The sequence below is a fragment of the Calothrix sp. CCY 0018 genome, from assembly GCF_963920925.1.
Taxonomy (GTDB): domain Bacteria; phylum Cyanobacteriota; class Cyanobacteriia; order Cyanobacteriales; family Nostocaceae; genus Rivularia.
On sequence record NZ_CAWUDI010000054.1, the window covers coordinates 1 to 52275 of the forward strand.

The 52275-nt window shown below is 39.3% G+C and carries 36 protein-coding genes and 1 pseudogene; 27 read left to right on the forward strand and 10 right to left on the reverse strand.

Annotation, left to right across the window (positions count from 1 at the left end):
- On the forward strand, nt 1-2014 hold a 2014-nt coding region (locus ACM03V_RS28950), incomplete at its 5' end, for a COR domain-containing protein (RefSeq protein WP_414624264.1).
- Nucleotides 2015-2164: 150 nt separating this feature from the next.
- Here the strand turns inward: ACM03V_RS28950 and pth are convergent.
- The 3 genes from pth to psbH form a co-directional block, all read right to left on the reverse strand.
- A complete protein-coding gene (pth, locus tag ACM03V_RS28955) occupies nt 2165-2821 on the reverse strand; it encodes an aminoacyl-tRNA hydrolase (protein ID WP_414624265.1) in 657 nt (218 codons plus the stop codon).
- A 248-nt stretch (nt 2822-3069) separates the two neighbouring features.
- Complete coding sequence (locus tag ACM03V_RS28960; protein ID WP_414624266.1) at nt 3070-3321, reverse strand: TatA/E family twin arginine-targeting protein translocase; 252 nt, start codon at nt 3319-3321, stop codon at nt 3070-3072.
- Nucleotides 3322-3637: 316 nt separating this feature from the next.
- Complete coding sequence (gene psbH / locus ACM03V_RS28965) at nt 3638-3841, reverse strand: photosystem II reaction center phosphoprotein PsbH (RefSeq protein WP_414624267.1); 204 nt, start codon at nt 3839-3841, stop codon at nt 3638-3640.
- Between the two features lie 619 nt (nt 3842-4460).
- Here psbH and psbN point away from each other — a divergent pair.
- On the forward strand, nt 4461-4592 hold the full coding sequence (gene psbN / locus ACM03V_RS28970) for a photosystem II reaction center protein PsbN (RefSeq protein WP_015118026.1): 132 nt from the start codon (nt 4461-4463) through the stop codon (nt 4590-4592).
- 378 nt (nt 4593-4970) lie between these two features.
- On the opposite strand, the gene ACM03V_RS28975 is transcribed toward psbN, so the two are convergent.
- Nucleotides 4971-8252: an alpha-mannosidase gene (locus ACM03V_RS28975; RefSeq protein WP_414624268.1), complete on the reverse strand. Its 3282-nt coding sequence runs from the start codon at nt 8250-8252 to the stop codon at nt 4971-4973.
- A 278-nt stretch (nt 8253-8530) separates the two neighbouring features.
- On the opposite strand from ACM03V_RS28975, the gene ACM03V_RS28980 reads away from it, so the two are divergent.
- Nucleotides 8531-10054, forward strand: a complete 1524-nt coding sequence (locus tag ACM03V_RS28980) for a hypothetical protein (RefSeq protein ID WP_414624269.1) — start codon at nt 8531-8533, stop codon at nt 10052-10054.
- Nucleotides 10055-10107: 53 nt separating this feature from the next.
- Nucleotides 10108-11004, forward strand: coding sequence for an MBL fold metallo-hydrolase (locus tag ACM03V_RS28985; RefSeq protein WP_414624270.1), 897 nt, complete (start codon nt 10108-10110; stop codon nt 11002-11004).
- Between the two features lie 59 nt (nt 11005-11063).
- Here ACM03V_RS28985 and ACM03V_RS28990 read toward each other — a convergent pair whose 3' ends face one another.
- The 6 genes from ACM03V_RS28990 to ACM03V_RS29015 all read right to left on the reverse strand — a co-directional run bounded on the left by ACM03V_RS28990 (nt 11064) and on the right by ACM03V_RS29015 (nt 20087).
- Nucleotides 11064-13604, reverse strand: coding sequence for a DUF3769 domain-containing protein (locus tag ACM03V_RS28990; protein ID WP_414624271.1), 2541 nt, complete (start codon nt 13602-13604; stop codon nt 11064-11066).
- A 254-nt stretch (nt 13605-13858) separates the two neighbouring features.
- Nucleotides 13859-13975: a photosystem II reaction center protein I gene (locus tag ACM03V_RS28995; RefSeq protein WP_414624272.1), complete on the reverse strand. Its 117-nt coding sequence runs from the start codon at nt 13973-13975 to the stop codon at nt 13859-13861.
- Between the two features lie 294 nt (nt 13976-14269).
- Nucleotides 14270-14980: an acyltransferase gene (locus ACM03V_RS29000; RefSeq protein WP_414624273.1), complete on the reverse strand. Its 711-nt coding sequence runs from the start codon at nt 14978-14980 to the stop codon at nt 14270-14272.
- Between the two features lie 296 nt (nt 14981-15276).
- Nucleotides 15277-15993: an acyltransferase gene (locus tag ACM03V_RS29005; RefSeq protein WP_414624274.1), complete on the reverse strand. Its 717-nt coding sequence runs from the start codon at nt 15991-15993 to the stop codon at nt 15277-15279.
- 1175 nt (nt 15994-17168) lie between these two features.
- Nucleotides 17169-17996 (reverse strand): response regulator, encoded by an 828-nt coding sequence (locus tag ACM03V_RS29010; protein WP_414624275.1) that lies wholly within the window; start codon nt 17994-17996, stop codon nt 17169-17171.
- Nucleotides 17997-18128: 132 nt separating this feature from the next.
- A complete protein-coding gene (locus ACM03V_RS29015) occupies nt 18129-20087 on the reverse strand; it encodes a scytonemin biosynthesis sensor histidine kinase (protein WP_414624276.1) in 1959 nt (652 codons plus the stop codon).
- Between the two features lie 1406 nt (nt 20088-21493).
- Between ACM03V_RS29015 and scyA the strand changes: the two genes are divergently transcribed.
- The 23 genes and pseudogenes from scyA to ACM03V_RS29130 form a co-directional block, all read left to right on the forward strand.
- A complete protein-coding gene (gene scyA / locus ACM03V_RS29020; RefSeq protein WP_414624277.1) occupies nt 21494-23338 on the forward strand; it encodes a scytonemin biosynthesis protein ScyA in 1845 nt (614 codons plus the stop codon).
- 129 nt (nt 23339-23467) lie between these two features.
- Nucleotides 23468-24550: a tryptophan dehydrogenase ScyB gene (gene scyB / locus ACM03V_RS29025; protein ID WP_414624278.1), complete on the forward strand. Its 1083-nt coding sequence runs from the start codon at nt 23468-23470 to the stop codon at nt 24548-24550.
- A 41-nt stretch (nt 24551-24591) separates the two neighbouring features.
- A complete protein-coding gene (gene scyC / locus ACM03V_RS29030) occupies nt 24592-25536 on the forward strand; it encodes a scytonemin biosynthesis cyclase/decarboxylase ScyC (protein WP_414624279.1) in 945 nt (314 codons plus the stop codon).
- A gap of 343 nt (nt 25537-25879) precedes the next feature.
- Nucleotides 25880-27019: a ScyD/ScyE family protein gene (locus ACM03V_RS29035; RefSeq protein WP_414624280.1), complete on the forward strand. Its 1140-nt coding sequence runs from the start codon at nt 25880-25882 to the stop codon at nt 27017-27019.
- Between the two features lie 151 nt (nt 27020-27170).
- Entirely contained in the window at nt 27171-28616 is a 1446-nt protein-coding gene (locus tag ACM03V_RS29040; protein WP_414624281.1) for a ScyD/ScyE family protein, read from the forward strand.
- Between the two features lie 181 nt (nt 28617-28797).
- Nucleotides 28798-29961 (forward strand): scytonemin biosynthesis PEP-CTERM protein ScyF, encoded by a 1164-nt coding sequence (gene scyF, locus ACM03V_RS29045; protein WP_414624282.1) that lies wholly within the window; start codon nt 28798-28800, stop codon nt 29959-29961.
- Nucleotides 29962-30028: 67 nt separating this feature from the next.
- A complete protein-coding gene (gene scyF, locus ACM03V_RS29050) occupies nt 30029-31198 on the forward strand; it encodes a scytonemin biosynthesis PEP-CTERM protein ScyF (protein ID WP_414624283.1) in 1170 nt (389 codons plus the stop codon).
- A gap of 324 nt (nt 31199-31522) precedes the next feature.
- Nucleotides 31523-32521, forward strand: coding sequence for an EboA family metabolite traffic protein (locus ACM03V_RS29055; RefSeq protein WP_414624284.1), 999 nt, complete (start codon nt 31523-31525; stop codon nt 32519-32521).
- Between the two features lie 269 nt (nt 32522-32790).
- On the forward strand, nt 32791-33699 hold the full coding sequence (locus ACM03V_RS29060) for a TatD family hydrolase (RefSeq protein ID WP_414624285.1): 909 nt from the start codon (nt 32791-32793) through the stop codon (nt 33697-33699).
- A 79-nt stretch (nt 33700-33778) separates the two neighbouring features.
- Nucleotides 33779-34678, forward strand: a complete 900-nt coding sequence (eboC, locus tag ACM03V_RS29065; RefSeq protein WP_414624286.1) for a UbiA-like protein EboC — start codon at nt 33779-33781, stop codon at nt 34676-34678.
- A gap of 131 nt (nt 34679-34809) precedes the next feature.
- On the forward strand, nt 34810-36090 hold the full coding sequence (locus tag ACM03V_RS29070) for a glycosyltransferase family 4 protein (RefSeq protein WP_414624287.1): 1281 nt from the start codon (nt 34810-34812) through the stop codon (nt 36088-36090).
- Between the two features lie 381 nt (nt 36091-36471).
- The gene (gene tyrA / locus ACM03V_RS29075; protein ID WP_414624288.1) at nt 36472-37395 is read left to right on the forward strand and encodes a bifunctional chorismate mutase/prephenate dehydrogenase; all 924 of its coding nucleotides are present in this window, start codon (nt 36472-36474) and stop codon (nt 37393-37395) included.
- Between the two features lie 324 nt (nt 37396-37719).
- A complete protein-coding gene (locus ACM03V_RS29080; RefSeq protein ID WP_414624289.1) occupies nt 37720-38346 on the forward strand; it encodes a DsbA family oxidoreductase in 627 nt (208 codons plus the stop codon).
- Between the two features lie 89 nt (nt 38347-38435).
- A complete protein-coding gene (locus ACM03V_RS29085) occupies nt 38436-39635 on the forward strand; it encodes a 3-dehydroquinate synthase (protein ID WP_414624290.1) in 1200 nt (399 codons plus the stop codon).
- 43 nt (nt 39636-39678) lie between these two features.
- Nucleotides 39679-40929 carry a metabolite traffic protein EboE gene (gene eboE / locus ACM03V_RS29090; RefSeq protein WP_414624291.1) on the forward strand — a complete coding sequence of 417 codons (1251 nt, stop codon included), beginning with the start codon at nt 39679-39681 and terminating at the stop codon, nt 40927-40929.
- Nucleotides 40930-41144: 215 nt separating this feature from the next.
- The gene (locus ACM03V_RS29095) at nt 41145-42545 is read left to right on the forward strand and encodes an alkaline phosphatase family protein (RefSeq protein ID WP_414624292.1); all 1401 of its coding nucleotides are present in this window, start codon (nt 41145-41147) and stop codon (nt 42543-42545) included.
- Nucleotides 42546-43227: 682 nt separating this feature from the next.
- Nucleotides 43228-45435 carry an anthranilate synthase gene (locus ACM03V_RS29100; protein WP_414624293.1) on the forward strand — a complete coding sequence of 736 codons (2208 nt, stop codon included), beginning with the start codon at nt 43228-43230 and terminating at the stop codon, nt 45433-45435.
- Between the two features lie 139 nt (nt 45436-45574).
- Nucleotides 45575-46210 carry a hypothetical protein gene (locus ACM03V_RS29105; RefSeq protein ID WP_414624294.1) on the forward strand — a complete coding sequence of 212 codons (636 nt, stop codon included), beginning with the start codon at nt 45575-45577 and terminating at the stop codon, nt 46208-46210.
- Nucleotides 46211-46319: 109 nt separating this feature from the next.
- Nucleotides 46320-47132 carry an indole-3-glycerol phosphate synthase TrpC gene (gene trpC / locus ACM03V_RS29110; protein ID WP_414624295.1) on the forward strand — a complete coding sequence of 271 codons (813 nt, stop codon included), beginning with the start codon at nt 46320-46322 and terminating at the stop codon, nt 47130-47132.
- A gap of 112 nt (nt 47133-47244) precedes the next feature.
- Entirely contained in the window at nt 47245-48063 is an 819-nt protein-coding gene (gene trpA / locus ACM03V_RS29115; RefSeq protein WP_414624296.1) for a tryptophan synthase subunit alpha, read from the forward strand.
- A gap of 117 nt (nt 48064-48180) precedes the next feature.
- Entirely contained in the window at nt 48181-49419 is a 1239-nt protein-coding gene (gene trpB, locus ACM03V_RS29120; protein ID WP_414624297.1) for a tryptophan synthase subunit beta, read from the forward strand.
- A gap of 334 nt (nt 49420-49753) precedes the next feature.
- The gene (gene trpD / locus ACM03V_RS29125) at nt 49754-50836 is read left to right on the forward strand and encodes an anthranilate phosphoribosyltransferase (protein WP_414624298.1); all 1083 of its coding nucleotides are present in this window, start codon (nt 49754-49756) and stop codon (nt 50834-50836) included.
- Between the two features lie 684 nt (nt 50837-51520).
- A pseudogene (locus ACM03V_RS29130) lies at nt 51521-52275 on the forward strand (hypothetical protein); the annotation flags it as partial.

Here is a 52275-nt window from a genome sequence, read left to right on the forward strand (position 1 = left end):
TCAACTGAGTAGTTTACCAGCAGAATTTGGACAACTCACCAATTTACAATCCCTCAACCTCTACAGAAATCAACTGAGCAGTTTACCCGAAACAATTAAAAAACTCACCAAACTTGAAAAACTGGATTTACGCAGGAACCCACTCCCCATTCCACCGGAAATTTTGGGTTCAAAAAATAGAAACCAAGATCCAGGAGATGTCTCGGAAATCCTTGATTTTTACTTCCGAGTACAAGATCCATCAGAAACAGAACCTCTTTACGAAGCAAAATTATTGATTATTGGTGAAGGAGGAGCGGGTAAAACTTCTTTAGCGAAGAAAATTGTAGATGAAAACTACAAACTCAAATCTAAAGAGAAATCAACCGAAGGCATTGATGTAATTCAATGGAAATTCCCATTACCAAATGGTAAAGAATTTCGCGTTAATATCTGGGATTTTGGAGGACAAGAAATATACCATCAAACCCACCAGTTTTTCCTCTCTAAACGTTCTCTTTATGCTTTAGTAGCTGATACTCGCAGAGAAAATACTAACTTTTACTGGTGGATGAAGGTTGCGGAACTTTTGAGTGATAATAGCCCAATTTTGATTATCAAAAACGAAAAACAAGACCGTCAGTGTCAAGTCAACGAACGACAGTTACGGGGAGAGTTTACAAATTTCAAAGAAGTTTTAGCAACGAATCTAGATACAAATCGCGGTTTAGAAGAAATAAAACAAGAGATTCAAAAGCAAATCACCACACTTTCCCACATTGGAGATAAATCACCTTTACCAAAAATCTGGGTGAGAGTTCGAGCAGCTTTAGATAACGATTCTCGCAATTACATTAGTCGAGAACAGTATTATCAACTTTGTGAAAATAATAATCTAACTGACCGTGAAGATATGTTACGGTTGAGTCGCTTTTTACACGACCTCGGTGTTTGTCTGCATTTCCAAGATGATTCTACACTCAAACATTATGTAATTCTCAAACCCGAATGGGGTACAACTGCGGTTTACAAAGTATTAGATAATAAAGCTGTCATTAAAAATCTGGGACGTTTTAGCCAAGAAGAACTCGCTGATATTTGGAACGATCGCAAATACAGCAATATGCAAGATGAACTGCTGCAATTAATGATGCGGTTTAAACTCTGCTATGAAATCCCCAATAGTGCGGGTAATTATATTGCACCACAATTACTTGATATCGAACAACCCAATTACGAATGTAATAATTCAACTAATCTCGTCTTGCGCTACAAATATGAATTCATGCCTAAAGGTATTATTACCCGCTTTATTGTAGAAACACACGATTTAATTGAACAACAACAACTTGTTTGGAGAAACGGTGTTGTTCTCAACGAAAATGAAACTCGGGCTGAAGTCATTGAATATTATAATCAAAAGGAAATTAAAGTTAGGGTATCAGGAAACCATAAAAAAGGATTACTCGCAGTCGTCAATCGTGAATTAGAAAAAATTCATCAGTCTTTTGAGCGATTGCAATATCAAACCTTGGTTCCTTGTAACTGTGAAGAATGTGCAGGAAGTGAAAATCCTTATACTTATCCTTTAGAAGAATTACGTAAACGTTTAAACAAGGGTAAATTTGAGATTGAGTGTAGGGTAAGCTATGACATGGTAGATGTCCGCAGATTGATTGAAGATGTCAACTTATTTTCTCAGCAGGAAGATAGGGAATCTAATATTCAAGACACACCACCAAAACCGCCAGATACTAAGAAACCTGGTCAAATACTAAAAGAATTCAGAAATGCCATTATCAGTGCTTATCCAAAAAAAATTAAGTTAAAGATGATGCTTAGTGATGAATTAGACGAAAATCTAGATTCAATATCTACGGGAGAAAATATAGAGGAAGTTGTTTATGAATTAATTGAATGGGCTAAAGCACAAAATAAGTTAGAGCAATTAGTAAAAGCTGCGTGTAAATCTAATCCTGGTAATCAAGAATTACAAAGAATAAGCGAAGAATTATTCCCTAATCTACGAGAATGAAAATTTGACTTTTAATACGATTTTTATCCTACTTGCTAAATAGTCAGGCGTAATTAAATATAAGATAGAGAACCTCACCCTGCCTCCGGCTTCCCTCTCCTTACTAAGGAGAGGGATTGAGGGTGAGGTTTTATATTTAATTTGAACCACTTACTTACTCCCTTCCTCCGAAACATTCAAATTCTTACGATTACAATCATTCATCGCCTTTTCTACACCTTTTTTCAGGCATAATTCTACACATTCAACAACATAACTAAGAACTGAAGACATCACCTCATTTTCTTCAGGAGCAAACTTTCCTAAAACATGAGAAACAGTACCATTTTCGCTGGTTGCAGGATTTTTTGGTCTGCCAATGCCAATACGCAAGCGGGGGAAATTTTTGGAACCCAGATGAGAAATAGTGCTTTTCATGCCATTATGTCCGCCAGCAGCACCGGATAAACGCAAGCGAACTCTTCCCACAGGTAAATCCATATCGTCATAAATAACTAATACAGATTCCGGCTTCAATTTGTACCAAGAAAGTACCGCACCTATTGATTGTCCCGAAAGATTCATGTAGGTTAAAGGTTTGAGTAAATGAACTTTTTTTCCACCTGGTGCAGTGGTTTCAGCGTACTCACCTTTAAACTTCCGATTTTCACTTAGAGATGCTTGCCAAGAACGGGATAAAGCATCAATTGCAGCAAAACCGATATTATGGCGCGTTTGATCGTATTTAGGTTCTGGATTTCCCAAACCAACAATTAGCTGGGGAATTATTATAGTTTTTCCTGGAGAATTTTTTTTAGCAGCTTGCATGAGAAGAATAAATAATAAGCTATCGATTATAAACTAGTAGTACGTTTTATTACTTTGAGACTTACGTAATAATAACGTAACTGTGTCATTACGAGCGACAGCGACGTAATCCCAGAAATGCTGGAATTGCTTCCCTGCACTTCGTTCCAGTCGCAATGACATTTTGCTTTGCGTAACTGTAATTAAGAGAAAGTTCGTAGTAGGGGATTTGAGGACTACAATCCTTACTACGAACTACGATTGATTCATTAAACTTTCTCTGTTTTTTCTACTCCACTACCAAGCTTGGGTTCAAGTTCGGCAGTAGTTTTAACAGCTTCCTCTAATTGTGAAGCTTCTTTTTTGAACTCCTCTTGAAAGTCTTGAGAAGCATCTTGAAAGCCGCGAATAGCTTTTCCCATACTACGACCAATTTCCGGCAGCTTTTTCGGGCCAAAAACCAACAGCGCAACAGCCATAATTACAGCCATTTCTGGTAAACCGATACCAAATATATTCATCTAAATTTCTCCTGAGAATTCAAAAATTCTTAACCCACATCTGTAGTTTAGCGACTTGAGGGAGCAGTTAACAGTGAGCAGTTAAAAGTTATGAGTTAAGAGTTAGGAATTAGGAATTAGGAATTAGGAATGATGATGAAATAATGGGGTAATGAAGTAATGGGGAGAAAATATTCCCTTACCCTCTTGTCCCCTTCCTTGTCCCCTTGTCACCCCATCCCCCCATCTCCCCCTCTCCCCATTCCTAAAAAATCCCAAAAAAAACCCAGGAATTACCCTGGATTCAAATTTATCCTTATATGTGAAAGTATCTCGCTTACATACCTAAGCTTCTCCAATCCACATTAATACCCTGAATAATGATTGATTTGTTATAAAGTTGCAGAATAATCAACAGAAAAACAAAAAATAACAGCATGAAGACAGCCATTAATGGGGTAGTACCCCAACCGGGAGCCACTTTACCATACTCAGCATTCAAGGGTCTGAGAACATCTCCCAAACGTGTTCTTTGTGCCATAATCTAATTCCAGGTTAATTACCAAAAAATTTTTTAATCATCTCTAATGTTGATAAGTATATCATTTGAAAGCACTTGAAACTGCCACCTCATTTTATATACCGACATAAAATAAGTCGGTCTTACGGAAATCAAGAAGTATTAACTTTTATAAAAATATTATAAGGAAGATGCTGTTCACGAAGTGAGTCGTCAGACTAAAACCCCGTGTCTTTAGACCGGGGATGAAAGCGGCTGCACAGGATTTATCCTGCTTTGATGGTAAAATGGTAATTAACAGGAACGGTAATCAACCTGTATAAAAACCCAACTGCTTAAGGGCAATCTGTACCTTGACAATTGAAGATATAGAGTTCTATTCCATAGTTCTAGTTCCTTGCCAGGAATAGGTAAAATCTTCATGGGTGCTAGGCAATACAGAATTTAAGTAAAGCAAAATTTGGAGTAATCCAACTACCGAGGGGCACTCGGAAAGATAACGCTTGAGGAGAGAACCACCTCTGGGTTAGATACCGCAAGGGGTCTAATGTAAGTGGACTCGTTGAACCAAGAATCTCCTGACTAAAGTCGAGGAGAGTGTCAAAAAATGTAAAAATAATACTCATAATATACACCCAATATGGAACCCGCAATAGTCCTCAGTATTTCCGTAGCTGCTGTCTTAGTTACAGTTACAGTAATGTCCGTTTATACCTCCTTTGGCCCACCCAGCAAGGAACTTGGCGACCCCTTTGAAGACCATGAAGATTAATTGAGAGTTAGGAGTTAGGAGTTATGAATTAAATATTGATAACTTGTTACTAATTAACAATTCCCCATGCCCTATGCCCCATGCCTAGGGTGTTGACTTTGATAGAATTTCTACGCTTAAAGTTCATACAACTTTTATATCGGTCAAAATCGCAACATACTTCCCTCACCCCGCCCTGGCGGGCACCCCTCTCCCAAATTTTGGGAGCCACTACGTTGCGGAGGCTCCCTCCGTTGTAGTAAGTGGCGTAGAGGGGAAGGGGGAGAGGGCATTATCTTAAACACCAACACGTTTTTTGCATGAATTTTTAACCTCTAAAAAGGTACAGAGTCAACAGCCTACCCCATGCCCTATTCCCAACTCCTGACTGTTCACTGCTCACTGCTCACTGCTCACTGTAAAGCTTGCGATTTTCCACGGTTTGATTGTAAATGAAGTTGGTAGAGGACGTTCTAATAAATCTACAGATTCCTTAACATTTAAGCCGATATCGCTGGTGAGTTGAAATTCTGCTGTTTCCCCTTCACATTCATAACAGCGCAGAATCCATTGTTGGGGGTTGTCTTCGGCTTGTTTAAATGCCATTAATATTAAATTTTGACCGGAATTTTGACCGGAATTTTGACCTGATATATCGATAAAACTGGCTTTGTCTTTCAATGTTGTAGTTTGCGGTTTATTTTCACAAAGCACTACTTTTAAAGGGTGATTGAATTCATATCCACGCTTCACCGTCTGTGCTTTTTCCCAACTTCCCGCATGGGGATACAAGCCATAGCTAAATTCATGAAAACCTTTATCAGCTTCCGGATTCGGCCATTCCGGACTTCTTAATAAACTCAATCGTAATTCCCAAGGTTGAGCATCATAACCATATTTGCAATTATTTAATAAACTTACACCATAGTCTTCTTTTTCCGTCAAATCAGCCCAACGCAACGCGGGAACTTCCCATTTAGCTTTTTCTGCTGCTGTAGTCGGTTTGGTTGTGCGTTGAATTGCACCGCAGGGTATTTCATAGGTTGCAAAATCCGCTTCTAAGTTCAAGGGAAAGGCTGCTTTTACTAAAACGTGACGCTCTAACCAGTTAACTTTGGTATGAATTTTCAAGACTTGTGAATTAACTTGCAAAATATAGTCTTGAATAAATTCCGATTCTCCTAACTGACGCACTACCCGTAATCGCTGTTGTAATATTCCTTGTTCAATCCATTCGATAGATTTGAGTTTAAATGGTGGTAAAATATTATCGGCATAATTGGGGTCGATGTTCCATGCATCCCAATATTGACCTTCATCTCTAAAAGCTTGCAGTTGATTACCGCTACCTGAAAGTACTTCGCGGTTGTTTATTTTATCAAATACGCTGGTTAAGTCCCCAGTTTCTTGATCTACAACTACCCGCAAAAATTCATTATCCAAAATAAACTGTAGCGCTATAGTTTTTGATGGATTCTGTACTGTTTGTTCAGTGGTAGAAAGCCAGTATGAGCAATAGCCGATCGCAGGAATATCCTCTGCTAAGAATAATAAATTTGCATCGGCATCGATTTGAGAAGTAATTTGATTGCCCGAACTATCGTAAACTTGCCATTGTTGGTTATTAGTTTGCACAGGTAAACAAACAGAAACAACTTCCGATCGCTGCCAATTAAGAGAATTGAAAACAACAACAGGTAAACTATCGGGTTTACGTGGCTGTGGTAAATTGATTTGGCTGCTTAAAGTTGCTAAAGACTGCTGTAATATTTGGGTTGCAGTAGTTTGCATTTGCTGCCATTCTGGTTCTGCATCTTCGTAAACTTCCGCAATTGAGGAACCAGGTAAAATATCGTGAAACTGATTAAATAAAAGCTTTTTCCAAGCAGCTTCGATTTCAACTTTGGGATAATCCACACTACAGCATATAGTAGCCAAACTTGCAAATAATTCAGCTTCATATAGAAGATTTTCACCGCGACGATTGTAAAGCTTTTGGTCGCCGTGAGTAGTATAACAACCGCGATGAAATTCTAGATATAGTTCATCGTTCCAATTTTGGATTTTGGATTTTAACAACGGATGCGTTTGTTTTGGATTTTGGATTGTCTCCCCATCTCCTTGTCCCCTTGTCCCCTTGTCTCCTTGTCCCTTAATTTCCTGCAAATACTTCTCAACGGTGGTGAATTCAAAATCGGGACACAAAGGTGAACTTTGCCAGCGTCGGGCTATTTCGAGCATATCGCGAGTGGGGCCGCCGCCGTGATCTCCGACTCCAGGAAGCCAGAGATAATTTTGTAAACCCGTTTGTTTTTCCCAGGCGATCGCGTATTCTACCATTTTTACCGGGTCGATACCTTCACCAATCGGCGCTGACATTAAACTAAATATTTCGCTACCGTCGGGCGATCGCCACCAAAAAGCACCGTGAGGAAATTTAGTTGTATCATTCCAAATCAGCTTTTGAGTCACAAAATATTCCACACCTGCGGAAACCATAAACTGAGGTAAAGTCCAGCAAAAACCAAAGCTGTCTGGAAGCCATGCCACTGTAGAGAATTCGCCAAATTTTTCTTTTACGTAGCGCTGCCCGTATAATAATTGACGAACAATCGACTCACCAGAAATTATATTTAATTCCGGCTCCACCCAAAAAGCACCGATAACTTCCCAAAGGTTATTTTTAACAGCTTTTTTTATTTGTGCGAATAAATCAGGACAATTTTCTTCCACCCAAGCATAAAGCGCCGGAGTCGAATGACAAAAAATCAATTCGGGAAAATCCTCTTGCAGTTTCAAAACTGATGCAAAAGTATTCTTAGCAGCCTCCCAAGTTTCGCTCACCCGCCACAACCAAGCCATATCTAAATGTGCATGGGCGACAAGGGAGATTTTAGCAACGGATGTTTTTAACAACGGATGCGTTTGGTTTGTTTTGGATTGATTAAGTTGATGTGTAAGGGAAATTAGTGATTTATTAATAAACTCTCTCTTCCCTTCTTCCTCAGCGCCCTCTGCGGCTCTGCGGTTTATTACCTCAGCAACTTCCTTTACCAACCCAGCAACTATATCCAACTCATCCGGAGCAAAAGCTTCGCAATAACGCTGTGCGATCGCCAACTCCGAAGCCACAAAACCGGGATAAATATTATTCCCAACAGCTTCATAAACGCACTTTGAGCTTACTAAAGCACCATTATCGTGTCCAGGGCTTACCAAACGCAAAGCAACAGTAAACTCAACTCCGGGAATCACCGACTCAGTTAATAAGACTCGTTGCGAAAAATCAAATAAATCACCTTCACCAATCAAAGAACCATTAATATAGATTTGAGCGGAATCCGCCCACCAAACCAAAGCCAATCGCAAACACAAACCTTCGACTGGATAACCCTGCAAATAAGCGGGGACAATTAATTTTTGTGCCAACCAAAGCACTTTTTTACCCTTCTCCCAAGCAATATGTCCTTTCGCGTTTAACTCCTTAGTTTCCCAACCAGAATCCGACGCGAAAACCTTACTTACATCCATATCACCCGAAAAACAGCGCCAACCTTCGCGAACATCCATCTCAGAAAAAGCACGTAGCTTTTCTATAGTTTGCGAAATAGTTTGTGAATTACTTTGTGAATTACTTTGTGAATTAAAATTTGTATTAGATTCAGATATAGATTGGGTCATCTTTCAGCTAAAATCAGGTGAAAAGTTCTATACGCTCAATAGTAAAAGAACCTGAAAAAAAATATACTTATAAATTATTTATGATTGTTCTCATGTATTTTTGATTATCCTCTTATATATATAGGACTTACGCAGCAATAACGGAAAGTATAATAGTGTTCCAGACATTTTAGATCCCCCCAACCGCCCTTTTTAAGGCAGGCTTGCGTAAGTCCTAACCTAGATCGAATAAAATTCCTAACTCCTAACTCCTAACTCCTAACTCCTAACTTTTTACCATGTCTTCTGCTTCCAAAGGCCGTTATCAAAGCAGGTTATTTAACTTCTTTCACAAACAATCCCGGCGCTTCGGTGAAAGATTCGGACATTCGTTACGAAAATTGCAGGTTGCGACAAGTTGGTATGCTGAAGCACTTTCTAAAACCGTATATTTACTATTACAAAAAGCTGCCAACTCTGCTGGAATACAACTTCCTGGAACAGTAGGAGAACCCAAGTTATATTTGCAACCATCAGAAGAACCTTCCTCGGATGCTGCGACTATTCGGGTACTTGAAAATGTAGAAACGCGATATATTCCGTCTTCTACAAATCAAAGCACAACAGCTAATTATAAAATTACCGCTTCAGGATCTTCTTCTCAACAAATTCAAGGAGTTGCTTCACAGCTTTCCAGCCAAAATTTAGTTCTCGTAACTAGCGAAAACGAAATTCTAGATATTTTAACTCCATCGCAACAGCAAGCTTTAGAAAACCAGATAATTTCTGAAATTGCTCATTATTGGCGTTTGTGGCGATTATCTCAAGAAAACCAGGAAACAAAATTACCATCTACAACAAATAATTTCTTAAAAAGATTTACGAATAGTAATGCTAATCCGAACAAGGCATTACCTACAGTAGATGCTTCATGCGATCGCAAATACTTACAAATCAATCCGGCTACTGTAGCATCTTTAGATACAGTAATTGCGAATTTAGAAACAACTGCTAATCGTTCCCTATCTCGCGCTCAAATTATAGTACGGCAGCGCGGTGGTGAATTAATAAAAGTAGTAAAAACTAGATTAGATATTTTCTTATATGGCAATAAACAAGTAACCATCAGCAAACAAGATATAGTAGCCGATGAGAATTTAGAAACGCATCCCTCAAAAATTCAAGCTTTGATTTGGGCAGCTTTTAATTACTTTTACAGCAAACCCGAAGACAAAAAGATCGATCAGGCTCCACCAACACGCTATATTTCTTCAACTAAACCATTACCTCAACTGCAAAGCGAAAAATCGCAAGATAATTGGTTAAGTAATGCCGATTTATTTGGTAACGGATTTCCACAATTAAATCCAAGAAATCGAACATCAAATAAATTAGAAGCCAGTAAACAGCAATTAAATCCTTCCACAAACATAAAAAATTCGTCCGAAAAACTATTTGGACGTTTTCAAATGCCCAACTGGCGAACTTTACGACTCAAAGAAAAAGCCGGTTTAGTGCAGCCACAGAAAGGTATTTTAAACGAGCAAGATGCTTCTATTACTTCCCAAAACGCGCAAAAAATAGCAATTAACTCCACTTCAGAATTACAAAGTAGAAGCAAACGAGAAATCGCTGCAAATCAAACCAACGAATCAACAGAAATTGAAGCCAAACCAGAATGGATCGAAACCAAAGCCGAAATAGTTGGTTATCAAAAGCATCCATTAGAGCAGGTTTTAACATGGATTGACAACACAATGTTGAAAATCGAAGAAGCAATTGCCAAATTTGCCAAGGCTTTACAGCAGTTGTGGCGTAAATAAACGGATAATATTGTCTTGTTCGGCAGTTTTATATAATTCTAAATACTTATGTTATGATTAATCGCTACATAGCAAAAAGTAGTATTTTGCTAATAATTTTTTTGTTGGTGCTTTTTAACATATCCACACCCGTCCAAGCCCAGAATTATCAAATTGATTCTATTCGTAGTAATGTTTACCGCTTTACAGCGGGAAATTATCGCTCTGTCTTCATGGTTACTGATGCGGGTATTTTAGTAACAGATCCAATTAGCAAAGAAGCGTCTAGATGGCTGAAGCAGGAATTAGCGCGACGATTCGATAAACCCATTCGCTTTGTCGTTTATAGTCACAATCATCCCGATCACGTTTACGGTGGTGAAGTTTTTGAGCAAGAAGGTGTCCAATTCGTTTCTCATCAACTCGCTCGTGAGGATCTAGTACACACCAAAGCGCAGACTCGGATTCCCAACCTTGTTTTTAAGGATGAGATGGTGCTTTATCTCGATGATAGTCAAGTGCGTCTGCGCTATCACGGTAGGAATAACGGACGTGGCTCTATTTCCATGCTATTTGAACCTGCTGGTGTTTTGCATATAGTAGATTGGATCGTTCTGGGGCGAATGCCGTATAAGGATCTTCAAGGTTACGATATCCAAGGGATGATTGATTCTACGCGAGAAGTTTTAAATATGGATTTCGATGTGTTCGTAGGAGGACACGCTCAAACAGGTAAGAAAGAAGACGTGGAGAAGTATCTTGGGTATCTTGAAGCACTGTATAATTCTGTCCGCGACGGTATCCGTGCTGGCAAAGACCTCCCCACGCTCCAAAAAGAAATTCGGCTCGATGCCTACCGCAATCTTTCAATGTATGAGGAATGGCTTCCTCTTAATATTAAAGGAGTCTACCAGACTTTAGTAGACGAATCTTATCTGCTCATGCGTCCCGACGTACCCAAACCGCGTTAACCAAACATGAGCAAAACAAGACGATGTAGAATTTTCACCTTTGAATTTAGTAAATTAACTTACTGCTGCTCCACCCCACCAACAACTGGCTTAACCCCTCCGGCATCGCTGCCGGAAAATGGATCGGTTCCTCCACTCCAGTTAAAGTCGCTGATGCGGAAACTAATACCACCTAGTTCTAATACGGGGTTGTAACGCAAGCTGATGCCGTAAGTACGACGGCTGTATTCTAAGATATAGTCAGTACTGGTACGTTCGCTGGTATCTAAGTTGATGGTTGTTTGGAATCCTAAACGAAATGGCCCGTACAATTGTTGGGTAAAACCGGCGCTTAACACTTGTCTATCGGCGTAGCGATCGAATAAAAAGGGCGATAATCCATCATTTGTACCTTGCGAATAAGTGACGTTGAAGCCGGTATAGTCTAAAAACTTTTTGGAAAAGTTACCAAATTGCCCTTGCAATCCAACTGAACCTATCAAGGTATTTTGCTCGTCGCCGTTGCTGTAAAAACTGCCAGTTCCAGTTACATTACCAAATACCTGTACGTAAGGCACTACTGGATTAGCAGTATACTTTAAACCTCCTTCCTTGGTTGGGGGTAAAGGTTTACCCTGCCAAAGGTTGATAGCTCCGCCAATGGTAGCGCTGGCTTGAAGGCGACCTAAAGAAGCCCGATCGTTGCTTCTACCTACATCTAATAACTCTGCGCGATCGGTTCTAGCGCTGATTTGTTGAGCGCCTGCTTGATATCTTAGATTTAAGCCGGTTTTACCTAAAGGGATATTTGGAGAGATTATTACTCCACCTAAACTGCTTTGTACGGTTTGGAAACCAAGGCTACCGTTGTAAAGGCGATCGCGATAGCTGTATTCAAATGCGGCTTGATATGGGTTTAAAGGGTTGCCAAGTAAATAATTGTATCGCACGCTCGCACGCAAGTTGTCTTCTAAGTCGGTTAAGTCGAGACTTGTTAAAGTTGTTTTTGCTTGTACTTGAGAACGGGGATTTAAGGTTGCATTAAAACTTGACTTTAAACCAAACAGCGCTGGGATACCTTCGTTATTATTTTGTACGGCTTGTTGAGCAAAAAATTGCGGGGTAACTTTCCAGCTTGCCTGTGGTGTATTTAATACATTAAATGAGCGCTCTAAGTATAAACCACCGCGTTCGTCACCATCAAAACCGATAGAAACTGGAGCGGGAGTAGCATCGCTTTCGCTGCGATCGATTGTCCTTGTATAGCTTCCTATACCTAAAGTTAAGCCTTGGTCAAATACTAAACGCGGTTTTCTTAATCTAAGTTTATCTCTTAAAGGAGAAATTCGTTCTAAAGTAACTGAGTTTGCACGTATTTCTAATTCTGGAGGAGAAAAGGGGTCATTTGTAATGCGGACATCTTTTGCTTCCCATCCCTGCGGATAAAAATCTACTCGTGCTGCTTCAAAACGTAAACGATTAACTACACCACCTTGTTCTCCTCCTGGTAAGTTGCTAGCGCCCCTACTACCTACACCAACGCCGACTCCTCCAGGGCTACCAACACCAGTTAAAGGTTGATTTTGTCTTATTCTATCGCTGAGAGGACGACGGGGAACTCCACCTGCGGCTACGCCTGGAGAGTTAAAAGATAAATCCTCTCCCGCCTGAGCGACATTAATTTCACCGCTTCCACCTTCTAAATCCCCAGTATCTTGAATAAAGTTATATGTAAATCGGTTTCCTCTTAAAACTTGTTCCCCTCTGGTGACTGCAACATTTCCTTCACCAACAGCAATCAAGTTATCTATATTTACCTGTAAAGTATCGGCATCGACTACAGAACCGTCAAATCTTACTATCACATTACCTTCAGCGGTGACAACCCGGCGATTTTCATCGTAAATCTGCCTATCTGCCACAATTTCAATAACTCTTCTTGTCTGAGTTGGCGCTTGTGATGGTTGTGGCTGTTGAGTTGGCTGCGGTACTGGTATAGTTTGCTGTTGAGGAGTTTGTTGTGGAAGAGTTTGCTGAGGAAGTGGTTGTTGAGCTTGTGTCTGAGAACGGGATTTGAATTCTATTGTTGCAGGAGCTTTTGTAGAGTTGCTATTTTGAGAATAGAATTCTATTTTTGTCGGTTTTTGCGTTTCCTCAGCAGCTTTTTTCTTACCTGCAAGCTTCTCAGGTGTTTTAGTTGAATTTTTTGTCACATTCTTTGTAACAGATTCCGCTTTCTTTTGAGTAAAGCTAGCGGCTTCAAAATGCTTAAAACCTTCGGATGATACTTGCTCGTTCTCCAAAGGATAACTAACATTAAATTTTGTTCCTAAAGACGTATCATTATCGGTAGCTTTAACGGGTGAAAATTCCGGTGACAGAATAGTTTCCGGTTCGCTAGTTTTCGATAGACTTCGATCTTGACTTACTTGACTTAAATTTAAAAGAGATTTTGACCGTGAAAAATGTTCGCTCCGCTCGAAACTTGTTTTAGGTGTAGAAGATGCTTGGGTAAAAGTACTATTTTTTAATGTACTTGAATTATCCTTAAAGACATTTGCTACGGTTTGTGAATCGACAACAATCGGTAATTCGGGCGGGGGCGCAACTGGATGAAGCATACTTACACACTATATAAGCCAACAAACAGTCTTTAAAGCAAGCTAAAGAACAGTTAATAAATAAATTAGAAGCATATTAATAAACTTCCAACTCTAGCCTTCTACTTAGCCTGCGAGCAGATTCCGCCTAAAAAAGGACACGTTTCGGAAAGAAATTAGTTAAGAAAAACTTACTTGTAATTTTTCCGACGTGTCCTTGACGTTAAAAATATCCTCTGCCTTCTGCAGCGATAATGGACGAAAGCGACTATAAATTATTCAAAATCATTACGTCCAGGGTTACGAGATGGGTCATTTGACAAGAATCCGAAGATAAATATGGCTAAAAACAACCCAACAACAATATAAACAGCGATTTTTAAAGTCAACATAGCAATTTCTCCAGGGTGTTAATTGAAAAAGTTATTTTTAGTATCTGCTTTTGCAGAAAAGTTAACTTCTTTATATTACCCAAAATAGCTCCATTTTTGGAGGATATAAAAGATAGATACCCATGTTCTATTTTTTATACTCGAATTTTATGCGCTTAAGTAGACGGGTTATTTTTTCGACGCTCACTTCTACCAATATGTTTCAACTAGTAGGGCATGAGGTGATGGGGAGAGTCGGGGATAAGGAGACAAGGGGAAAATAACTTTTAACTCCTAACTTTTAACTACTAACTCCTAACTCCTAACTGGTAAGTGGTCGTTGGTAACTGATTGCTCTGCAATACGGCTTTTAACAACTTTTGCCGGGGTGCCGACGGCTATGGAGTAAGGGGGGATATCTTTTGTTACTACTGAGCCAGCACCGATAACGCTACCTCTGCCGATGGTTACTCCATCTGTTACCGTTACACCATGTCCGAGCCAACAGTCATCTTCAATGACAATTCCTTTACGAGTAATACCTTGTCTGGCAATATATTGAATTGGATCTACAAAATTATGGTTATTAGCAAATATTCCGCAATGTGCTGCAATTAAACAACCTTTACCTATTTTAATATTTCCAGGACCGGCAATACAAACATAAGGACCAATAAATGTCTCTTCTTCAATTTTTAAATGAGTATCGTTCAATGCTCTAATATCAACACCTTGTTGAATTTGTACTCCATCACCAATAGAAATATTATTCTTGGGATTTCCGATCGCGTTTATATTTGCTCCTCGTAAAATTTGCGCTCTATTGCCAATTTCTATACAAGGAGTATTAATAAACTCAACGCTATCCTGTAGATAAACTCCTTTACCCAATTTTGCAAAGATACTGCGATAAAAGAAAGTTCGTAAGTTGGAACCGATCGCTTTGGTGGGAATATTACCTAAGAGCAGAGTTAAAACTGTTTCCTGTAAACGTTTCCACTTTGATACACCTTTTTTACTATTCATAATTATATTTCCCAAAAGAAACATGAAAATTTATTAAGCGATTTTAGATTCTAGATTTGAGTAAAGGATGCGTTTGTTTAAGTTTAACCTCTTCAAATACAACGTCGAGGCATTTTTAGATTTTAAATAAATAGCTTCTCTAATATGGAGATTAAAATTAAAAATTATCACCAACTTCAAAATAAAAGGCTTATTTTTAATCTAGTATTCATTAATACTTAGCTAGGGGGAAAACATCTCCCCCCAACTTTCCCCACAATCCCTGCATCCAAAATTGAGCAGCGATATAGATAATTTCAGACGGGATTAGCTGACATCATTTCTAAATCATTGGGGTTTATAGAATCTTCAGGAAGACGACTTTTAATAACTCGGGCTGGCGCTCCAACAGCGATTGAATAAGGAGGAATATCTTTTGTGACTACAGATCCAGCACCTATGACGCTACCTTTTCCAATAGTTATTCCATCTATTACCGTTACAGCGTGTCCCAACCAGCAGTCATCTCCGATAGTAATTCCTTTACAGGTAACTCCTTGATCGGCAATATATTTTAGTGGATCTGCATAGTTATGATTATTAGCAAATATTCCACTGTGTGCTGCAATTAAACAACGTTTACCAATTTTGACATTTCCCGGCCCTGCAATACAACTACCAACACCAATAAATGTACCTTTATCTATATATATATGAGTATTGTCTAAAGCTCCAATATCTACGTTGCGTTCAACAGCAACTCCTTCTTCTAAAGTAATTTTATTATTTTCATGTCCTAAAGCATCTACACGAACTCCTTTGAAAAGATGCACTCCATCGCCAATTTCTACGTTATAAGCACCGAGTAATTCAACACCATTCTGTATATAGATTGACTTACCCATGCGACTAAATAAACTTCTATATATTAGCTTTCTTAACTTCGGACCTAAAGCAATCGCAGGTAAGTCTCCTATCAAACCAGTAATCAAAACTTCCTGCAATCGGTTTAATTTTGAAGTAGATTTTGTCATGTTTAATGCCCTTTGATTGTGTTTGTATTTTAAATAAAATTCCGGTTAAATTTGAACTTATTTACTAGCTTGATAATTTCATCTATACTAATTCATTTATATTCATTAGATCATAAATAATGAGTTTTTTTTGATCAAAAATTGACCTGCTAATATATATAGATATTATTCAAAGAAATATGTTCATTTAAAACTTTAAACATTATCTAAATTTCAAATCTATAAAGATACCTAATAGGTTCTGTATATCTATTCTTTTATCTATTAAAAAACCCGTATATAGCGTTTACTAAGCAATTGAAGTACAGCGATTACCTCACCCCGATAAAGCTGTGCTTTACCTCCCTCTCCTGGTGGAAAAAGAGGGGTTGGGGGTGAGGTTTTGAGATGTACCTCAATAGACTGATAAACGCTATATTTAGTTTAATTAAGATAAGATGAAGAAAGTAAATAAAATATTTGAAAAAGTTAGCGCACGCTACGCTAATAAAAGTATGTTTTAATATAAATGTATCACCCCTGTAATAAGTTAATAACAAGACTTATAGTTTTTTATATGAAAAAGTTAGACGCAAATCATTAAAATCAGCTTTAATACAGCCTGCTTTAGATAAAATGCTCGCATTTTAATTTTGTCTTGTTTGTTATGACATCATTTTTAATCAATATTTTCTATATTTACGTATAGCATATATCTTTTGTCGAAACAAAATAATCAATTTTACTTTAAGCTAATCGCTAATTTATAAAGTTTTGATTAAGTAGCCAACAATTATACCTACGTATCTTGAAATACACGCAAAATAAATCATTTTTTTATAAATCCAGGACAAAAAACTTTATTTATCAAAAAGTGGCAGCCTTGAAAAGTAGCTGTAATTCCAATTGGTAAAATTTTCGTCATCTTGCTAGATGTTACACAAACGCGCTATCTGTAGCAAAAACTTTTTATGCATAAAGCAGTAAGCTACAGATAGCGCGTTCTTTTTTTACGTACTTCCAAATTCCTACAATCGGATTTCGGTGCAGAATTTTTTCGAGTAGCGGGCGCTCTTAACTCAAAAAACGAGCGCGATACACCGGGGCGTTTCAGCTAAGCCGATCGCCAAACACTTTTTCTATTCTATATTCGCTTTCCCATTAGAATAGGTTTTCCGAATCGCGTTGAAGAGTCGTTAAACTTCCACTGGATAACGTTGCATCATTTGATACTTTTTTCTCCAAGCTTGAGGAGGAATGTCATGATGTTGGCGAAATTGCCGGGAAAAATGACAGGCATTTTGATAGCCGACATTAGTAGCAATTTCTTCTATATTCTGACTGGTATTCTTCAGTAAATAACGCGCAGCAGCCATACGACGTTTAACAATCCAGCTATTAACCGTTTCTCCAGTTATTTTCGCAACTCTATTAGTTAAGTAAGCTGCCGAATAACCAACTGCTTGAGCTACATCACTCAAGGTAATTCCCTTTTGATAGTTAGCTTCGATATAATCAAATACTTCTTTCAACTGAGGCACAATAGGAAAAATTGACTTTTCTTGACTCGATGCCGCAGTTTCATTTAGTCGCGATGGTGACGTACTATTATAGTTGGCATAACAATAACGAAGGAAAGCCTGCTTTTTCTCCAGTCGAGTGGCGATCGCCTTTAATAATTGTTCGACTGAAGCGGGTTTAGTAATATAGTCATCAGCACCAGTCTCCATACCTTTGCGAAAATCTTCTTGAGAACCTTTGCCAGTCAGAAAAATAAATGGAATTACTGCTGTAAGCGGATTTTGACGCAATTGCCTTAAAACGGTGAACCCATCAACATCGGGCATTAATACATCACAAATGACTAAATCGGGTAAATTAGAAACAGCTTGTTGAATACCCGTAGTACCATTCGAGGCACTTATGATCTCAAAGCCTTCGCTCTCAAGCCCATCTAAATACATATTACGGGTACGAGCATCGTCTTCAATTACTAAGATTTTTTTTGGAACAACGTTAATCATGATTAATTACTGTAAAGATTGAGTTTTGGAATTTAATGCCGAGCTAACAAGGATGTAAAATTTTTCTTGGTTATATGGTTAATTGACTATAAAAAAAGATTCGATTTTGATAACGTATATTATGATTAAAATTTAATTATTGACGGATGGTACTTTTAGCGTAAAAATCGTTCCTACACCAACCTCACTTGACAGCGAAATTTCACATCCATGTAAATCTGCCAGAGTTTTCACAATCGACAAACCTAGCCCGGTACCGGGTATACTATCAATGTTGCTGCCTCGATAAAATGGTTCAAATATCTGCTGTTGATCTACTACTGGAATCCCGATTCCTTTATCTTTGATTTTGAAAGTCACATCATCTTCTCCACATATAAGTTCTAAAGCGACAGCATTACTAGATACCGAATATTTAACGGCATTAGAAATTAAATTAGTTAAAATGTGATGTAATAATTTTGGATCTACACACCGAGTCGAACATTCACCTTCACTTACGAAGTTAATTGCTTTTTGCTTGCCTCCTGCCAAATAAATCTGTGCTATGATATCTCTACAAAATTGCTTGAGATCGAGTTGTCTCGGTTCGCACTTCAATGTATCTGCTTCAGCTTTACCAAATAATAAAATTTCATCAAGTAGTTCGCTGATTTGCTCTACAGCATCTTGAATTAAGTCAAGATAGGAGCGATTTTTCTCTTCACTCCACTGATGAATATTGCGTCTGAGCAAGTCAGATGAGAAAGAAACAACGTTGAGTGGAGTACGAAATTGATGACAAAGCATTGAAACAAAGCGCTTTCTGAGTTCACTTAACCTTCTTGCTTGTTCTAATGTTTGACAAAGCTCCGATTGGGCTTGCTTATAGTCGGTAATATCAATTGCCGTAATCATCTCCACTTCTTTCCCTGCAAAGTCAAGCACTCCATCAAGTCGCTCTAAGGTACAAGCTAACCAGCGAGAAAAACCTTGTTTAGTGCGAATCTGCATTTCTTGGTACTGGCAAGTAGTAGCTCCATCTTGCTTGCGTACCTGTCTGTGCTGTCTTTTTTGAACTATTTGCTCAAATTTGAATTTGTTATGAGTCAGTTCTTTGATTGAATAGCCAGTTAGCATTTCCGCTGCTCGGTTGGCATAACAAACATAACTATCGTGAATCAAAATAATCCCAGCTTCCGTATTCTGGGCTAAAGTACGAAATCTCGCTTCATTTCGCTTTAGTGCTTCTTCGCTTCGTCTTGATTCTGTAATATCCCAGATACTCCACACTCTACCAATAATATTGTCATTGAGTTTATAAGGCTCGGAATAGTGTGCAAATATTCTTCCATCTTTTAACTTTAATAAATTATAGGTTTCTGAATCAGACTTTGAAGGTAATTCCCAAATATGCGAACGAAACACCTCTACATCTTGAATTTGACTCTCAAAAAAATCTTTAACTTCACTACGGTTTCTTGATATCCTCAGCTCCGGTGGAAGATTCCATAAATCTATGAACTTTTGATTGTAATAAAGTATCTCTCCATCAAAGTTGATCGCAAGTATGCCATTAGCAGTAGATTCTAAGGTTGAAGTTAGCAAGGAAATAGAATTTTTTAAATCATCATCTGTTTTCTCATATTCAACAATTCTTTGTTCCAAACCATCTCTAATGTTTGGAGATTCTACTAATTGTGCCTGCGAAGCGCGGGGGAGGTACTCGCGATTATCTTTGCAAGCATACACGCAACATACTTGCTTATTTTCCAATTCCTCCAAAATAAGAGAGATTTTTACACGAAACACTTTGCCTGCTTTATCTCGATAGCAAGTTTCAAAGCCGATCGAACCTTGCTGCTTAAGTAATTCCCATTGCTGTAACCATTTTTCCCATTCCCAATTAACATCTACTTCTCGTAACCTCATCCCAAGTATTTCATCTGGGGAATATCCAACAAGCGAACAAGTTGCATTATTAACGTAGATAAATTGACCATTTTCTTCTACGCAAAAGACAGCATCTTTTGAATGATTAATTAGTATTTGGGCTAATTTCAACTCTTCTTGCAGTTCTAATCTGATTTTAGAGTTGGGTTCGATAATCATAATAAAGTATATGCTCCGCTATGCTGGTTGAGTCGTTCAAAGGTTCGAGCTATATTGCAACCCCGAATTGTAATAAGTTCCAAGTTACCGCTTTTAATCACTTCTAACCCTGATAAGCATTTTTGCCTATCGTTAAGAGCAGAAAAGTTACTTGGCGATAAACTTGGCTTATACCTTTGCTTCAAACAACTTATCAAAAATTTGTAAAAATTCGTATAATTTAACAATAAATTTCATATTTCCTTTACAAAAATCCTTCCATGATGGTCTAAGTATCATCTACAACCTCGTTTTTCATTGATAAAAGATTTTTACTATCATAAAAACAAGTTTCTGAACTGGGATGTTAATAAATGCATGAATCGCGATCGAGCAACTATCCAAAAATTATTCTGATGTAATCCGATTGAATATTTAAAAGCTGCACCTAGCTGAAACCATTTTCGATAGATATAAAATTAGATGTTATCAATTAGTTGTATTATTTCCTTGCTTTATCTAGCTTAAAGCATAAATAATTTTAGTTGGTTCTTCAGGCTTAATAACTACTTAGATAAAGAGCATCTTTACATAACCAATATACTTGTATAAATTTTAATTTTAAAATAAATTTTATAGTTAATTTCCCTAATGATTTGCGAATAGAAAGAAATAATTGCAGCTTAATAAGACCAAATTACTACTGAATCAAATTTATTTTACTTAATTTATTTTCTCATTATTCTTTCAAGATTTAACTATAAATTTTACTTGGGCTACATCTGCCACAAGATATACTTGCAAATGGCTAAAAAGTGACAAAATCTATATCTGCATCTATCTTTAGATGTATATTAATATTTGTTGCTAATTATTTTGATTGCAGATTGAGCTTGATGATTTCAGGCATAATTTGAGGTATTGCCTATACTGAAATGTAACTTACAAGTATAAGTATATAAACGTAAGCGACTACTGTATAAATATTTTATATATTTGGGGATATATCCGCTAAAAGCCCGATAATTCCATAAAAAAATACTTTTTGACCGAAGTAAATCAATGCAATTACCCAAAATTATCGTATGTTTTGTTACTCGGCTTATGGGTTAGATTAATTTCAAATGTAAAGAAAAGCAAAAGAATAGGCAATGGGATCAAAAGATTTTTCATTGCAGCAACCTATAAGATTTGTGTACGCTTGTTTTCATAAGCACAGAGTCTTGGTTGTTTTGCTTCTATAGTTAAATTTTTCTACTGACGGTAAAAGTGGTAATTAACCATTCCCGGTGTTTGTAAGGCTGGGTGTGAAGTTATAAGGAAGCATAACCATAGATTTCGGGTGCCATTGAAAGCGCATCCGAGAAGCTGTGAATATTAAGTACTTAGGTACACCCAACCCTAGTTCAGGAAGCGTATATTAAATAATGGTTCAAAATTTTACTAAAAGAGTTTCTTCTGCGAGCGTAGAACAGAAAGAAGCTCTTAGGCAGAGTTATGCACAAGCGAAAATAAGCAAGCCTACTGAAGAAAGCAACGAGAATACGACTGTTGCTGAGGCAGTAGCGCAAATGTGCGAAAACTTAGGCATAAAATCGGCCTACGGAGTTTCCGGAGGTGCGATGGCATCACTTTGGGGCGCTTTATCCAACAGTGATATTGATGTATTAAATTTCCGTCATGAGGCTGGAGCGGCGTTTGCTGCTACGGAAGGTTATTTTGCTAGCGGTAATCCTACCGTGGTGTTTACCACAGCAGGACCTGGTATAACGAATGCTTTAACCGGATTATTTGCTGCGCGTGGCGAAGGTGCAAAAGTGATTTTGCTGTCAGCTTGCACCTCAGCAGCGCAACGGGGACGGTGGGCGATTCAGGAAACCAGTACCGACACTTTACCCAGCAGTGGTATTTTCACCACGGGTACGATGTTCAATTATGCTAGCACAGTGGAATCTGCCGCTCAATTGCCGCAAATATTTCGTAAACTTGCTTTGGGACTTTCTCAACCTGGTGGGTATGTTGCTCATATAACGATACCTACAGCCGTACAAAATATGAGTATGGACCAGACTCAATTACCAGAGAAAGGCGTTAGCTGTTCTTTGGTAACGTCGAGTTCGGAAGTAGTTGCGAATGCAGCCAAGTTGCTTTCGCAAGGTACATTTGCCATTTGGTTGGGATTTGGTGCCCGTGGTGCGGCTTCGGAAATTCGTCAGCTTGCGGAAAAAACTGGAGCAGCAGTAATGTGTTCTCCTCGCGGTAAAGGAATTTTCCCAGAAAACCATCCTCAGTTTATTGGGGTAACTGGTTTAGGGGGTCATGGTTCTGTGATGACATATATGCAAGAGCAGGCTCCCATCCGCACTTTAGTATTGGGAAGTCGTCTGAGCGAACCGACTTCATTTTGGAATCAAGAAATGGTTCCTTCGAGAGGTTTCATCCATGTCGATATAGATCCTAATGTGCCGGGAGTTGCCTATCCTCATGCTGAAACTTTAGGAATTCAGTCTGATGTTCAAGCCTTTGTTTTGCAGTTGCTAAGTATTTTAGAAGCTGACGAAAAGTCACAGTTGCAGATCAAAACATCTCAACCTTCATCATTACCTAAGCCGGAACGTATTACGGTTGAACCCGGACAAGAATCACCCATCAGACCAGAAATTTTGATGGAAGCGATTCAAAAGGTAATTGTTGATGGAAGCGATGCGGTGGTTATGGCTGAGTGCGGTAACTCTTTTACTTGGTCAACAAATCTTTTGCAATTTAACCAAGCGAATCGCTATCGAGTCAGCACTGGAGTGGGTGCAATGGGACACGCTGTAACTGGTGTTGTTGGTGCGGCGAGCGCTAGAAATGGTAAAGCCGTAGCCATTGTAGGAGACGGAGCTATGTTGATGAACAACGAAATCAGCACGGCAGTTAAGTATCAAATACCCGCAATTTGGATTGTCCTCAACGATGCTCGTTACAATATGTGCCATCAAGGCATGAAAATGTTAGGTATGACGGGCGCAGATGCAACCATCCCAGAGACAGATTTTCAAATGATCGCGCGGGCAATGGGAGCCGAAGGAATTCGCGTTACTAAAGAATCTGAAATTACGGCAGCGCTAAAACAGGCGATCGCCGCAAATGGCCCAGTAATAATCGATGTTCTGATCGATCCAGATAGACCTGCTCCTTCCAAAGGACGCAATAAAGGTCTGGCTTGTCAAGGAGTTAAATCGACTTCCGAAAAGAAACCCAAAGCAGCATCATTTCCAAATATTTAAGTTGTAGAGACGTAGCAGTGCTACGTCTTTACAGAAGTTAAAAGTTAGGAGTTAAGAATTAAGAATTAAGAGTTTTGACAACTAACCTTTATTGCATTAATTTAATTTTATTTAGTAGGAGCAGGTAGATTGAATCTTTTTGATAATGTAACAGAAATGGGTCACGAGCAAGTATTGTTTTGTAACGGTAAAGACCCAGATATTAAAGCAATAATTGCTATTCACGATACAAGTTTAGGTCCAGCGATGGGAGCAACAAGAATGTTGCCTTATGTATCCGAAGAAGCTGCTTTAAAAGATGCTTTACGTTTGAGTCGGGGTATGACTTATAAAGCTGCCTGTGCCAACATTCCTGTTGGTGGTGGTAAAGCTGTAATTATTGGCAATCCCGCACATAAAACTGACGAACTTTTGTATGCTTACGGGCGTTTTGTTAACAGCTTGAACGGACGTTTTATTACGGGTCAAGATGTCAACATGACCCCGGAAGATGTCCGAAAAATTAGTCGAGAAACTAATCACGTTGTAGGTGTTGAAGAACAATCCGGAGGACCGGCACCTGTAACTGGATGGGGAGTATTTTTAGGTTTGAAAGCGGCTGTTGAATTTCGGTTAAAAACTTCCGATTTAACAGGACTGAAAGTAGCAGTTCAAGGATTAGGAAATGTTGGTACAAACCTTTGCCGTCATTTACATGAGAATGGTGCAAAGCTTTTTGTTACCGATATTAATAAAGAGAGAACAGAAGAAATCAAGCGTCTGTTTGGTGCGACTATAGTTGAACCCTCAGAAATTTACGGACTTGATGTAGATGTATTTTCTCCCTGTGCTTTAGGTGGAATTCTGTCGAGCGAGACAATTCCGCAAATTAAAGCAAGCGTAATTGCTGGTTGTGCCAACAATCAGTTAGGTGAAGAAAAAGCAGACGGAATGATGCTTGTAGAAAAAGGCATTTTGTATGCACCCGATTATGTAATTAATGCCGGGGGATTAATCAACGTTTATAACGAAATGATTGGTTATAACGAAGAAAAAGCCTTTAAGCAAGTTAGAAATATTTATAATACCTTGCATGAGATTTTTGACCGAGCCGAGAAACAGCAAATTACCACAGATGCAGCTTCCAAGCAGTTAGCAGAAGAAAGAATTGCCAACGCTAAAAATCTCAAAAAAGTTTTATCTACAACTGTATCCACTAACGGTAAACATTAAATAACTGATAACTGTTAACTGATAACTGTAAAAGGGTGACAATGGAAAAAAATACGTTTGCAACATCGGCTTATATTCAAACTTCACCAAAAACAGCTTTTGACTATCTTTGTAGTTTGAAGAATTTGGATGAATGGACGCTGTTTAGCCGCATGAAAGAAAAGATTGATGAAGATACCTGGAGAGGAACAGCTTCTGGGTATCATGAAGACCTTTTCTATCACGTTAAAAAGCTAGAAAATCCTAAGTTTTATGGGATTGAATGGCACTGTGGATTGGAATATCAAAAGTATTACCAAGTTTATCCAGTATTGCTTTTCCCTACCGATTATATAGAACCGGGAACTGACGAAAAAGGCGTATATTTCCACTGGTTAAGTTTTGTCGATCCAAAACGACAAACTGGAATGATTATGCAAGGTATTCATACAGTACATACTTCTGAATGTCGTTCTCTTAAAGCAAATTTAGAACGTAAAGAAGGTCTTACTAGTGCTGCAAAAGGAAGGCACTTTGTAGATACCGATACTATATATGTTGATGCTCCAATTGAGATGGGGATCGAATTTTTGCAAGACTTGCGGAATATGGATGAATGGGCGCATTTGCTCAGACCAAATGGTAATATTTCCGAATCAGAGGGAGAATTTATCGATGAATATAATCAGAAAGTCAAAGCAAGAATAGAGTTACACACTTTGAGTAAATACTATTTGCTCGAACAAGAATTCTACTATCCAGAACACGAATATTATCAGCGAACTCCTATGCTTTTAATACCAGCTTCTTATGCATTTGCTGACCCTGAAGCACGAGGTTTTATTATGCATAGAATCAGTTTCTGGAAAGCTGATAAATCTGAGATTCATGGTAAGCTGCAAATTGAAGACTTAGGGGCTGAAAGCATGAACATTAAGCGGATGCTCGAAAGCAAGGCTGGTAATATGGAAAGCTTTAATAGAGGGATGAGTTATATTCCGCAATAGGATTTTGACAACGGATGCGTTTATTTTAACAACGGATGCGTTTCTTTTAGATTTTGGATTGGAATCTTTTTTAAGAGTTTCTGTATCGAAAAAATCTAAAATTTAAAGCTACTAAAATCTTTGAGAATACCACTAGTACGATTCATTCCAAATCTAACAAATCCGGATTTTCAACATTTTAAATTTTCCAAATACTCTTACCGGGGTGCTTACTACTAGTTTTTATAGGTAATCGGAATTTACCCGTATAACCTCCCTTGTGTAAGGGAGGTTAGGGTAATTTGAGCCGGATAAAAGCGTAAATTCCAAATAATCTTAAGCACAAATAACTTATTTTTTATAAATGACAGCACAGCTACTCACAAACACATCTTTTGAAATAATCGCTGACAATCTTGATAATCCGAAAGGATTGACATTTGCTCCCGATGGCAGTCTGTATATTACAGAAGCCGGAACTGGTGGAAATGGGCCGTCAATTCCTGCTCCTAGCGGTCAGGGAAATTTACATTACGGTCGCAGTGGTGCTATTAGCAAAATTGAAAATGGCACCGTTCGACGTATATTGACAGGATTACCTTCCGTGGCATTCCCCGATGGTTCGGGTGCTGCTGGTCCTCACGATATCAAGTTTGATGCAGATGGAAAAGCTTATGTTCTATTAGGTTATGCAGCTAATCCAGCTTTTCGCGAATCTCTTGGCGATAATAATTTAGGAACAATTATTACTTTAGATTTGAGTAATAATACTTGGTCAAGTATAGCAGATATCACCAATTGTGAAGTTATTAAAAAGATTGTATTAAAGGACAGTGAAGTTGCTAGTAACCCCTTGTCTTTATACGTAGATGGTAATAGATTGGTAATAGTTGATGCGGGCGCAAACAGTCTCTTCAGCATAAATACTGACGGCAGTAATTTAGAGTTAATTGCTGCGATTCCCGAACGGATATTAACTAATCCAATATTACCCGGTGCTAAATCGGAAAATTTTGACCGGGGGCACGTACCAGCACCTGGTGCTTATCATCAAGCACCACCATCCCAAATGTCGATTCAATCGGTACCTACGGATGTTGTCAAAGGTGCGGATGGTGCTTACTACGTTTGCGAATTTAGTGGCTTTCCTTTCCCTGAAGGTGAAGCAAGAATCTATAAAACTAGTGTGAACGGCGAGTTAGAAGTTTTCGCTTCGGGATTCACACAATTAATAGATATGACCTTTGATGCTGAGGGAAATTTGTATGTTTTGCAACATATGAATCAGTCTGGATGGAAAGGAAAACCAGATGGAGCATTAATTAAAATTGCTCCTAACAGCGAACGTACAATGCTCATGGAGGGTAATGGATTAGAAATGCCCTCCGCTCTCACAATAGGTCCCGATGGTGCTTTTTATATCATCAATCGAGGCGGTCGTCCGGGAATCGGACAGATTATCAGAGTTGAGAATCATAAAAATATTTCCCATTCTTATATCTAGCAGCGCGTTATGGATTGCCAATAACGCAAGCTATGTAAGTGGAAAATAAGCTTCAAGCCAACAATATGCTTGATATTCATATCCCAATAATCGGGGCTGTTCTTCAAAGAACCGCATTTATTCCATAAACTACTAATCAATTTCACAAACTATGAAATTCAAGTCAATTGCTTTAACGCTTTTCACGGCAAGTATTGTTTCCATTTTAGGAACGACAGCAGCACAAGCAGCTTCGCTCTCTGTACTAGCTGATGGATTAGACAATCCTCGTAACTTTGATTTTGACACCGAGGGAAATATTTATCTAACAACTAGCGGAAAAGGTGGAACTGGAGAAGATGGAAGATGCGTTCCATCACCTAGCTCGCAGTTTATTCCTTTGTGTGCGGGTAACACTGGTTCCTTGCTTAAAATCGGTACCGATGGTAGCACTTCAACAGTAATTCCAGATTTGGCATCCTTAGCTTTGACTCCCTTCGGAGAACAAGCAGCAGGCCCTGCTGACTTCAAATTTGACAGTAAAGGAAACGCCTACCTATTGATGGGTTACGCTGGCAACCCTGCTACTAGTGGAGATATTTTACAAAGTCCTACACTTGGAAAATTATTTGAAGTTGATCTAGTAAATGGTGCGTTAGGAAGAGAAGTTGCTGACTTTGCTCAGTACGAAGTAGAAAACAATCCCGATGGTAGTGACCTTATTACCAATCCTTACGCAATGACGATTAAGGATAATACAGCTTTTGTAGTTGATGGTGGTGCGAACGTAATTTGGAAGACAGCGCTCGATAAAGGTGGAATTGAGAAAGTAGCGGCATTCCCCATCCTACCTGTCGATCAAAGCGAACTTGAATTTCCTAGCTTTGAACCCCCTGGTGAAATTCCAGATGGAGAACAACCATCCGATGCACCTGGATTACCAGCAATCAACGGTCAAGGTGGCGACACGGAAGCACCAAGCGGTCCCCCAGAAGGAGAAGAAGCAAGTCAAGATTTTCCGATTACATTCCAATCAGTACCTACAGGAATTACCCAGTCTCCCAATGGTGATTTTACGGTAGCTGAATACTCTTACTTCCCCTATCCAGAAGGTAGAGCGCGTCTATATTCAGTTGACGATGATTTGAATATAAACGAGAAATATACCAACGGTGGTGACGGCTTTACTCAGCTAACTGGTACCGCATACGACGAAGATGGCTCCTTGTACGTATTGCAACACATGAACACCTCCGAGTGGAAGAATATTCTTCAAGGTGGTGAAGTAATCGGCGATATCAGCAGTTCGATTATCAAAGTTGCTGCCGATGGTACTCGCGAAACCATCTGGAACGGTAACGGTTTAGAAGCTGCTTCCGGTTTGACTTACCGTGACGGTGCTTTATACACAGCAAACCGCGCACGTTTAGCAGATGTAGGTCAATTAGTCAAGATTGACTTAGGTAAAGGTGGTGACAAACCTACTAAAGTTCCCGAACCTGCTTCCATACTTGGTTTGTTAGGAGTTGCTGCTGCTGGTGCGGCTTCCAAATACAGCAAGCGCAAGCGTCAGGAAGAGAAGCTAGAAGAAATTTTGGACAAGGTGGAAGTTCTTTAACAGTTAGCAGTTATCTGCAAATGAAAACTATAACTCAATACTTAGAACTATCCAAGTAAAAAAACAGCAAGTTGCTGTTTGATGAATTTAATCAGCAGCAACTCACTGTAAGAGTTCCAGGTCTTGACCTGGAAACAATAGCTAATCAAGAGTATAACTAGCCTTCTCAGGAAAATCAACTATGAAACTTGTAAAAAATGTATCATTAGCGCTTGCTAGTGCGGGATTTATGGTTTTGGCGGCGACTGCCGAAGCTAAAGCAATCAACCTTACATACGAAAATTCAATTGGTTCGCCGGGATTCGGTCCGGGAGAGCTTTTTGTTCCCCAAGGTGTTGCACAGAGCAATGCAGATGGAAACGTTTACGTAAGTAACGGTCGCGGTTTTGACCCTAGCCCAGGAGGAGCTGGATTTCTTCCTAATGTTGGTAACAGAGTTGACGTATTCAGCCCTGACGGTACCTATTTGAAGGCGATCGGAACTGGGGTTCAAGGTAAAGGAGCCGGTATAGACGAACCAGGAGATTTGAAATTCGATCCTATTAGCGGCAATTTATACGTAGCTGACGTTTTTAACAGCGAAATCGACGTATATAACCCACAAAATGGGGAATTCGTTACTTCTTTCGGTTCATTCAGCGGTCAAGGACCTGGCGATATCTTCTTCGGTCCGGGCGGTATTGATTTTGACAAAGAAGGAAATTTACACGTAACCGATTTCAGTGCTGATGAAGTAAAGGTTTACGGTAGAGATGGCTCATTAGTTAAAACCTATGGCAGCTTGGGTACCGAACCAGGACAGTTTGATGGCCCTGCTGGTTTAGCTATATCTCAAAATACTGGCAATATTTACATTAACGACCAGTTTAATAACCGGATTCAGGTACTTGATTCGGAAGAGAACTTCCTTTATGCCTTTGGTACTGAAGGAACCGAACCCGGACAATTCAACGAGCCAATCGGTATCGATGTGGATGAATTCGATAATATCTACGTAGCTGACTCGCAAAATAACCGCGTTCAGGTATTTGACAAAGACGGTAATTTCTTAACTGTATTTGGTGAACCTGTAGAAAATCCCGGACCTCCCGCACCCGGAGAACTACCTTTTTCCACTAACCCTGCTGACTTAGAACCAGGTAAGTTTAACTGGAGTGGTGGCTTAAGCTACAACGATGGCAAAGTTTTTGTAGGTGATTTCTTTACTGGTCGCGTACAGGTATTGAATGTTGAAGGTAGAGATGCTGCGAAGAAAGTACCTGAACCTACAACTTTATTAGGTTTAGGTGTATTTGCACTTGGTGCTGCTGCTACTAAGTTGAAGAAAAATAAGCAATCTGCTTAACAAGCATTTTTACTTAATTCTCGTTCCCAGTCTCAGGCTGGGAACGCGCCCATATACGTCTTAATTTATGAAATTAATTAAAAAAGTATCAGTAGCGGTTGCGAGTGCGGGATTTATGGTTTTGGCAGCCACCGCCGAAGCTAAAGCAGTAAGCCTAACATACGATAGCCAAATTGGTTCGCCGGGATTCGCTCCGGGAGAGCTTTTTGTTCCCCAGGGTGTAACCGTACAGGACGAAACTGGAAACGTTTATGTATCTAACGGTCGTGGTCTTAATCCCGATGGTTCTTTTAATCCAGACCTTGGTAATAAAGTAGAAATATATAATCCTAGTGGTGAATATATTGGCGCGGTTGGTAGCGGTGGAACCGGGCCAGGAGAGTTCGACGAACCTTCAGCTTTAGAATTTAGTCCTAAAAACGGAAACCTTTATGTAGGTGACGTTTTTAACAACCGTATAAATGTATATGATTCAAAAGGTAACTTTTTAAATACCTTTGGTGAAGGTTTATTCGGCGGTCTTATCGAAGGTAGAGCCTTCTTCGGACCTTCTGGAATCACATTTGACGAAGTTGGTAATGTCTACATAGGAGATTTCAGTAACGACCGAATTCTCAAATTTACCGAAGATGGCGAGTTACTTGGCAGCATTGGTAGTGCTGGCACCGAACCAGGGCAATTTCAAGGACCGGCGGGTGTAAGAATATCTCCAACCACCGGAAACTTCTTTGTTACCGACCAGTTTAATAACCGCGTTCAAGTACTTTCCCCTGAAGGAGAAGCTCTTTTAGTCTTTGGGGAACAAGGCATCGGAGATGGGCAGTTTAATCAGCCAATTGGTGTTGAAGTTGATGCTGATGAGAATATTTATGTAGCTGACTCGATCAACAGCCGCGTACAGGTATTTGATAGAGAAGGTAATTTCTTAACAGCATACGGCGAACCTGCTCTGAATGAAGAAGGTCAACCCGTTCCTCCTCCTCAGCTTGGCGAACCTCCTTTCGGCGACCCCTTAGACCTTACACCAGGTAGATTTAACTGGACGGCAGGTACATCACTCAATGATGGCAAGCTTTATGTAGGTGACTTTTTCCAAGGTCGCGTACAGGTGTTGGATATAGAACGGCACAAAGGTGCAACCAAAGTTCCCGAACCTGCTTCCTTATTAGGTTTAGGTGTGTTCGTACTTGGCGCTGCTATGACCAAGTTTAAAAAGGATAAGCAACAATCTGCTTAACAAGCATTTTTACTTAATTTTCGTTCCCAGTCTCAGGCTGGGAACGCCTAAAAGCTCTGCCTTCCTACATCGTCAAAAATATTATTTCTTAATAGAATCGCAAATATTTTTGCAATCTTCATAAAAGAGTTCTATAGCAACGATAAAATATTGTTAAAAGCAACACAATTACTTAATTAATTAGACTTACGTATTTGATTGTAAATAGTAACTAAAAGTCACTGTATTAGGGTAATGACTTAGCGAAATCGCAATCTTGGAAATATCGGCTGAAAGTCAGCGATCGCATAAAGCTTCTTATAAATCCTATTCAAACTTTTATAGATGAAACAGATGAAGGACTATGCAGAAACTACCAAGAAGCAACTATATATAAACGAAGAAACATATAACAAAATGACACTTGCGACAAATTATATAGAAACACAAAATATTACTGCTGAAGATTTACTTTACCGTTGGGTATCGCGACAAGTCAAGACTGAAGCTCTCGATTGGTTAGATAAAAAGCGACAGCAGATTAACGATGGTGCGGCACCTTTTCTATTTTTTACTGCCTTTAGTGCAGTACCTCGTTATACAGAAAAAAACGAAATACAGCCGACGGTAGAAGAATTAGAATCAGCCTTGAATGTATGCAATGATTGGTATCCTGCTAATTGGACTATAGATCAAGCGGCTCGAATATTACTGGTATTAAGTTTACCATCAAATGATGCAGATAAATATATACGCACATTAGATCGAGTATTTGCATCTGCCGACGTTAGGGAATTAGTAGCGCTATATCAAGCATTACCGCTGCTTCCTTATCCAGAAAAAGTTCGCGATCGCTCCGCCGAGGGTATTCGCAGCAATATGACAGCAGTCTTTAATGCCGTTGCCTTGCAAAATCCTTATCCAGCAAAATATTTAGACAATCTAGCTTGGAATCAGATGGTTTTAAAAGCTTTGTTTGTCGGTAGTCCTTTACATTTAATTCAAGGAATTGACGAACGAGCAAATCCAGAGCTAGCCAGAATGCTGGTTGATTACGCTCACGAACGGTGGGCAGCAGGGCGCGATGTATCACCAGAATTATGGCGATGCGTCGGAAAATTCGCCAACAGTGAAATGTTAGCAGATTTAGAGCGCGTTTTAACCGAATCTTACACTAAAGCCGATTCAAACGGTAAAGGGCAGCAAAAATTACTGGAAAGAACCGCAGCAGCTTTAGCTTGTGCTGACTGTCCCCTACCCCAAGCTCAAGAAATTCTAGCTAGATATCCAGATTTGCAAAATGATATTCAAGCAGGAAGACTGACTTGGAAGAATGTTAAATGAAATGGGGATGGGGCATAGGGCATGGGGAATAGGAAAGTTTTAATTCGTCGTTCAGAAGATTACGGAAATAAACCGCAGAGAGCGCAGAGTGCGCGGAGGAAAGAGATAAAGAGAGATAAGTTGCCACACATTTTATTTGTATTTAACCAACGAGCAAGATGCTCGCACTAACAAAATCTAATATCTCACAACCCTACTAACTATTCCCAATGCCCAATGCCCAATGCCCTATTCCCAAAATCTAAAATCCAAAATTCAAAATTATTATTATGTACATCGATCCACATATTCACATGAGTTCCCGCACTACCGACGATTACGAAAAAATGCGTGATGCGGGCATTGTTGCGGTAATTGAACCTGCTTTCTGGATGGGACAACCACGGACTAATATTGGTTCTTTTCAGGATTATTTCAGCAGTTTAGTGGGCTGGGAACGTTTTCGAGCGTCACAGTTTGGCATCAACCATTACTGCACTATTGGATTAAACTCAAAAGAAGCTAATAACGAACCTTTGGCGGAACAGGTGATGGAATTGTTACCTTTGTATGCTTGTAAAGAAGGTGTGGTTGCGATCGGTGAAATTGGTTACGATGATATGACTCCAGCGGAAGATAAGTACTTTCGCTTGCAGCTAGAATTAGCTAAAGAATTAGATATGCTGGTAATGATTCATACACCCCACCGCGATAAAAAAGCGGGTACCATTCGCAGCATGGAAGTATGTATCGAACATGGTTTGGAACCTTCCAAGGTGGTAATGGATCATAACAATGAAGAAACCGTAAAAGATGTATTAGATCGAGGTTTCTGGGCAGCATTTACAATTTACCCCAACACCAAAATGGGTAACGCTCGCATGGTGGAAGTTGTACGTCAATACGGTTGCGATCGAATCATCGTAGACAGTAGCGCCGACTGGGGAGTAAGCGATCCGTTGGCGGTACCAAAAACCGCTCAATTGATGGTAGAGAGAGGAATTCCAGAAGCCCACGTGCGAGCAACTTGCTACGAAAACGCCCTCGCAGCATACAGCCAAAGCGGTCAAATACAAGAATCTGACTGGTTAAACCCATCCCCCATCGATCAGCGCGAATTATTTAGCGGTAACTCCGTACTGCGCGGGCAAAAGCCAGTTGTCGAAAAATCTGACTCCGAATACGCACTAATCGAGTAATCAATCATCAATGAACAATTATCAATGGTTTATTGTTCATTGCTCATTGCTCATTGTTAATTGTTAATTGTCTCAAAATATGAACACGGCAACTTTAAACACCAACCGCCTTTGGGCGTATCTACAGTTAACGCGACCCGCAAACATTGTCACGGCCTGGGCGGATGTGCTTGCGGGTATTGCGGCTGCTGGTTTTGCAGGTTTTGATAATCCGCTACCTGTCGCATGGCTACTTTTGGCTACTACTGGTTTATACGGTGGCGGCGTTGTATTTAATGATGTCTTTGATGCAGGATTAGATGCCAAAGAAAGACCAGAAAGACCAATTCCTAGCGGTAGGGCAACTTTTAGGGGAGCAACTGTTTTAGGAAGTGTACTTTTAACTATTGGTGTATTTGCTGCGGCTCAAGTTTCTTCGTTGAGTTTTAGTATTGCCTGCGGTGTGGCTGCTGCGGCTTTGCTTTATGACGCTTACGGAAAACACCATACGTTTTTTGGCCCTTTAAATATGGGGATTTGTCGCGGTGGTAATTTACTGCTGGGTGTAAGTATTTTGTCGCCGATGTTGAGGGAACATTGGTATTTAGCTTTAATTCCTATTACTTATATTGCGGCAATTACAGCTATAAGCCAAGGTGAAGTACATGGTGGAAAACGTAGTACTGGTGTTGTAGCATTAATATTGATGGGGGTAGTAATCACTGGGCTTTTAGCTTTGGGGTGGTTAAATAAATCTTACTTCTTAGCAGTAATACCATTCGTGATTTTACTGACTTGGCGCGTGTTGTTACCTTTTATTCAAGCTGTAGGAGAACCAAGTGCTGAAAATATACGTACAGCAGTGCGTTCCGGAGTTTTGTCTCTGATAGTATTAGATGCAACTCTTAGCTGTAGTTTTGCGGGTTTACCCTATGGTTTATTAGTGTTAATTTTGTTACCTGCATCTATAATATTAGCAAAGCTATTTGCGGTAACTTAGGACACATTAAATGGAGGAGGGGATAGAGAGTTAAAAGTTAAGAGTTAAAAGTTAAAATTTTCAAACTTCCAATGCCCTATGCCCTATTCCCTATTCCCAAACCCTAATTAACTTATAAAAAGTCGATATAAATGCAAATTCTAATTTATTCTTATAATTATCATCCCGAACCCATCGGAATTGCGCCTTTGATGACTGAGCTTGCTGAGGGATTAGTTAAAAAAGGGCATCAGGTGCGGGTGATTACTGGTATGCCAAATTATCCACAGCGCGAGATTTACGAGGAGTATCGGGGTAAGTGGTATGTTACGGAAGAGAAAAATGGCGTAACTATTCAACGTTGTTATTTAAGAATTAAATCTAAGCCTAATTTAATCGATCGCTTGCTATTAGAATTAAGTTTTGTATTTACAAGTTTGCCGCAAGCTCTCAATGGTTGGCGGCCTGATGTTATTCTTTTAACTGTTCCACCTTTATTAGTTTCCCTACCTGCGACATTTTTAGGTTGGTTTTATAATTGTCCGGTGGTATTGAACCTACAAGATATTTTACCAGAAGCTGCAATCCGAACTGGATTATTGAAAAATAAATTCATGATTCGCGCTTTGGAAGTTTTAGAAAAATTTGCTTATAAAAAAGCTCATACAATTAGCGTCATTGCTGATGGCTTTGTTAAGAACTTAGTTAATAAGAAAGTTCCTATAGATAAGATTGCCTGTATTCCCAATTGGGTAGATGTCAATTTTATTCGCCCTTTGCCAAATAAAGCTAAAAATTGGAAGGCTATTCACAAATTAGAGAACAAATTTGTGGCGCTTTATTCGGGAAATATTGCTTTGACTCAGGGTTTAGAAACGGTAATAGAAACAGCAGCATCATTAAGTCATATTCCTGACATTGCTTTTGTCATTGCTGGGGAATCCAAGGCATTGAAAAGATTGCAAAAACATTGTCTGGCTTGTGGTGCGAATAATGTTTTATTGCTACCCTTGCAACCGCGAGAAAAATTACCAGAAATGCTAGCGGCTGCTGATGTGGGTTTGGTAGTGCAAAAGCGCAACGTGATTTCGTTTAATATGCCTTCCAAAATACCATTATTGTTAGCTTCGGGGAGTCCAATTATTGCTTCCGTTCCCGCTTCCGGTACCGCAGCACGTGCAGTTAGACAAAGCGGTGGTGGTGTAGTCGTTTCCCCAGAATCACCTCAAGATTTAGCTGCTGGAATTATGAGTTTATATAGCAATCCCGATTTAGCAAAAAAACTGGGTGAAAAGGCAAGGAACTTTGCTATCGAACGCTATTCTTTTGAACAAGCTTTAACAGCTTATGAAGCCGTTTTTTATCAAGCTATTTCTCGCAAAGTCCCCGGTATTTTACCTGCATTAGAAAAGAAGTTAGGGTTAAGGAGTTAGAGGTAAGGAGTTGGGAGTTAGTAATTAGATATAAATTATTTATTAGATACTTGAACTATTCAAAATAGATCGGTCTTGCTAAGGTAGCTACTGAAATTTCTTAACGCATTTTTCTATTACCCGTTCTCCTTTCCCCTTCCTTTAACTAAATATAAATCAATAAAAAATCAATATCTCAAATAAATAGATTAAAGATTGCTCAATCTATTAAAGTATAATTGTGTTATTAGAATATAACTTTAAATTCTAAGCCAAATAATTCAGGAAAAATATTAAAGGCAGTTTGACATTTATTAATTTAAGAATACCGCTACATTAATTAAAAATTACGCTTTTGGTAGCGTTCACTGCATGAAATACTAATAATTAAAGAATCAATTTATGGTTTCTAAAACAGAAAACAAGGGTAATTCTCAACGAATTACTATCATCGGTGGATGCGGGCAGATGGGACAGTGGTTTGCTCGCGAGTTGTCAGCAAATGGGCATAAAGTGTGCGCTTTCGGAAATCAAGATTGGCCGTTTGCACAAAAGTTGCTTGGTGATGCTGACTTAGTGTTAGTTTCGGTTCCCATTGAGAAAACTGTAGAAGTAATTAAGCGTGCTGCTCAATATCTGAAACCGACTACGGCGATCGCCGATATTACCAGTGTCAAAACTGAACCCGTACAAGCAATGATGGAGTACCACAAAGGTGCTGTAATGGGCTTACATCCTATGTTTGGTCCGAAGGTTGAATCCTTTGCTCAACAGATTATTGTGGTATGTCGGGGACGAAATGACGACAGATTTCAATGGTTGTTAGATTTCTTCAAAGCTCAAGGCAGCAACTTGGTAGAATCGACACCTAAAGAACACGATAAAATGATGACAATTGTTCAAGCAATGCGTCATTTTGCTAGGTTCAGTTTGGGTGTATTCTTAGCTGAAGAAAACATCGATATTCAGCGTAGTTTATCAATGGCTAGTCCAACTTATTGCCAAGAAATTGATATTCTCAAGCGTTTGTTTGCTCAAAGTTCGCATTTGTGTGCGGATATTATGTTAGCCACAGAAGAAAGATGTGAAACTATAGTAACTCTTGCCGAAACTTACAGCCGTTTGGCAAAACTTGTAGCTGAAAAAGATAGAGAAGGATTAATTAAAGAATTTGAATCAACTCAAACCTTTTTTAATCAAGCTTTAGCTTCCGAAGACAAAGAAGAAGAAACAGCAGAAAATTATCTAATAAATCGTTTTACTTCACAACAACATCTTAATGGAAGTAAAAAAGATAGTAGTGAGAATGTTTTGATTACTAGATGATTGAGGGAACAGGGAATAGGGAACAGGGAACAGTTTGTAGTAAGGACTTTAGTTCTCAATCTAGGAGAAAATGCTAAGAGGATGTTTGAAAAGTATCGTTTTTAACCAATCATTGCTTTGATCCCCCCTTCCCCCCTTAAAAAGGGGGGTTAAAGTCCACAAATTTAGCAGGGAATTTAGGGGAATCTCGAAAGTTAGTGAGGTCTTATTCATAACTTTTCACACATCCTCTAAAGCAAGTTATTACAACCCTTAATAGCCTCAAAATTTATTTATTATATTTTTACTGTTCCCTATTCCCCATTCCCTTTACCAATTAAAACTATGCAAATCGATGTATTTCATGATACTGTATGTCCTTGGTGTCGAATTGGTAAAAAGCACCTTTTTGATGCGCTTTCGCAATTCGATCCAGAAGCTGTAAACATTCGCTGGCATCCTTTTCTTTTAGATAATTCTGTTCCTAGTGAAGGATATGAATTTCGTAATTTTATGCAGCAACGGAAATGTTTGTCACCGCAACAATTACAGCAAATGTTTGATTATACGAGACGTATGGGTGAAGCTGCTGGCGTAATTTTAGATTTTGAAAATGTGCGCTTGGCTGTTAATACTACTCTTTCTCACCGACTGATTGAATTAACTCCAGAACCTCTTAAAAGTAAAGTTGTTGAAGCAATTTATAAAGCTTACTTTGAAGAAGGTTTAAACTTAGGAAGTGTTGATATCATAGTATCAATTGCTAGATCGTGCGGAATAGATTCTCCTGAATTAGCACAGCAATTAAAGGATAAAAATGCCCGCGATGCAATTATTGCTGAATCAGACAAAGCTCGGAGTTTAAGTATTAATAGCGTACCGTTTTTTATTATTAATAACCAAGTCAAAATTAGTGGTTCTCAGTCGAAAGAAACGTTTGTTAAGCAGTTAGCAGTGAACAGTGAACAGTGAACAGTTAGGAGTTAGCAATTAAGAGTTAATATCTTCCCTCTCCAATTGCCAATTACCAATTACCAATTAGCAATTACCAATTATTAATTATGATATTAGAAGTAAAAAGCAAGACTAAGTATAATTTAAAACCGATTCAGCAACGTGTTGAGGTGACTTTTAATTATCCGGTTCACTTCACTAATGGTATTTTTGATGTAGATAATTCTTTGTTGACTTCGGTTGTTGCGAATGACGGGGAAGCCAAACCGAAAAAGGTGGTGGCTGTTGTTGATGATGGTTTGTTGTCACACCGGGATGGGTTGCTTGAAGAATTAGAGGAATATTGCCGTTTCAATTCTTCTATTTTGAGTCTTGAAGCTGAACCTTTGGTAGTTCCCGGTGGTGAAGCGGCGAAAAATAATCCCCAATTGGTTGAAGAAATTCATCAATTGGTTGATACTGCTGGTATTTGTCGTCACTCTTACATTATTGCTATCGGTGGTGGTGCTGTTCTCGATTTAGTCGGATATGCGGCAGCTACAGCCCATCGCGGAATTCGTCTTATCCGTATTCCTACTACTGTATTAGCTCAAAATGATTCTGCGGTAGGAGTCAAAAATGGGATTAATGCTTTTGGTAAAAAGAACTTTTTGGGCAGCTTTGCACCTCCTTACGCTGTTTTAAATGATTTTGATTTCCTTAATACTCTCAACGAACGAGATTGGCGCTCTGGTATTGCTGAAGCGGTGAAAGTAGCGCTGATTAAAGATGCCGATTTTTTCGAGTTTATTTCTAATAATGCTGCACTTCTAGCTCGTCGCGATTTGCAAGTAATGCAGCAGGTAATTTACCGATGCGCTCAGCTACATTTACAACATATTGCTACAAGCGGCGATGCTTTTGAAATGGGTTCTTCCCGTCCCCTTGATTTTGGACATTGGGCGGCTCATAAGCTCGAACAGTTGACTAATTATCGCTTGCGTCATGGTGAAGCGGTAGCAATTGGAATGGCTTTGGATAGCACTTATTCTTATTTAGAAGGAATGCTGACTCATGGAGAATGGCAACAAATACTGAATACTTTAAAAACATTAGGATTTGAGCTATACGTTCCCGAACTTAATGAAGAATCTGAAATAGAGCATCCAAGATGTTTGTTTCGAGGGTTAAACGAATTTCGCGAGCATTTGGGTGGAGAATTAACCTTAACGCTTTTGCAAAGAATTGGAGAAGAAATTGAGGTTCATGCAGTGAAAAATTCTTCATATCAACAAGCAATAACCCTGTTATCTAATGCGAAAATGTAATTATCCGCAATTTACATTTAGCATTTGACAAACAGTTATAAATATGAAAATCTTTTCTGAGAAAAACCTTCACCTGACTTACTGCACTAATATTCACCCCGGTGAAGATTGGAGTCAGGTTTTTGCAAATTTACAGCAATATATACCATCTCTGAAAAAAAAGCTATCTCCAAATAAACCTTTTGGTATTGGGTTGCGTTTAGCAGATGCAGCATCTAGAGAACTTTTGCAGGGAAATACTTTACAAAAGTTTAAATCGTGGTTAAAAGAACACGAGCTATACGTATTTACACTGAATGGTTTTCCTTATGGGGGTTTCCATTTACAGGTAGTTAAAGACAAAGTTTATGCGCCGGATTGGTCTAAACAAGAGCGTTTGGACTACACGTTGCGATTAGCTCAAATTCTTAGCGAACTATTACCTGAAGAAATGGAAGGTAGCATTTCTACAGTACCGCTATCTTATAAACCGTGGTTCGAGAGCGATCGATCTCAAGCGGAAGTCACCAGCAGCGCTACTATTCATATAGCTCAAGTAGTAGCGCAAATGGTACGAATCCGCGCCGCAAATGATAAAGTTCTGCATTTGAATCTGGAGCCAGAGCCGGATGCATTACTTGAAAATGCCGAAGAAGTAATAAAATATTTTGAGAAATACTTGTTGCCCATTGGTGGAGCATATTTAGCAAAAAACTTGGGAATTCCCCAACCAGCAGCCGAAGTGCTTTTACTCGAACACGTGCGAGTATGTTACGACACCTGCCATTTTGCAGTCGAATATGAAGATCCAGCTTCTGTATTTGAAAGATTTGCAGCAGCAGGAATCCAAATAGGTAAAATTCAAATTAGTGCAGCATTAAAAGCTCAAATACCACAACATAAAAGCGAAAGGCTGTTATTAAAAGATAGATTGCAGCCTTTTGCCGAATCTACATATTTACATCAAGTAATCGCTCGTCATGCAGACGGAAAGCTGCAACATTATCAAGATTTAGGATCGGCATTATCTTTTCTTGAAGAAAGCACGGCTTGCGAATGGCGCACTCACTTTCACGTACCATTATTTATCGACGATTATCAGGTATTGCGCTCAACTCAAGATGACATTGTTACCGTATTTGAACTATTGCAAAATAACCAGATTTGCAATCATTTAGAAATCGAAACCTACACTTGGGAAGTCTTACCTCCCGAAATGAAAGTAGATATAGCAGCATCCATTCAGCGCGAGTATGAATGGGTTTTATGGAAACTACAAACAATCAATTCTCAAAAGTTAGTTGTTAGTAGATAGTGGTTAGTGGTTCGTAGTAAGCGCTTTAGCGCTCAGTTTCGGGACTAAACTCCTTGTGGATAATGGTTCGTAGTAAGCGCTTTAGCGCCTCCGGATTGGGGACTAAAGTCCTTACTACGAACCTATAAAAATGATTCATCAACTTTCACTCATAAGGTATAAATAGTTAATAAAAATTATATTTCCACTATCAACTAACAACTAACAACTAATCTATGAATAAAACAGTAGTAATTAACGTAGTCGGATTAACGCCAAATCTATTAGGGAAGCATACACCAATGCTTTCAAAGTGGGCGGGAGAAGGAAAAGTTGCCACTGTAGATCCAGTTTTACCGGCAGTAACTTGTTCGGTACAGTCTACCTATCTTACGGGTAAAATGCCGTCTGAACATGGCATTGTGGGTAATGGTTGGTATTTTAGAGATGATTGTGAAACGAAGTTTTGGCGACAGTCGAATAAGTTAGTTCAATCTTCTAAAATATGGGACATAGCGCGGAAATTTGATCCATCTTTTACCTGCGCTAATATGTTCTGGTGGTACAATATGTACTCCTCGGCAAATTATGCAGTGACTCCCCGACCGATGTATCCTGCTGATGGTAGGAAGATACCCGATATTTATACTCATCCAGCTAAGTTTCGCGAGCAATTACAAGCAGAGTTTGGTCAATTTCCTTTATTTAACTTTTGGGGGCCAACTGCATCTATTGAATCTACACAATGGATAGCAAATTCATCAAAATGGGTAGAAGAAAAATGCAGCCCAAATCTAACTTTAATTTATTTACCGCATCTAGATTACTGTTTGCAAAAATTTGGCCCAGACCAAGACAAAATAGCTCAAGAATTACAAGAAGTAGATACGGTTTGCGGCGATTTAATTAATTTTTACGAACAGCGCGGTGCTTCCGTTATCGTGTTATCGGAATATGGGATTACATCCGTTTCTCAACCTATTCATATTAATAGATTATTGCGTTCAAAAGGTTTATTAGCCATCCGCGAAGAAGAAGGAAGAGAACTCCTTGATGCTGGTGCCAGCAAAGCTTTTGCCGTTGCAGACCATCAAATTGCTCACGTTTACGTTAATGATGTTGATTATATTCCTCAAGTCAAAAGTTTGTTAGAACAAGCTGAGGGAATCGACTATGTTTTAGACGAAACTAGCAAATCAGATTACCATCTAAATCATTCTCGAAGCGGGGAATTAGTAGCAGTTGCAAACAGTAATGCATGGTTTACCTATTATTACTGGCTCGACGATAAACGCGCTCCAGACTTTGCCAGAACAGTAGATATTCATCGTAAACCAGGTTATGACCCAGTAGAGTTATTTGTAGACCCCAAAATCAAACTTCCCAAACTAAAAATAGGGTCAAAACTACTTAAGAAAAAGCTTGGTTTTCGCTACTTAATGGATGTGATTCCATTAGACGCTTCTTTAGTAAAAGGTTCTCACGGCTGTATTCCTCCTACCCCCGACATGGGACCTTTATTAATTAGCAAACAAAGTAACTTAATCAATTCTGAATCTATCAAAGCAACCGACGTTTGTGGATTAATTTTGCAACATCTTCAGGTAGACAGTGAGCAGTTAGCAGTTAGCAGTTAGGAATTAGGAGTTAGGAATTAGGAGTTTATATTTCCCCTTCTCTCCTTCTCTCCTTGTCCCCCCATCTCCCCCTCTCCTTGTGCCCCCTCTCCCCCCTCCGAAGACATACTTCATTTTTCATACTTTAGATGGTGGCGAAAATACTGATAGTTTGATTCTTAATATTTCTTAAGTAAAGTTATGTAACAGCTAAAAATTGGACACACCTATCGAAAAAAAGTTCATGTATGCCTTGGACGATATCTAGTAGGCTTAAGGTAGTATAAAGAGTTTAAAAAGTTTGCGGCAAAGGGTTTTAGGCTTTTGTTGTGTGTTCGGTCGGCTAAGCGTACAGAAGGTGAAATACTAAAACGATTGGTTTGTTACCTTACTTCTTTGTTGTATTTTTTTCACATTTTTATTCATACCCTAGGTGGTAATAGGCAGTATCTCGGCTGGACTGAGTTTTAGCAATTTTATTGTGGTGGAAATCTTGTAATTTACTTGTAATTAAGATTAGTCTTAAGTTAGAAGTCCACACTCAATATAATAATAAATAAATTAATCGCAGTTAGGTTTCGCGATATAGATGCGTGAAAGTTATAACTGAAAATTTGTTGGTGAATGCATTTATAGCTTTTACCTAAATGTTGATTTTGATTTTTTGACCGCATACTCCGCAATTATTTCAGAGGGATAGCCCATGATTGAAAAGCAAACTTACACAACTGCTGGTGGTGTTAATGTATCTCGCACGGGTACGGAAGTTGAGATTGACTCAGCTTTAGAAGATATCTTATTTCACCTTGACTCTAAGCGCGGGGGTTTGCTCAAAAGCAGTTACGAATATCCCGGAAGATATAAAAGATGGGCTATTGGGTTTGTAAATCCACCTTTGGAAGTTGCGACGCGAGATAAAGGTTTTACTATTACGGCGCTGAACGAACGTGGTAAAGTACTTTTGCCGATGTTGTTACAGCGTTTATCCGAGCATCCGCAATTAGCAGAAGTTCAGATTAATAATACAGAAAATATTACTGGTGGACTCAAGCGATCGCAACAATTTTTTACTGAAGAAGAGCGCAGTAAACAACCTTCAGCTTTTACGGTGATTCGCGATATTCTTCAGGCTTTTTACAGCGATGAAGACGAACATTTAGGTTTGTATGGCGCGTTTGGTTACGATTTGGTATTTCAATTTGAACCAATTACCCAGCGCTTGCAGCGTGCGGACGATCAAAGAGATTTGGTGCTGTATTTACCCGATGAGTTGGTAATAGTTGACTACTATTTACAACGTGCTTACCGTCTGAGCTATGAATTTGAGACAGGCGGAAACAGTACCAAGAATCTTCCTCGCACTGGTGAATCAATAGATTACAGGGGTAAACAGCTTACTCCCCCCACTCAAAAATCTGACCATAAAGCGGGTGAATATGCCAAACAGGTAGAAGGTGCGCTTGATTATTTCCGCAGGGGAGATTTATTTGAAGTTGTACCTTCGCAAAACTTTTCCATAGAAAGTAAAACTGCACCTTCGGAATTATTCACAACTTTACAGCAAATTAATCCCAGTCCCTACGGCTTTATATTTAATTTAGGTGGGGAATACATTATTGGATCTTCTCCGGAAATCTTTGTTCGAGTTGATGGTAGACGGGTAGAAACTTGTCCGATTAGCGGTACAATCTCACGGGGAAAAGACGCTTTAGATGATGCGACGCAAATTCGTCAGCTACTCAATTCATTCAAAGACGAATCCGAATTAACCATGTGTACCGACGTGGATCGCAATGATAAATCGCGGGTTTGCGAACCGGGTTCGGTACGGGTAATTGGTCGTCGTCAAATCGAAATGTACAGTCATTTAATCCATACTGTAGACCATGTAGAAGGTACGCTACGACCCGATTTTGACGCTTTAGATGCATTTTTAACTCATACTTGGGCAGTGACGGTAACAGGCGCACCGAAAAAATCAGCAATTGAGTATCTAGAAAAGCACGAACGCAGCCCCAGACGCTGGTATGGTGGAGCGGTAGGCTGGTTGAACTTTAACGGTAATTTGAATACCGGATTGATTTTGCGGACAATTCGACTCAAAGATTCAATTGCACAAGTACGAGTTGGTGCAACAGTATTATATGATTCTATTCCCGCAGATGAAGAACAAGAAACCTTAACTAAAGCTGCTGCCGCTTTTGAAACAATTCGCCGCGCTGGGGAAAAAGCAAAAGCAATAGATAGTAAAGCAAATTCTTTGAGTGCTAGCATTCCCAAAGTCGAATCGGGAAAACGCATCTTATTAATCGATCATGAAGACTCTTTTGTTCACACTTTAGCTAACTATATGCGGCAAACCGGCGCTGATGTCAAAACACTGCGTCACGGTTTCGATGAAGAAATTTTTGATACTGAAAAACCAGATTTAGTTGTATTATCTCCCGGTCCCGGCAGACCGATTGATTTTAAAGTACAATCTACCGTTGCCGCCTGTATGCGTCGTAATATTCCAGTTTTCGGCGTATGTCTGGGATTGCAAGGTATTGTTGAAGCTTTCGGTGGAGAATTAGGAGTTTTAGATTATCCGCAACACGGTAAACCTTCAAAGATTAACGTTACCGAGCAAAATTCGGTGGTATTTAAAGACTTACCGGAATCTTTTAGCGTTGGTAGATATCATTCCTTATTTGCAGTACCCGAAAAGTTTCCTCAAGAATTGAAAATTACCGCTATGTCTGAAGACAATGTGATAATGGCGATCGAACATAAAACATTGCCAATTTCAGCGGTACAGTTTCACCCAGAATCGATTATGAGTTTAGTGGGAGAAGTTGGTTTGGCGATGATTAAAAACGTCGTTTACAAGTATACGAAGTCGGGAGACTCGGAAACTGTTTCTGTCAGTTAGGATTTGGCGAGATTAGAGAGAATGCGGGTGTAAATGCCCGTATTCTTGAATTAAAAAAACTCTTTTAGACACGGAGAGTGCAGAGCAAAGAAGTAAGTAGTCAATATTGATTTTTAACATTATTAACGGACAAAAACCGATGAAACTTAGCTTGCTCGCTCTATCCTTCACATCTGGAACAATCACATTGTTGGGTTTAGGGTTGAATATTACAAAGGTAAATGCTCAAACGACTTTTCCTTTTGAGACGATTTACAAAACACAAAGCACTACTAGAGAAATAGCACCAAACATAACAGAAGTAACTGTTTTAGGTGAAACTGAAAATGCTCCCTATGGTTTAAATAAGCTTGAGAGTATGAGCTACATTAAACTCGATCCAGATACAGGTTTATCTACCTTTGTTCCTGATGCAACAGAGTTTGGTTTAGAAAACTTACCAAGTCTAAAAGACGTGATTTCCACAGATGGTGAGGATAAGTTAATTGGAACTAGTAGTGGTAGTGCCATCACTAACCTAGAAAATCTCACAGTTACAATTGACGGCACTATTGATATTACTGACGGTGCGGGTAGATTTCAAGGCGCTACTGGTAGTTTAAACCTTTCAGAAAACTTACAAATCAGTCCAGATCCAAATGCTCCTTTAGTTGGTGATGCTGTGGTAAGTGGTTCTTTTACAGTACCTCAAAAAGTACCAGAAGCGGGAAATACTGCAACGTTATTTGGAATAGAAATAATTGGAGCTGGTTTATTATTGCATAAACGCGACTAAATCATCGGTAAGTAATTTTTAGCAATAAGCAATAAAAATAAGAGGCTCGTATTAGTTTTTCTAACAAAGTAATATTATGAATAATGTGACTACTATCAATAAAATAAATATGCTAACTAAGCCCCGGCACATACTTGATGAAATAGTCTTGCATAAAAGGCAAGAAGTTGCTCAAATGCGCTTGGAATCTCCTTTAGCTGAGGTACAGGAACAACTAAGAGATGCGCCCCCTGTACGGAATTTTCTAAAGGCTTTGCAAGATAATTCCCACCGTCCTAGTTTAATTGCGGAAGTAAAAAAAGCATCTCCTAGTAAAGGAATTATTCGGGAAGATTTCGACCCAATAAATATAGCTCAAGCATATGAAAAAGGAGGTGCAGCTTGTTTATCAGTTCTCACCGATACTAAGTTTTTTCAAGGTAGTTTTGGCAACCTCCGTAAAGTGAGAAAAAGCGTAGAATTACCGTTATTATGCAAAGAATTTATTGTCGATTTATATCAAATATATTTAGCTAGAACTGCGGGTGCCGACGCAGTACTCTTGATTGCAGCTATTTTATCTAACGTACAGATCAAAGACTTTTTACGGGTAATTCACAGCTTGAAAATGACAGCTTTGGTAGAAGTCCATACCGCTTCAGAATTAGATCGAGTGTTAAGACTTCATGACGTAAAGTTAGTAGGGATTAACAACCGCAACCTCAAGAATTTTACCGTAAATTTAGCCAAGACAGAAGAATTGATTTCTCAGAGAAAGCGTCAATTACAAAGTTATGGGATTACCGTTGTCAGCGAATCTGGTATATACACACCCGACGATTTGTCCTTTGTAGATAAAGCTGGCGCTCGTGCCGTTTTGGTAGGAGAATCCTTAGTTAAGCAACCCGACGTGGAAAATGCGGTACGGCAGCTGCTAGGGTGAGCGAGAGATGGGGAGATGGGGAGATGGGGAGACAAGGGGACAAGGGGACAAGGGGATAAGGAGAATTTTAACCTTTAACCTTAGTAACAACTAACAACTATCAACTAATAAAATGACTGCAATATCTCAACGTTTTGAAGAATTAAGAAAATCCAATACTTGCGCTTTGATTCCGTTTATTACTGCGGGAGATCCGGATTTAGAAACTACAGCTAAAGCTCTAAAGATTTTAGATAAAAATGGTGCTAGCTTTATTGAATTAGGAGTTCCTTATTCCGATCCTTTAGCAGATGGCCCGGTAATTCAAGCTGCTGCGACTCGTGCTTTGGCAAAAAACACGAAGTTGGATGATGTTTTACAGATGTTAAAGACATTAACCCCAGAATTACAAGCGCCGATTATTCTATTTACTTATTACAATCCCATCTTGAATTTAGGGATTAAAGAGTTTTTAGCAAAAATTGCTGAAGTTGGCGTTAAAGGCTTAGTAGTTCCCGATTTACCTTTGGAAGAAGCTGAGAATTTGATCCAGTCAGCCCAAGAATTTGGTATTGAACTAACTTTACTCGTAGCGCCTACCAGTTCTCAAGAAAGAATCAACGCGATCGCCAAACAATCTCAGGGTTTTATCTACCTTGTGAGTGTGACTGGCGTTACCGGAGTACGTACAAGTTTAGAAGGTAGAGTCAAAGACTTATTACAAGATTTGCGCGGCACTACAGACAAGGCGATCGGTCTTGGTTTCGGTATTTCCGGTGCAGATCAAGCAACTCAAGCTAAAGATTGGGGTGCTGATGCAGTAATCGTTGGTAGCGCATTTGTAAAACGATTAGCAAACGGTACTCCTGAAGAAGGATTGCAGGCACTCGAAGCACTTTGCAAAGAACTTAAAGCCGCAATTTCTCAAGAACAATTAACGGTTGCAGGGTAAAAGAGTTAGGAGTTAGGAGTTAAGAGTTAAGAATTAAATTTCTACCCCCTCTTCCCCCTCTTCCCCCTCTCTCTTCCCCATGCCCAATTAACAATTACTTACTTAAAGGATAAAAAAATGGTCAGTACTCCAGACATCAATACTAAAGCTTCATCAGTTGCTCGTCCCGATAATTTAGGAAGATTCGGAAAATTCGGTGGAAAGTATGTTCCCGAAACTTTAATGCCTGCATTAAGTGAGTTGGAAACTGCTTATGCAAAGTATCGTGAAGATCCAGATTTCAAAGCTGAATTAGAAGGTTTATTGCGGGATTATGTGGGAAGACCTAGCCCGCTATATTTCGCGGAACGCTTGACTCAACATTATGCAAAACCCGACGGTACGGGAGCGCAAATCTACTTAAAGCGCGAAGACTTAAATCATACCGGCGCTCATAAAATTAATAATGCTTTAGCTCAAGTTTTATTAGCTAAACGCATGGGTAAGCAAAGAATTATTGCTGAAACAGGAGCCGGACAACATGGTGTTGCAACTGCTACCGCTTGCGCTCGATTTGGTTTGAAGTGCGTGATTTTCATGGGCATTCACGACATGGATAGACAAGCTCTCAACGTATTTCGGATGCGGTTGATGGGAGCAGAAGTTAAACCTGTAGAAGCAGGAACCGGAACCCTAAAGGATGCAACTTCCGAAGCAATTCGCGACTGGGTAACTAATGTAGAAACAACACACTACATTTTGGGTTCCGTTGCGGGGCCTCATCCTTACCCAATGTTGGTACGCGATTATCACGCCATCATCGGTACAGAAACTCGCAATCAATGCGAAGAAAAATGGGGTGGATTGCCCGATATTCTTTTAGCTTGTGTCGGTGGTGGTTCCAATGCAATGGGGCTATTTCACGAATTTGTTAACGACGAATCCGTTCGCTTGATTGGAGTTGAAGCAGCCGGTGAAGGTGTCGGAACCGAAAAACACGCCGCAACTTTGACCAAAGGAAGAGTCGGAGTATTGCACGGTGCGATGAGTTATTTATTGCAAGATAACGACGGACAAGTTATCGAAGCGCATTCAATTAGTGCTGGTTTGGACTACCCCGGAGTTGGCCCCGAACACAGTTTTCTCAAAGATATGAATCGCGCTGAATACTATAGCGTTACTGATGAGGAAGCCTTAGCAGCATTTAGAAAAGTTTCTGAATTAGAAGGAATTATTCCCGCATTAGAAACCGCTCATGCTTTTGCTTATTTAGAAAAACTCTGTCCTCAGCTAGATGGCAGTCCTAAGTTAGTTATCAACTGTTCCGGTAGAGGTGACAAAGACGTGCAAACCGTAGCTAAAGTCATTAATCTTTAGTAAATTCTTAGTTCGTAGTAAGCGATTTATCGCTTTCTTCCTATAGCAAAGAAAGGACTGAAGTCCTTACTACGAACCTGCACAGCAAAGAATTAATTTGATTAATATTTTTCATTTATCGCTAAGTAGGTTGGCGTTGAAAATCGTAATTAGGGCAAGGGAGTAGGAGATAGGGAGTAGGCAGTAGGGGAAAGAGTTTTAACTCAATTTACCCAGATGTTACACAGTAATCGTTTATTTGTGCCGACTTACTTAATCTATTAATTACGAACTATTTTTAATCCAAAATCCAAAACAAAAGCATCCGTTGTTAAAATCCAAAATCTAAAATCCCATGACTCAAACTCTAGCTAACAATTCCCAAGCAGCCGATACTTCTCGGTGGTCTACCTTACTCCAACAGCTACTAAACAAAGAATCTCTCAGCGTCGATCAAGCTACTGAATTAATTGAAGGATGGCTAGACGATCAAATTCCTCCGGTACTTTCCGGCGCGATATTAACTGCAATTCAAGCTAAAGGAGTCTCACCAGAAGAATTGGTGGGTATGGCTCAAGTTTTGCAATCTCAGTCTTTAGGGGGAATCGAAAAACGTGAATCTGCGTTCCCATTGATAGATACCTGCGGTACTGGTGGAGATGGTGCTTCCACTTTCAATATTTCTACTGCCGTTGCTTTTGTCGCTGCTGCTGCTGGAGTAAAGGTTGCCAAACATGGTAATCGTTCGGCTTCTAGTAAAACTGGTTCCGCTGACGTACTGGAAGCTTTAGGTATAAATCTTCAAGCCGATCCTAAAAAAGTCCGGTCTGCTGTTGATGAAATTGGCGTAACATTTTTATTTGCACCTGGCTGGCATCCGGCTTTGAAGCCCGTCGCTCCTTTGCGGAAAACTCTCAAAATACGTACTATTTTTAACTTGCTTGGTCCTTTAGTAAATCCTATGAGTCCTACAGGACAAGTTATCGGTGTATCCGATCCGTTTTTAGTCCAAACAATGGCTCAAGCTTTATCTCAATTAGGAATTCGTCGAGGAATCGTAATTCACGGACGAGAAAGGTTAGATGAAGGCGGTTTGGGTGATGTTAACGATGTGGCGATTACCGAAAATGGGGAAGTAAAATTATTGGAATTAACCGCAGAAAAATTAGGTTTAACTCCCGCACCAATCGGAGCTTTAAAAGGTGGAGAAGTTCAAGAAAACGCGGATATATTAAAAGCTGTTTTACAAGGAAAAGGCACTCAGGCACAACAAGATGTAGTTGCTTTAAATACAGCATTAGCTTTAGAAGTTGGTGAAGCTGTTGATGGTAAAGATATTTTAGAACGTTGTACAAAAGGTGTAGCTATTGCCAAAGACGTTCTGAAAAGCGGTGAAGCTTGGAAAAAGTTAGAACAACTTGCTGAATTTTTGAAGTAAGTAAGTATTGAAGTTGGGCATTGGGCATTGGGAGTTAGGAGTTAAGAATTTCTCATCTCTTACCTCTTACCTTTGACCTAACAACGATACTTCTTAATAAATTTTATTTAACCTATATTTAATTAAAAAAAATATTTATTTCTATTTTATTAGAGATATAGCGAATTTCGGTTGAGTCGAGTACACATTGAACCTCACCCCTTTCCCCTCTCCAAAATAGCGGAGAGGGGTGGAAGGAGAGGGGTAAGGTTGAGCCTGTATTGCACCCAACTGAAAACCGCTATAATATTTAATTTTATATTTTATTTTATATAAATTATTTTTTGGTGTAGTTCGATATTGTACATCAATTACGATTTCGTGTATCAAAAAAATATCTAAAGAAACGAAAGAATCATCAAAACATTATTCATAGTATTTAACATATAAATCAATTACTCTAATATATAGACGTTAGAAAACAGGTTTCAACGTAAAAGTTAGGTAATATATCTATTATTGTTTTTTGCATTTGGCATCTTCACTCAAAAACAATGCTTTAGATATTTACCAATCTACCAAGCTTAATAGATATTCAAGCATCATTATTAAGAAGTTGTCAATAAATCGTGGTTAAAAAATTAGGGAATCTAGAGATTTTCTTTCCTAATTAACCTAAAAATCAACATAGGAGAATCATTCTTAATGGAAGAAGATACAAATCCAAATACCGGCGGTTCATTTGGTGGTGAAAACATGGACTTAAGTGAAAGTGTTTTTGCTCCCCTGCTTGAATTAGGGTTAGATGCTGAAGATATATTCGGCAATATTGGCGCTCCCACTGGAAATACTAACGAAGGTAATACATCAATGGAAGAAACAATGGACGGAAACAATATGCAAGGTGGTAGCGAAAACGTGAATATAGGTCCGTTTAATCGCTTGCTCAATGTAAAAGACGTAGATGGAGAAAATTTAGGACCAGAAGATATATTCGGCGGTCTTAGTGGTCGTGATTCTGAGGGTGGCGGAAACCTCTTTGGTGGCGGCGGTGAAGGTAGTGGAAACCCCTTTGGTGGCGGCGGTGAAGGTAGTGAAGGTGGCCCTCCTTCCGATATGGATATGGGTGAATTACCTTACGGTGGTAATCCTTTCGCTGGAGATAACTTCTGGGATATTTTCGCTGGAGGCGTAAATCCTTCTGAAGCTGGCTCCGGTGGCGGAATGGGTGGCGGTTCCAATCCATTCGCTGGTGGTGGCGACATGGGTGAAGGCGGAATCTCATTTGGTAGCGGTTCCAATCCATTCGCTGGTGGTGGCGACATGGGTGAAGGCGGAATGGGCGGCGGTTCCAATCCATTCGCTGGTGGTGGCGACATGGGTGAAGGCGGAATCTCATTTGGTAGCGGTTCCAATCCATTCGCTGGTGGTGGCGACATGGGTGAAGGCGGAATGGGCGG

Excerpts from the sequence above, each read along its gene's own strand:
- pth (WP_414624265.1), bottom strand. The coding sequence starts at position 2,821 with ATGCAAGCTGCTAAAAAAAATTCTCCAGGAAAAACTATAATAATTCCC.
- ACM03V_RS28960 (WP_414624266.1), bottom strand. The coding sequence starts at position 3,321 with ATGAATATATTTGGTATCGGTTTACCAGAAATGGCTGTAATTATGGCT.
- psbH (WP_414624267.1), bottom strand. The coding sequence starts at position 3,841 with ATGGCACAAAGAACACGTTTGGGAGATGTTCTCAGACCCTTGAATGCT.
- psbN (WP_015118026.1), top strand. The coding sequence starts at position 4,461 with ATGGAACCCGCAATAGTCCTCAGTATTTCCGTAGCTGCTGTCTTAGTT.
- ACM03V_RS28975 (WP_414624268.1), bottom strand. The coding sequence starts at position 8,252 with ATGACCCAATCTATATCTGAATCTAATACAAATTTTAATTCACAAAGT.
- ACM03V_RS28980 (WP_414624269.1), top strand. The coding sequence starts at position 8,531 with ATGTCTTCTGCTTCCAAAGGCCGTTATCAAAGCAGGTTATTTAACTTC.
- ACM03V_RS28985 (WP_414624270.1), top strand. The coding sequence starts at position 10,108 with ATGATTAATCGCTACATAGCAAAAAGTAGTATTTTGCTAATAATTTTT.
- ACM03V_RS28990 (WP_414624271.1), bottom strand. The coding sequence starts at position 13,604 with ATGCTTCATCCAGTTGCGCCCCCGCCCGAATTACCGATTGTTGTCGAT.
- ACM03V_RS28995 (WP_414624272.1), bottom strand. The coding sequence starts at position 13,975 with ATGTTGACTTTAAAAATCGCTGTTTATATTGTTGTTGGGTTGTTTTTA.
- ACM03V_RS29000 (WP_414624273.1), bottom strand. The coding sequence starts at position 14,980 with ATGAATAGTAAAAAAGGTGTATCAAAGTGGAAACGTTTACAGGAAACA.
- ACM03V_RS29005 (WP_414624274.1), bottom strand. The coding sequence starts at position 15,993 with ATGACAAAATCTACTTCAAAATTAAACCGATTGCAGGAAGTTTTGATT.
- ACM03V_RS29010 (WP_414624275.1), bottom strand. The coding sequence starts at position 17,996 with ATGATTAACGTTGTTCCAAAAAAAATCTTAGTAATTGAAGACGATGCT.
- ACM03V_RS29015 (WP_414624276.1), bottom strand. The coding sequence starts at position 20,087 with ATGATTATCGAACCCAACTCTAAAATCAGATTAGAACTGCAAGAAGAG.
- scyA (WP_414624277.1), top strand. The coding sequence starts at position 21,494 with ATGGTTCAAAATTTTACTAAAAGAGTTTCTTCTGCGAGCGTAGAACAG.
- scyC (WP_414624279.1), top strand. The coding sequence starts at position 24,592 with ATGGAAAAAAATACGTTTGCAACATCGGCTTATATTCAAACTTCACCA.
- ACM03V_RS29035 (WP_414624280.1), top strand. The coding sequence starts at position 25,880 with ATGACAGCACAGCTACTCACAAACACATCTTTTGAAATAATCGCTGAC.
- ACM03V_RS29040 (WP_414624281.1), top strand. The coding sequence starts at position 27,171 with ATGAAATTCAAGTCAATTGCTTTAACGCTTTTCACGGCAAGTATTGTT.
- scyF (WP_414624282.1), top strand. The coding sequence starts at position 28,798 with ATGAAACTTGTAAAAAATGTATCATTAGCGCTTGCTAGTGCGGGATTT.
- scyF (WP_414624283.1), top strand. The coding sequence starts at position 30,029 with ATGAAATTAATTAAAAAAGTATCAGTAGCGGTTGCGAGTGCGGGATTT.
- ACM03V_RS29055 (WP_414624284.1), top strand. The coding sequence starts at position 31,523 with ATGAAACAGATGAAGGACTATGCAGAAACTACCAAGAAGCAACTATAT.
- ACM03V_RS29060 (WP_414624285.1), top strand. The coding sequence starts at position 32,791 with ATGTACATCGATCCACATATTCACATGAGTTCCCGCACTACCGACGAT.
- eboC (WP_414624286.1), top strand. The coding sequence starts at position 33,779 with ATGAACACGGCAACTTTAAACACCAACCGCCTTTGGGCGTATCTACAG.
- ACM03V_RS29070 (WP_414624287.1), top strand. The coding sequence starts at position 34,810 with ATGCAAATTCTAATTTATTCTTATAATTATCATCCCGAACCCATCGGA.
- tyrA (WP_414624288.1), top strand. The coding sequence starts at position 36,472 with ATGGTTTCTAAAACAGAAAACAAGGGTAATTCTCAACGAATTACTATC.
- ACM03V_RS29080 (WP_414624289.1), top strand. The coding sequence starts at position 37,720 with ATGCAAATCGATGTATTTCATGATACTGTATGTCCTTGGTGTCGAATT.
- ACM03V_RS29085 (WP_414624290.1), top strand. The coding sequence starts at position 38,436 with ATGATATTAGAAGTAAAAAGCAAGACTAAGTATAATTTAAAACCGATT.
- eboE (WP_414624291.1), top strand. The coding sequence starts at position 39,679 with ATGAAAATCTTTTCTGAGAAAAACCTTCACCTGACTTACTGCACTAAT.
- ACM03V_RS29095 (WP_414624292.1), top strand. The coding sequence starts at position 41,145 with ATGAATAAAACAGTAGTAATTAACGTAGTCGGATTAACGCCAAATCTA.
- ACM03V_RS29100 (WP_414624293.1), top strand. The coding sequence starts at position 43,228 with ATGATTGAAAAGCAAACTTACACAACTGCTGGTGGTGTTAATGTATCT.
- ACM03V_RS29105 (WP_414624294.1), top strand. The coding sequence starts at position 45,575 with ATGAAACTTAGCTTGCTCGCTCTATCCTTCACATCTGGAACAATCACA.
- trpC (WP_414624295.1), top strand. The coding sequence starts at position 46,320 with ATGCTAACTAAGCCCCGGCACATACTTGATGAAATAGTCTTGCATAAA.
- trpA (WP_414624296.1), top strand. The coding sequence starts at position 47,245 with ATGACTGCAATATCTCAACGTTTTGAAGAATTAAGAAAATCCAATACT.
- trpB (WP_414624297.1), top strand. The coding sequence starts at position 48,181 with ATGGTCAGTACTCCAGACATCAATACTAAAGCTTCATCAGTTGCTCGT.
- trpD (WP_414624298.1), top strand. The coding sequence starts at position 49,754 with ATGACTCAAACTCTAGCTAACAATTCCCAAGCAGCCGATACTTCTCGG.